The 57,671-nt window shown below is 71.9% G+C and carries 51 protein-coding genes (1 of these 51 cut by a window edge); 30 read left to right on the top strand and 21 right to left on the bottom strand.

Translation table 11 applies throughout. The features are described 5' to 3' along the window. On the top strand, nt 1-1,333 hold the 3' portion of the coding sequence (locus AB0B76_RS23050; protein ID WP_360378487.1) for a hypothetical protein. Its footprint begins 368 nt before the window's first position; the window shows 1,333 of its 1,701 coding nt (coding positions 369-1,701); the start codon falls outside the window, past its left edge; its stop codon occupies nt 1,331-1,333. 78 nt (nt 1,334-1,411) lie between these two features. Continuing rightward, on the top strand, nt 1,412-3,910 hold the full coding sequence (locus tag AB0B76_RS23045; RefSeq protein WP_360378485.1) for a bifunctional FO biosynthesis protein CofGH: 2,499 nt from the start codon (nt 1,412-1,414) through the stop codon (nt 3,908-3,910). Between the two features lie 125 nt (nt 3,911-4,035). Here the strand turns inward: AB0B76_RS23045 and AB0B76_RS23040 are convergent, their stop codons facing one another. Both AB0B76_RS23040 and AB0B76_RS23035 read right to left on the bottom strand, forming a co-directional pair. Beyond that, nucleotides 4,036-4,341, bottom strand: coding sequence for a hypothetical protein (locus tag AB0B76_RS23040; protein WP_360378482.1), 306 nt, complete (start codon nt 4,339-4,341; stop codon nt 4,036-4,038). Between the two features lie 31 nt (nt 4,342-4,372). After that, a complete protein-coding gene (locus AB0B76_RS23035; RefSeq protein ID WP_360378479.1) occupies nt 4,373-4,501 on the bottom strand; it encodes a hypothetical protein in 129 nt (42 codons plus the stop codon). A 387-nt stretch (nt 4,502-4,888) separates the two neighbouring features. On the opposite strand from AB0B76_RS23035, the gene AB0B76_RS23030 reads away from it, so the two are divergent. After that, on the top strand, nt 4,889-5,146 hold the full coding sequence (locus AB0B76_RS23030) for a WhiB family transcriptional regulator (protein WP_033364663.1): 258 nt from the start codon (nt 4,889-4,891) through the stop codon (nt 5,144-5,146). A gap of 72 nt (nt 5,147-5,218) precedes the next feature. Here the strand turns inward: AB0B76_RS23030 and AB0B76_RS23025 are convergent, their stop codons facing one another. Further along, complete coding sequence (locus AB0B76_RS23025; protein ID WP_360378476.1) at nt 5,219-5,572, bottom strand: DUF3499 domain-containing protein; 354 nt, start codon at nt 5,570-5,572, stop codon at nt 5,219-5,221. A gap of 555 nt (nt 5,573-6,127) precedes the next feature. Between AB0B76_RS23025 and AB0B76_RS23020 the strand changes: the two genes are divergently transcribed. Next, nucleotides 6,128-6,577, top strand: coding sequence for a metallopeptidase family protein (locus AB0B76_RS23020; protein WP_360378474.1), 450 nt, complete (start codon nt 6,128-6,130; stop codon nt 6,575-6,577). A gap of 262 nt (nt 6,578-6,839) precedes the next feature. On the opposite strand, the gene AB0B76_RS23015 is transcribed toward AB0B76_RS23020, so the two are convergent. After that, entirely contained in the window at nt 6,840-7,208 is a 369-nt protein-coding gene (locus AB0B76_RS23015) for a hypothetical protein (protein ID WP_360378472.1), read from the bottom strand. A 263-nt stretch (nt 7,209-7,471) separates the two neighbouring features. Next, the gene (locus AB0B76_RS23010) at nt 7,472-7,720 is read right to left on the bottom strand and encodes a hypothetical protein (protein WP_360378469.1); all 249 of its coding nucleotides are present in this window, start codon (nt 7,718-7,720) and stop codon (nt 7,472-7,474) included. Here AB0B76_RS23010 and AB0B76_RS23005 point away from each other — a divergent pair. Continuing rightward, complete coding sequence (locus AB0B76_RS23005; protein WP_360378467.1) at nt 7,709-8,158, top strand: response regulator transcription factor; 450 nt, start codon at nt 7,709-7,711, stop codon at nt 8,156-8,158. The genes AB0B76_RS23010 and AB0B76_RS23005 overlap by 12 nt on opposite strands. Nucleotides 8,159-8,164: 6 nt before the next feature. Here AB0B76_RS23005 and AB0B76_RS23000 read toward each other — a convergent pair whose 3' ends face one another. The 3 genes from AB0B76_RS23000 to AB0B76_RS22990 all read right to left on the bottom strand — a co-directional run bounded on the left by AB0B76_RS23000 (nt 8,165) and on the right by AB0B76_RS22990 (nt 11,387). Beyond that, the gene (locus AB0B76_RS23000; protein WP_360378465.1) at nt 8,165-9,439 is read right to left on the bottom strand and encodes an FAD-dependent oxidoreductase; all 1,275 of its coding nucleotides are present in this window, start codon (nt 9,437-9,439) and stop codon (nt 8,165-8,167) included. Between the two features lie 68 nt (nt 9,440-9,507). Further along, on the bottom strand, nt 9,508-10,890 hold the full coding sequence (locus AB0B76_RS22995; protein WP_360378585.1) for an aspartate aminotransferase family protein: 1,383 nt from the start codon (nt 10,888-10,890) through the stop codon (nt 9,508-9,510). Further along, the gene (locus AB0B76_RS22990; RefSeq protein WP_360378462.1) at nt 10,887-11,387 is read right to left on the bottom strand and encodes an Lrp/AsnC family transcriptional regulator; all 501 of its coding nucleotides are present in this window, start codon (nt 11,385-11,387) and stop codon (nt 10,887-10,889) included. Before AB0B76_RS22990 ends, AB0B76_RS22995 begins: the two co-directional genes overlap by 4 nt. A gap of 251 nt (nt 11,388-11,638) precedes the next feature. Between AB0B76_RS22990 and AB0B76_RS22985 the strand changes: the two genes are divergently transcribed. Genes AB0B76_RS22985 through speB form a run of 6 tightly spaced genes read left to right on the top strand, consistent with a single transcriptional unit; the run spans nt 11,639 to nt 17,868 of the window. Beyond that, nucleotides 11,639-12,868 carry a spermidine/putrescine ABC transporter substrate-binding protein gene (locus AB0B76_RS22985; RefSeq protein ID WP_360378460.1) on the top strand — a complete coding sequence of 410 codons (1,230 nt, stop codon included), beginning with the start codon at nt 11,639-11,641 and terminating at the stop codon, nt 12,866-12,868. Nucleotides 12,869-12,871: 3 nt separating this feature from the next. Continuing rightward, nucleotides 12,872-13,987, top strand: a complete 1,116-nt coding sequence (locus tag AB0B76_RS22980; RefSeq protein ID WP_360378458.1) for an ABC transporter ATP-binding protein — start codon at nt 12,872-12,874, stop codon at nt 13,985-13,987. Next, nucleotides 13,984-14,880, top strand: coding sequence for an ABC transporter permease (locus tag AB0B76_RS22975; RefSeq protein ID WP_360378456.1), 897 nt, complete (start codon nt 13,984-13,986; stop codon nt 14,878-14,880). The genes AB0B76_RS22980 and AB0B76_RS22975 overlap by 4 nt, the downstream gene beginning before the upstream one ends. Continuing rightward, nucleotides 14,880-15,686 carry an ABC transporter permease gene (locus AB0B76_RS22970; protein WP_360378453.1) on the top strand — a complete coding sequence of 269 codons (807 nt, stop codon included), beginning with the start codon at nt 14,880-14,882 and terminating at the stop codon, nt 15,684-15,686. Before AB0B76_RS22975 ends, AB0B76_RS22970 begins: the two co-directional genes overlap by 1 nt. A 2-nt stretch (nt 15,687-15,688) precedes the next feature. Further along, the gene (locus tag AB0B76_RS22965; protein WP_360378451.1) at nt 15,689-16,894 is read left to right on the top strand and encodes a saccharopine dehydrogenase C-terminal domain-containing protein; all 1,206 of its coding nucleotides are present in this window, start codon (nt 15,689-15,691) and stop codon (nt 16,892-16,894) included. After that, nucleotides 16,891-17,868, top strand: a complete 978-nt coding sequence (gene speB, locus AB0B76_RS22960) for an agmatinase (protein WP_360378449.1) — start codon at nt 16,891-16,893, stop codon at nt 17,866-17,868. The genes AB0B76_RS22965 and speB overlap by 4 nt, the downstream gene beginning before the upstream one ends. A gap of 7 nt (nt 17,869-17,875) precedes the next feature. On the opposite strand, the gene gabT is transcribed toward speB, so the two are convergent. Both gabT and AB0B76_RS22950 read right to left on the bottom strand, forming a co-directional pair. Beyond that, entirely contained in the window at nt 17,876-19,213 is a 1,338-nt protein-coding gene (gabT, locus tag AB0B76_RS22955) for a 4-aminobutyrate--2-oxoglutarate transaminase (protein ID WP_360378446.1), read from the bottom strand. Next, the gene (locus AB0B76_RS22950) at nt 19,213-20,643 is read right to left on the bottom strand and encodes a gamma-aminobutyraldehyde dehydrogenase (RefSeq protein ID WP_360378444.1); all 1,431 of its coding nucleotides are present in this window, start codon (nt 20,641-20,643) and stop codon (nt 19,213-19,215) included. The genes gabT and AB0B76_RS22950 overlap by 1 nt, the downstream gene beginning before the upstream one ends. Before the next feature lie 98 nt (nt 20,644-20,741). Between AB0B76_RS22950 and AB0B76_RS22945 the strand changes: the two genes are divergently transcribed. Beyond that, nucleotides 20,742-22,166: an aldehyde dehydrogenase family protein gene (locus AB0B76_RS22945; protein WP_360378441.1), complete on the top strand. Its 1,425-nt coding sequence runs from the start codon at nt 20,742-20,744 to the stop codon at nt 22,164-22,166. A 165-nt stretch (nt 22,167-22,331) separates the two neighbouring features. Here the strand turns inward: AB0B76_RS22945 and AB0B76_RS22940 are convergent, their stop codons facing one another. Continuing rightward, nucleotides 22,332-23,309 (bottom strand): cation diffusion facilitator family transporter, encoded by a 978-nt coding sequence (locus AB0B76_RS22940; RefSeq protein WP_360378438.1) that lies wholly within the window; start codon nt 23,307-23,309, stop codon nt 22,332-22,334. Between the two features lie 125 nt (nt 23,310-23,434). On the opposite strand from AB0B76_RS22940, the gene AB0B76_RS22935 reads away from it, so the two are divergent. The 10 genes from AB0B76_RS22935 to AB0B76_RS22890 all read left to right on the top strand — a co-directional run bounded on the left by AB0B76_RS22935 (nt 23,435) and on the right by AB0B76_RS22890 (nt 35,370). Then, complete coding sequence (locus tag AB0B76_RS22935) at nt 23,435-24,808, top strand: phosphomannomutase/phosphoglucomutase (protein WP_360378436.1); 1,374 nt, start codon at nt 23,435-23,437, stop codon at nt 24,806-24,808. Between the two features lie 16 nt (nt 24,809-24,824). Further along, nucleotides 24,825-25,064, top strand: coding sequence for a Trm112 family protein (locus AB0B76_RS22930; RefSeq protein WP_360378434.1), 240 nt, complete (start codon nt 24,825-24,827; stop codon nt 25,062-25,064). Beyond that, the gene (locus AB0B76_RS22925; RefSeq protein ID WP_360378431.1) at nt 25,061-26,269 is read left to right on the top strand and encodes an SIS domain-containing protein; all 1,209 of its coding nucleotides are present in this window, start codon (nt 25,061-25,063) and stop codon (nt 26,267-26,269) included. The genes AB0B76_RS22930 and AB0B76_RS22925 overlap by 4 nt, the downstream gene beginning before the upstream one ends. A 31-nt stretch (nt 26,270-26,300) precedes the next feature. Further along, complete coding sequence (locus tag AB0B76_RS22920; RefSeq protein WP_360378429.1) at nt 26,301-27,269, top strand: cation diffusion facilitator family transporter; 969 nt, start codon at nt 26,301-26,303, stop codon at nt 27,267-27,269. Between the two features lie 2 nt (nt 27,270-27,271). Further along, the gene (gene manA, locus AB0B76_RS22915) at nt 27,272-28,414 is read left to right on the top strand and encodes a mannose-6-phosphate isomerase, class I (RefSeq protein ID WP_360378427.1); all 1,143 of its coding nucleotides are present in this window, start codon (nt 27,272-27,274) and stop codon (nt 28,412-28,414) included. 285 nt (nt 28,415-28,699) lie between these two features. Continuing rightward, nucleotides 28,700-30,166 carry an adenosylhomocysteinase gene (gene ahcY, locus AB0B76_RS22910; protein WP_360378424.1) on the top strand — a complete coding sequence of 489 codons (1,467 nt, stop codon included), beginning with the start codon at nt 28,700-28,702 and terminating at the stop codon, nt 30,164-30,166. Between the two features lie 138 nt (nt 30,167-30,304). Next, entirely contained in the window at nt 30,305-31,135 is an 831-nt protein-coding gene (efeU, locus tag AB0B76_RS22905; RefSeq protein WP_360378421.1) for an iron uptake transporter permease EfeU, read from the top strand. 39 nt (nt 31,136-31,174) lie between these two features. After that, nucleotides 31,175-32,320 (top strand): iron uptake system protein EfeO, encoded by a 1,146-nt coding sequence (gene efeO / locus AB0B76_RS22900; protein WP_360378418.1) that lies wholly within the window; start codon nt 31,175-31,177, stop codon nt 32,318-32,320. 13 nt (nt 32,321-32,333) lie between these two features. Next, nucleotides 32,334-33,590 (top strand): iron uptake transporter deferrochelatase/peroxidase subunit, encoded by a 1,257-nt coding sequence (efeB, locus tag AB0B76_RS22895; protein ID WP_360378416.1) that lies wholly within the window; start codon nt 32,334-32,336, stop codon nt 33,588-33,590. Between the two features lie 46 nt (nt 33,591-33,636). After that, a complete protein-coding gene (locus AB0B76_RS22890; protein WP_360378413.1) occupies nt 33,637-35,370 on the top strand; it encodes an ABC transporter family substrate-binding protein in 1,734 nt (577 codons plus the stop codon). 1 nt (nt 35,371) lies between these two features. Here AB0B76_RS22890 and AB0B76_RS22885 read toward each other — a convergent pair whose 3' ends face one another. Then, on the bottom strand, nt 35,372-36,343 hold the full coding sequence (locus AB0B76_RS22885) for an RDD family protein (protein WP_360378411.1): 972 nt from the start codon (nt 36,341-36,343) through the stop codon (nt 35,372-35,374). Between the two features lie 83 nt (nt 36,344-36,426). On the opposite strand from AB0B76_RS22885, the gene AB0B76_RS22880 reads away from it, so the two are divergent. Further along, complete coding sequence (locus AB0B76_RS22880) at nt 36,427-37,425, top strand: stage II sporulation protein M (RefSeq protein WP_360378408.1); 999 nt, start codon at nt 36,427-36,429, stop codon at nt 37,423-37,425. On the opposite strand, the gene AB0B76_RS22875 is transcribed toward AB0B76_RS22880, so the two are convergent. Next, nucleotides 37,382-38,347 (bottom strand): LysR family transcriptional regulator, encoded by a 966-nt coding sequence (locus AB0B76_RS22875; RefSeq protein ID WP_360378406.1) that lies wholly within the window; start codon nt 38,345-38,347, stop codon nt 37,382-37,384. The genes AB0B76_RS22880 and AB0B76_RS22875 overlap by 44 nt on opposite strands. A 92-nt stretch (nt 38,348-38,439) precedes the next feature. Here AB0B76_RS22875 and AB0B76_RS22870 point away from each other — a divergent pair, with 92 nt between their 5' ends. After that, nucleotides 38,440-39,669 (top strand): MFS transporter, encoded by a 1,230-nt coding sequence (locus tag AB0B76_RS22870; RefSeq protein WP_360378404.1) that lies wholly within the window; start codon nt 38,440-38,442, stop codon nt 39,667-39,669. Here the strand turns inward: AB0B76_RS22870 and AB0B76_RS22865 are convergent. Genes AB0B76_RS22865 through AB0B76_RS22845 form a run of 5 tightly spaced genes read right to left on the bottom strand, consistent with a single transcriptional unit; the run spans nt 39,636 to nt 44,821 of the window. Next, nucleotides 39,636-40,982, bottom strand: a complete 1,347-nt coding sequence (locus AB0B76_RS22865; protein ID WP_360378402.1) for a DUF58 domain-containing protein — start codon at nt 40,980-40,982, stop codon at nt 39,636-39,638. The genes AB0B76_RS22870 and AB0B76_RS22865 overlap by 34 nt on opposite strands. Further along, nucleotides 40,979-41,977, bottom strand: a complete 999-nt coding sequence (locus AB0B76_RS22860; RefSeq protein ID WP_360378399.1) for a MoxR family ATPase — start codon at nt 41,975-41,977, stop codon at nt 40,979-40,981. Before AB0B76_RS22860 ends, AB0B76_RS22865 begins: the two co-directional genes overlap by 4 nt. After that, nucleotides 41,974-43,407, bottom strand: coding sequence for a DUF4350 domain-containing protein (locus tag AB0B76_RS22855; RefSeq protein ID WP_360378397.1), 1,434 nt, complete (start codon nt 43,405-43,407; stop codon nt 41,974-41,976). The genes AB0B76_RS22860 and AB0B76_RS22855 overlap by 4 nt, the downstream gene beginning before the upstream one ends. After that, nucleotides 43,404-43,967 carry a DUF4129 domain-containing protein gene (locus tag AB0B76_RS22850; RefSeq protein WP_360378394.1) on the bottom strand — a complete coding sequence of 188 codons (564 nt, stop codon included), beginning with the start codon at nt 43,965-43,967 and terminating at the stop codon, nt 43,404-43,406. Before AB0B76_RS22850 ends, AB0B76_RS22855 begins: the two co-directional genes overlap by 4 nt. Continuing rightward, complete coding sequence (locus tag AB0B76_RS22845) at nt 43,964-44,821, bottom strand: hypothetical protein (protein WP_360378392.1); 858 nt, start codon at nt 44,819-44,821, stop codon at nt 43,964-43,966. Before AB0B76_RS22845 ends, AB0B76_RS22850 begins: the two co-directional genes overlap by 4 nt. A gap of 140 nt (nt 44,822-44,961) precedes the next feature. On the opposite strand from AB0B76_RS22845, the gene mtrA reads away from it, so the two are divergent. The 5 genes from mtrA to raiA all read left to right on the top strand — a co-directional run bounded on the left by mtrA (nt 44,962) and on the right by raiA (nt 50,934). Beyond that, nucleotides 44,962-45,651, top strand: coding sequence for an MtrAB system response regulator MtrA (gene mtrA / locus AB0B76_RS22840; protein WP_223098678.1), 690 nt, complete (start codon nt 44,962-44,964; stop codon nt 45,649-45,651). Between the two features lie 76 nt (nt 45,652-45,727). Continuing rightward, nucleotides 45,728-47,329 carry an MtrAB system histidine kinase MtrB gene (mtrB, locus tag AB0B76_RS22835; protein WP_360378582.1) on the top strand — a complete coding sequence of 534 codons (1,602 nt, stop codon included), beginning with the start codon at nt 45,728-45,730 and terminating at the stop codon, nt 47,327-47,329. Continuing rightward, complete coding sequence (locus tag AB0B76_RS22830; protein ID WP_360378388.1) at nt 47,326-49,227, top strand: LpqB family beta-propeller domain-containing protein; 1,902 nt, start codon at nt 47,326-47,328, stop codon at nt 49,225-49,227. Before mtrB ends, AB0B76_RS22830 begins: the two co-directional genes overlap by 4 nt. Before the next feature lie 4 nt (nt 49,228-49,231). Then, a complete protein-coding gene (locus AB0B76_RS22825; RefSeq protein ID WP_360378385.1) occupies nt 49,232-49,969 on the top strand; it encodes a phosphoribosyltransferase family protein in 738 nt (245 codons plus the stop codon). Nucleotides 49,970-50,289: 320 nt separating this feature from the next. Next, nucleotides 50,290-50,934, top strand: coding sequence for a ribosome-associated translation inhibitor RaiA (gene raiA, locus AB0B76_RS22820; RefSeq protein WP_360378382.1), 645 nt, complete (start codon nt 50,290-50,292; stop codon nt 50,932-50,934). A gap of 57 nt (nt 50,935-50,991) precedes the next feature. Here raiA and AB0B76_RS22815 read toward each other — a convergent pair whose 3' ends face one another. Genes AB0B76_RS22815 through AB0B76_RS22805 form a run of 3 tightly spaced genes read right to left on the bottom strand, consistent with a single transcriptional unit; the run spans nt 50,992 to nt 54,367 of the window. Further along, nucleotides 50,992-52,128, bottom strand: coding sequence for a glycerophosphodiester phosphodiesterase (locus AB0B76_RS22815; protein WP_360378379.1), 1,137 nt, complete (start codon nt 52,126-52,128; stop codon nt 50,992-50,994). Nucleotides 52,129-52,169: 41 nt separating this feature from the next. Next, a complete protein-coding gene (locus AB0B76_RS22810) occupies nt 52,170-53,222 on the bottom strand; it encodes a GNAT family N-acetyltransferase (RefSeq protein ID WP_360378376.1) in 1,053 nt (350 codons plus the stop codon). After that, complete coding sequence (locus tag AB0B76_RS22805; RefSeq protein ID WP_360378373.1) at nt 53,219-54,367, bottom strand: GNAT family N-acetyltransferase; 1,149 nt, start codon at nt 54,365-54,367, stop codon at nt 53,219-53,221. The genes AB0B76_RS22810 and AB0B76_RS22805 overlap by 4 nt, the downstream gene beginning before the upstream one ends. A gap of 172 nt (nt 54,368-54,539) precedes the next feature. On the opposite strand from AB0B76_RS22805, the gene secA reads away from it, so the two are divergent. Continuing rightward, complete coding sequence (secA, locus tag AB0B76_RS22800; protein ID WP_360378371.1) at nt 54,540-57,443, top strand: preprotein translocase subunit SecA; 2,904 nt, start codon at nt 54,540-54,542, stop codon at nt 57,441-57,443. Nucleotides 57,444-57,671 lie beyond the last annotated feature (228 nt).

The following is a 57,671-nucleotide window of genomic DNA, read 5'->3' as shown; positions in this document are numbered from 1 at the left end:
CCTGCTCATCGACCCCGTGACCCCGCGGGCGAAGGCCGTCGTGCTCGGGGCCCTGGTGGAGTACGCGATCGCCGCCGTGCTCGGCCTCGTGCTCCTGCTCGCCGGGCTCATCGGCGACTTCCAGGACGAGAGCCCGATCGGCTGGGCGCTCGGCGCGTTCCTGGAGCACCTGGCGGGCCTCGGGCTCATCGGTCTCGGGCTGTTCCTCACCGCGCGGATCTTCCTGGGCGCGTACTCGGCCCCGAAGCCGGTCACCGCCGCCTACCCGGGCTACCCGCAGCAGCAGTACCCGCAGGGCTACGGCTACGCCCAGCAGCAGTACGCGCAGCAGCAGTACGCCGCTCAGCAGGCGGCGGCCGCCCAGCAGACCGGCTACGTCACGGGCGCCCAGCCCGCGGCGGCGGCTCAGCAGACCGGGTACGTCACCGGTGCCCAGCCGGCGGCGGCGCAGGCTCAGCAGACCGGCTACGTCACCGGCGCTCAGCCGGCGGCGGCGCAGGCTCAGCAGACCGGCTACGTGACCGGTGCCCAGCCCGCGGCCGCCTACACCCAGCAGCAGCCGGCCACCCAGGGCTGGTCGCAGCCGACGACCGGCGGCACGCCCACGGCCGCGGCCCAGCCGCAGCAGCAGGCGTACCCCGGTTACGCGACCCCGACGACGGGCGCCCCCGCGGCCGCGCCGACCTCGGGCGGGTACACCGCGCCCGGCGCGACCCCCGGGTACGCGACTCCGGCCGCCTCGGCCGCCGAGGTCCAGCCTTCGTCGGCGGCGCCGTCCTCGGCCCCGCCGCTCAGCTCGCCGTTCGCCGCGTACACCGCGCCGGCCCCGACGCCGGTCCCCGACGAGCCGGTCGCCGCGCCTTCGGAGGCCCCGGCCGACGCGCAGGCGTCGACGTCCGGCGGGTTCGCCGCGGCGGGCTGGCCGGGCGGCCACTCCACCCACCCGTCCCCGACCGACGAGGGCACGGCGGTCCTGTCACCCGCCTCGTCGCTGGATGAGGGCACGGCGGCCATCACGCCGGCCTCGTCCGCGTCGGAAGAGGGCACCGCGGCCATCACGCCGGCCTCGTCCGCGTCGGAAGAGGGCACCGCGGCTGTCGCTCCGGCCACTCCGGAGGAGGAAGGCACCGCGGCGCTGAGCCCCGTGCGGCCCGAGGAGGAGGGCACCGCCGTCCTCAGCCCGGTCGACCCCGACGCCACCCAGCAGGCGCCCGTGGTCAGGCCGGCCGACGAGGCCGCGGACCCGGACCGCACCACGGTCCTGCAGCCGGGCACCCGCCGGGACGACGGCGACGAGACCCAGCGCACCCAGTCGATCCCGCCGAGTAACTGACGGCGTTCCCGTGGCCGCGGTCCATCCGCGGCCACGGGGGCCTGGCGGGGATCCGCCCATTTGGCGGCCTACGCTTCGGTGGTGACGTCTGAAACCGAAAGCAGCGCCCTGCGCCGTGCGCTGCGCCGCGCGCAGGACGGCCGCACGCTCGACGCGACCGAGTCCGCCGTCCTGCTGGGCGCGCGCGGCGCGGCCCTCGACGAGCTGCTCGCCATCGCGGGCGCCGTGCGCGACGCCGGGCTCGCCGACGCCGGTCGCCCGGGCGTCATCACGTTCTCCAAGAAGGTCTTCATCCCGCTGACCCGGCTGTGCCGGGACCGCTGCCACTACTGCACGTTCGCGACGGTGCCGCACCGGCTGCCGGCCGAGTACCTCGAGATCGACGAGGTCCTCGAGATCGCCCGCGAGGGCGCCCGCCAGGGCTGCAAGGAGGCCCTGTTCACGCTCGGTGACCGGCCCGAGGAGCGCTGGCCCCAGGCCCGGCGCTGGCTGGACGAGCGCGGCTACGACTCGACGCTGTCCTACCTGCGCGCGTGCGCGATCGCGGTGCTGGAGGAGACCGGCCTGCTGCCGCACCTCAACCCCGGCGTGCTGTCGTGGGCGGAGCTGCAGCGGCTCAAGCCGGTCGCGCCGAGCATGGGCATGATGCTCGAGACGACCGCGACCCGCCTGTGGTCGGAGCCGGGCGGCCCGCACTTCGGCTCGCCGGACAAGGAGCCCGCGGTACGGATGCGGGTGCTCGAGGACGCCGGGCGGGTGGGCGTGCCGTTCACCACCGGCATCCTCATCGGCATCGGCGAGACGCTCGACGAGCGCGCCGACTCGCTGTTCGCGATCCGCCGGACGATGCGCGAGTACGGCCACGTGCAGGAGGTCATCGTCCAGAACTTCCGCGCCAAGCCCGACACGGCGATGCGCGGCATGCCCGACGCCGAGCTGCGGGACCTGGCCGCGACCATCGCCGTGGCGCGGCTGGTCCTGGGCCCCCGCGCGCGCATCCAGGCCCCGCCGAACCTCATCGACGAGGAGTACGCGCTGCTCATCCGGGCCGGGATCGACGACTGGGGCGGCGTGAGCCCAGTGACGCCGGACCACGTGAACCCCGAACGGCCCTGGCCGGCCCTCGACGAGCTGGCGGCACGGACAAAAGCGGCGGGTTTCGTACTTCGTGAGCGTCTGACGATCTACCCGGAGTATGCGCGGCGCGGGGTACCGTGGCTCGACGCCCGCCTGACCGTGCACGTCGAGGCCCTCATGGACCGCGACTCGGGCCTGGCCGACGAGGCCGCGATGCCGATCGGGCGGCCGTGGCAGGAGCCGGACGGCGGCCACGAGGACAGTGGGCGCACCGACCTGCACACCGCGATCGACGAGCAGGGGCGCAGCGCGGACCGCCGCGGCGACTTCGACACCGTGTACGGGGACTGGGACGAGGTCGCCACGCGGGTACACCAGAAGACGCCGGAACGCCTGGACTCCGATGTCCACAGTGGACTCGCGCTGGCCGCGAGCGATCCGGGCGCCCTGCTGCGGCCCGAGCACGAGGCGGCCGCCCTGGCACTGTTCAATGTGGACGGCAGCGGCCTGGAGGAGCTCGTACGCATCGCCGACGACCTGCGCCGCGACGCCGTCGGCGACGACATCACGTTCGTGGTGAACCGGAACATCAACTTCTCCAACGTCTGCTACGTGGGCTGCCGCTTCTGCGCCTTCGCCCAGCGCGAGCGCGACGCCGACGCCTTCCGGCTGTCCTACGAGCAGGTCGCCGACCGCGCCGAGGAGGCCTGGAACGCGGGCGCGACCGAGGTCTGCATGCAGGGCGGCATCGACCCGAAGCTGCCCGTCGGTGCCTACGCCGAGCTCGTGCGCGCCGTGAAGGCCCGGGTGCCCGGCATGCACGTCCACGCGTTCAGCCCGATGGAGGTCGTCACCGCCGCGGCCAAGGCCGGCGTGCCGATCCGCGACTGGCTGGCGCAGCTCAAGGAAGCCGGCCTCGACACCATCCCCGGCACCGCCGCCGAGATCCTCGACGACGAGGTCCGCTGGGTGCTCACGAAGGGCAAGCTGCCCACCTCGGCCTGGGTCGAGGTGGTGACCACGGCGCACGAGCTGGGCATCCGGTCGAGCTCGACGATGATGTACGGCCACGTCGACCACCCCGGCCACTGGCTCGGCCACTTCCGCGTGCTCGCGGGCATCCAGGACCGCACGGGCGGCTTCACCGAGTTCGTGGCCCTGCCGTTCGTGCACCACAGCGCGCCCATCTACCTCGCGGGCATCGCCCGCCCGGGCCCGACCTGGCGCGACAACCGGGCGGTGCACGCAATGGCCCGCGTCCTCCTGCACGGCCGCATCCCGAACATCCAGTGCTCGTGGGTGAAACTGGGCGACGAGGGCACGGCGGCGATGCTGCGCGGGGGCGCCAACGACATCGGCGGGACGCTCATGGAGGAGACCATCTCGCGCATGGCGGGCTCGGAGCACGGCTCGGCGCGCACGAGCGAGGAGCTGGAGGCGATCGGCCGCGCCGCGGGCCGCCCGGTGCGCCGCCGCACCACGGTCTACGGCCGCGTTTGACGCTTTTCACCCTGTAAATCACACCCGATGCCTTCACCCGGCGTCGGGATGCTCTCGGCCCCGTGTGGTCACGATAAGTCGGGCGCTTCGCGCCACGACTTATCGGATTTATCGTATATGCCCGATTAGCCGACGGTGGTGGGAACCAGCGCCACCGCGGCGATCAGCACGCCCAGCAGGAGCAGCCCCAGTAGCAGCGCGCCGATGGCGATCTTCACGGGGTGGGTCCGGACCTGCATGACCGGCCACCCCACGTGCGGCAGGATCAGCCGCACCGGCCCCACGACGTGCTTGCGGTCGACCGGCCCCGGGTCCGCCTGCGCGTTCGCGTCGCTCTTGACCGTGAGCGCCCCGTCCGCCGCCTGCGCCATGACCCGGTGCGTGACCGGTCCGCGCCGGTCCGTGTACGTGACGATCTCGTACGGTGCCACCGACTGCGCGTGCGGGTCGACGAAGATGAGGTCACCCCGGGTGCATCGCGGGCGCCATGGACTCGGACATCACGACGTAGGGCTTCCACCCCAGGCCGGCAACGCCGACGGTGAACACGATCGCGGCAAAAGCTGAGATCCGACGTACCGGCACGCTCATGATCCGCCACCTGCTCCTGGGCGCCGCCGTCTCCGCCGCACATCGGCGCAGTTCGGCCACGACGCGCGCACCTTGAGCAAACTTGCCGAGACTCTTCCGGCGCGTCCGGCGTGTCGCCCGTTACCTCCGGGCGGGCTGCCTCGGTATGGGTACGGCACGGGGGTGCAAGCGGTCGCCCGAGCGGGCCTATTTATCAGGTTCGGCTTGACGACGCACGCATTACACGCGTGTAATTTCACGGGGGATGTTCGCCGGGTGGCTTCCGAGAAGCGATCTAGCGGACATGAGGAACACCGCGCCGAGGTACAGCAACCTTGTAGGACATGCGCCTTCCGCGTGGGGGGTTGCGCCGGCATTGACGCCGGTGCGCAAGAAGGAGGCACGCTGATGGACGGCCGACCAGTCGTGGCCGACCTGCTGGGTAACGCTCCGGAGTGGCAAGAGCGCGCTTTGTGTTCGCAGACCGACCCGGAGGCTTTCTTTCCGGAGAAGGGCGGGTCGACGCGCGAGGCCAAGCGCATCTGCTCGCGCTGTGAGGTGCGGGCAGACTGCCTGGAGTACGCGCTCGGACACGACGAGCGCTTCGGGATTTGGGGCGGACTCTCGGAACGCGAGCGTCGCAAGCTCAAACGACGAGCGGCTTAGCGGATCGGATTTTCGAATTCGGGCGCCGATCTCCATTCGGGGGTCGGCGCCCTTTTTCATGGAATTGTATTGTTATGCGTCCGGGGGGATGACGCGCAGGTGCCCACGCCGCCCGAGCGGGTGCTGCTGGTCGGGCTCCTCCCGGCGCGGCGCGGGCCGGGCCGCCTCGCGAACCGCCTCGGCCAGCGCGACGAGGTCATCGTTCGTAGGCGGCGGAGGCCCGTACTCACCCTCGTGCCGGACAAGATCCCAACCCCGCGGCGCGGTGAGCCCGCGCGCGTGCGACTCGCACAGGTCGTAGGAGTGCGGCTCGGCGAACGCGGCCAAGGGACCGACAACTGCGGTCGATTCGGCATAAACGTACGTCAACGTCGCAACGGGAGATCGGGGGCAACCGTTGCGCGAGCATCGACGTGGGGTCCTCACGGCCAGACGGTATCGCTCGAACGCCCCCGCGTCGCCGGGAAAGCCCCGCGACACGCCGAGGTGACCATGGCGACACGCCCGCTCGGGCGATAGACGTGGCCGGCCTCGACCGGGCGAATTTGCCCTGGACACCGCGCACGGCCCGGTCCCCGCCCACTGCCCGGAGGTGTCCCGTCCCACCGTCCGGACGTGTTCCGTCCCAACGAGCGGTCGGTCCCATCCCAAGGCGCGGTCTGCCGGCCCCGTCCAACGCGCAGGCCTGCCTCGACACTGCGCGGTCTGCTCTCGTTCACGTGCGGGTCTGTCCGAACTCTGCGCGTTCTGCCCGCGTCCCGTCCAACGCGCGGGCCTGCCTCAACACTGCGCGGTCTGCCCGGGCCTGGTCAGTTCACTGCACAGTTCTGCGCCAGCGACTGCACGCGTCCGCACTGATCGCGAGTTTGCCGCCCGGTAGGCGCGGCGGCGACCGGCGATCGTCACAGCTTGGCGGCTCGTGAGCGTGGCGACGCCCGGCGGCAGCGCCGGGGTGTGGAGGCTGGCGCTACGCTGAACACCGTGGCAAGCCCTGACCGACGACGCAGCGGACCGGGCCGGCGCGGCCGCGACCGGCACGGCCGAGGCCTGCGCGGCCGGCTGGTGCCCGCGTCGCTGCCGATGTCCCGCACGCGCGCCGAAATGTTCGACGACCTCGTCCTGGACTCGGTCGAGCAGCTCGAGCAGCGCTTCTCCCAGGAACTGGCGGGCGTGGAGTTCGCGGTGGAGGACGTGCCGCCGGAGCTCAACGTGTACGACTCCGACGTGCTCGAAGACGGCGAAGTCCCCCTGGCCCGCCTGCTGCCCGGCCGCCCGGGACGCCACGGGGTCCCGCCACGGATCGTGCTGTACCGCCGCCCCCTCGAGTTCCGCGCCGCCGACCACGACGACCTGGCCGACCTCGTACACGACGTGATCATCGAGCAGGTCGCGAACCTCCTGGGAGTTTCCCCGGACGACCTGGAGGGCTGACCCGCTCACGCCCGAACGTCCATCGATGGCTGGCCCCGCTCACGCTCGAACATCCATACAGCGCTGATTCGCTCACGGTCGATCAACCATCGAGCACTGATCACGCCCGACGGCCATCGAGCGCTGGCCCGCTCATGCGCGATCGACCCATCGAGCGCTGATTCGCTCACGCCCGGACATCCATCGAGCGTTGAGCGGCGGCAACCGGACATGTTTTGCGCATTGAGGGTCACAAACGAACGTCGCCGCCGGACGGAGGCGCTCAGGCCTGCCACCATCCGAGCAGGTTCCACTGCCAGCAGAACCACATGAGCATGGTCAGACCGCTCAGTGACAGCACCTGATGCACGCGCGCGGAGAAACGCGCAGTGGACCAGCCGCGTACCGTGCCGGCCAAGGACGCGACGGCCGCCGCGCCAACCAGGAGCGGCAGGGTCAGCAGCACCTTGAACGAGAGCGGCGCGCCGTAGATGAAGTCGCTCACGTCGCCGGCCAGGGTTGCGATCAGCAGGCCCAGGAACACCAGGCCGAGAAGGGACGCGCCGCCGGCCAGCCAGCGCGACGCGCGCCAGGCGCGGGATGACTCGATCGGCTTCGCACGGCGGCGTAGGAGGTGCCACAGGAGGTACACCGGAATCGTGAAGGCGATGACCGCGAACGCCGCCAGGATGCCGAGGTTGAACGGCGGGGAGTCGGTGTAGCCGAGCCGCTCGTAGGTGGGCCGTCGGTGGCCACATAGGACACTCCGCCGGCACCGGGGCGGAACACCAGATGGTCGTCGCCGTCTCGCTGCTTGTAGAGGCCGTCACCGGCGGCGACGTACTCGTGCCCCTTGAAATGCACGGTTCCGTCGCCGGACACGGTCAGTCGCACCGGGCCGAGCAGCACCAGCAGTCACTCCATTGTGGACTGGTTGTGGCGCGTCGGGGCGTAGAAACCAGGCGCCGGGACGGCCGTCGCGGGGGCCGTTGCAAGCTTCGTCGGTACCGTCGGCAGGAACTTGTTCGTAAAAGCGGGCACGAGCGCCTGCATGGCGTCACCGGCGGCGGTGCTGTTGAGCGACGCGAACAGTCCGATGTTGCAGTCCGGGACGAGCAGCAGCACGCTGCCGAACGCCTCCCAGCCGCCGTCGTGCATGAGCACGCGACGTCCATTCATGGTGCGGTCCATGAAACGTTCGACACGGACGACGCGGTGTTCCGCGCGCTCGAAACAGGTGCCACCGGCTTCCTGCTCAAGGACACCCCGCCCACCGAGCTCCTCCGCGCCGTACGCCTGGCCGCCGCCGGTGACGCCATGCTCTCCCCGGCCGTCACCCGGCGCGTGATCGACCGGTACACCGCCGAAGACCGTTCGTCCCGCCGCCCGGCCGCGCTCGACGAGCTGCGGGTGCTGACCGAACGTGAGCGGGAGGTGCTTGTCGAGATCGGAAACGGACTGGCGAACGGTGCGATTGCGACGAGGCTGCACATGAGCGAGGCCACCGTCAAAACGCACGTGACGCACCTGTTCGAGAAGCTCGACGCGACCAACCAGGTTCAACTGGCGATCGCCGCCTTCCGCGCGGGTCTGGTCGAGTAACCCAGCCTAAGCGCCGGTCAGGCGCGACAGCAGGCCCGCGATGGCCGACGGGCGGCCCGTCCGCGACTCCGTGCGGTCGGCGGCGCGGAACAACCGCATGCTCGCGTTCACGCCCAGCCAGCGCAGCGGCTCGGGTTCCCACCGCGGCGACCGGTGACCGACCCACGGAAGCCGGACGAGTTCAGTGTCGGCGCCCGTGATCAGGTCGGCCAGCGTCCGGCCGGCCAGGTTCGACGTCCCGACCCCGTCGCCCACGTAGCCCCCGGCCCACGCCAGGCCCGTCGCCGGGTCCAGGCCCACCGATGCCATCCAGTCCCGCGCCACCCCGAGCGGCCCGCCCCACGAGTGCGCCACGCGCACCTCGGAGAGCGCCGGGAACAGCGCGGACAAGGCCCGCCGCAGCTCGGCGAAGACCCCGGGCTCGCGGTCGAAGGACGGCGAGATCGCCGAGCCGTAGTGGTACGGCGCGCCGCGGCCGCCGAAGGCCAGGCGGTCGTCCGCCGTGCGCTGGCCGTAGACGATCAGGTGGCGGTAGTCGGAGAACGTCTCGCGCCGGGCCAGGCCCGCGGCCGACCAGAACGAGGGGGGCAGCGGGTCGGTGGCGATCATCAGGGAGTACACCGGCGCGATGACCCGGCCGTAGCCGGGCAGGCGCGGCGTGAAGCCCTCGGTGGCGCGCACCACGATGGGGGCGCGCACGGTGCCGGCGGCGGTGACCGCGCGGCCGGGGGACAGTTCCGTGACGGGGGATCGCTCGTGGATGCGCACGCCCCGGCGCGCGACGGCGTCCGCCAGGCCGCGGACCAGCTTGGCCGGCTGGATGGCGGCGCAGTGCGGGGTGTACGTGCCGCCCAGGACGTCCGTCGCGCCCACGCGCGCGGAGGCCTCGGCGGCGGAGAGCAGGTGCAGCTCCATGCCGTACGCGGCCGCCGTCGCGGCGTCCGCGCGGGCCCGGACCAGCTGGGCCGGGGTGCGGGCCAGCACCACGGTGCCGCCCTTGGCGTAGTCGCAGTCGATGTCCTCCTCGGCCGCGACCCGGCCGACCTCGTCCACCGTGGACTCCATGGCGGCGTTCAGGGCCAGCGCGGCCGTCCGGCCGTAGGTCCGGTCCAGGTAGCCGATCGACTTCGGGAACAGCGCCGAGCACCAGCCGCCGTTGCGGCCGCTCGCGCCGAAGCCGGCGTGCTCGGCCTCCAGCACCGTGATGCGCAGCGACGGGTCGGCCCGGGCGAGGTAGTACGCGGTCCACAGCCCCGTGTACCCGGCGCCGACGATGCACACATCGACCGAGGCATCCCCCGAAAGCGCCGGATAATCGGAAAAGTCCGAGCAGTCGGACAACCAGAAACTCAAAGGCGAGCCCACGCCGAAGTCAGGACCGAACGCAGAATCTGCTCGATCTCGGCGAAGTGGCTCTCGTCGCAGATCAGCGGCGGGGCGAGCTGGATCACCGGGTCGCCCCGGTCGTCGGCGCGGCAGTACAGGCCCGCCTCGAAGAGGGCCTTGGACAGGAAGCCGCGCAGCAGCGCCTCGGACTCGGCCTCGTTGAACGTCTCCTTGGTCGCCTTGTCCTTGACCAGCTCGATGCCGAAGAAGTACCCGTCGCCGCGCACGTCGCCGACGATCGGCAGGTCGTACAGGCGCTCGAGGTACGAACGGAACAGCGGCGAGTTCGTGCGCACGTGGGCGTTGAGGTCCTCGCGCTCGAAGATGTCCAGGTTGGCCAGCGCCACCGCGGCGCCGACGGGGTGGCCGCCGTAGGTGATGCCGTGCGCGAACCAGTTGCGCCCGGCCAGGAACGGCTCGGCCAGCCGGTCGGAGACCAGCATCGCTCCGAGCGGCACGTAGCCGCTGGTGAGGCCCTTCGCGCAGGTGATGATGTCGGGCTGGAAGCCGTAGCGGTCGGCCCCGAAGTACTCGCCGAGCCGGCCGAACGCGCAGATCACCTCGTCGGAGACGAGCAGCACGTCGTAGCGGTCGCAGATCTGGCGTACGCGCTCGAAGTAACCGGGCGGCGGCGGGAAGCAGCCGCCGGCGTTCTGTACCGGCTCCAGGTACACCGCCGCGACCGTGTCCGGGCCCTCGAACTCGATCGCCTCGGCGATGCGGTCGGCGGCCCAGACCCCGAACTGCTCGGGCGTCATCGACTGGTCCGGGCGGCGGTAGTAGTTGGTGTTGGGCACCCGGAAGGTGCCCGGCACGAGCGGCTCGAAGTCCTGCTTGAACGCCGGGACGCCGGTGATCGACAGGGCGCCCATCGAGGTGCCGTGGTAGGCGACGTGCCGCGAGATCACCTTGGTCTTCATCGGCTTGCCGACCTTGCGGAAGTACGAGCGGGCCAGCTTCCACGCGCTCTCGACGGCCTCGGAGCCGCCGGTGGTGAAGAAGACCCGGTTGAGGTCGCCGGGGGCCAGGCTGGTGAGGCGCTCGGCCAGCTCGATCGCCTTGGGGTGGGCGTAGGACCACAGGGGGAAGTACGCGAGCTCGGAGGCCTGCTTGGCGGCCGCGTCGGCGAGCTCGTGGCGACCGTGGCCGGTCTGCACCACGAACAGGGCGGACAGGCCGTCGAGGTACCGCCGGCCGTTGCTGTCGTAGATGTACGGCCCGTCGCCGCGCACGATGACCGGCACCGGGTTCTGGGCGTAGTCCGACAGGCGCGTGAAGTGCATCCAGAGGTGCTGGCGGGCGGCGGCGTCGAGCGCGGCGGAGTCGGGCTGCTGGTCGGTGTTCATCGGGTCCCCCACGCATAGGTCTGCTTGGCGAGCTTCAGGTACACGAAGGTCTCCGTCGCGGTCACGCCGGGGATGCTCCGTACGGTGTCGTTGATGAGGTCCAGGAGGTGCTCGTCGTCGGTGCAGACCAGCTCGACGAGCAGGTCGTACCCGCCGGCGCAGATCACCACGTAGTCGATCTCCGGGACCGAGGCGAGCGCCTTGGCCACCGGCCGTAGATCTCCTTCGACCTTGACCCCGATCATCACCTGGCGGGCGAAACCCAGGGTGAGGGGGTCGGTGACGGCCACGATCTGCATGACGCCGGTGTCCAGCAGTCGCTGTACCCGCTGGCGCACCGCGGCCTCGGACAGCCCCACGACCTTCGCCAGCGAGGCGTAGGACATGCGGCCGTCACGCTGGAGCTGTTCGATGATCCGCTTGTTGACGTCGTCGAGGACAGGCTCGGTCACGTGTGGATTCTTGCTTAATGGGCCGCCTTTGGCAACTGATTCCATGGCTGTTCAACGACGGATCTGCGGATTCGTGAGGGTTGCTGAAGATCGGCACCCCGTTGCAGACTGATCTGCCCGGTTTCGGCGATGTGACCGCGGTGACCGCACGGTGATTTCATGACGTTTTTCGTTGTGCGGCCCGATCGTGACAACGGAATCCCTTGTGAGCGATGGCACCCCGTGTCAGGATCGGTCGTCCGGTCACCACCCCCCAGTTCGGGTGACCGACACCGAGAGATCCGTAGGAGCCCCCTGTGCGAAATCCACCGCTCTCCCCAGAAGCGCAGGCCATTCTCAACGCCACCGGCCTCTCGCGCCGGACCCTCGTGCGCGGCCTGCTGGCCGGCGGTGCCCTCGTCGCGTCCGGCGGTGCGCTGGCCGCGTGCGGCACGAAGCCCGCGAAGAAGACGGAGTCGGAGAAGGCCGCGTGCGTCGGCGCCGACGCCTCGGCGACCGAGAAGAAGCTCAGCTGGTCCAACTGGCCGCTGTACATCGACGTGGACGCCAACGACGACAAGAAGCGCCCGTCGCTTGACGCGTTCACCGCCAAGACCGGCATCGCGGTCACCTACACCGAGGACGTCAACGACAACAACGAGTTCTTCGGCAAGGTCCGCAACCAGCTCCAGGCGTGCCAGTCGATCGACCGTGACGTCATGGTGCTCACCGACTGGATGGCCTCGCGGGTGGTCAACCTGGGCTGGGTGCAGCCCTTCGACCCCGCCAAGACCCCGAACTTCACCAAGAACGTGCTGCCGACGCTGCGCAACCGGCCGTGGGACAAGGCCATGACCCACGCCGCCCCGTGGCAGTCCGGCCTCACCGGCATCGCGTACAACGGCGCGGTGACCAAGGAGGTCCGCACCATCGACGAGCTGCTGACCCGCCCCGACCTCAAGGGCAAGGTCGCCGTGCTCACCGAGATGCGCGACACCGTCGGGCTGGTGCTGCTGTCGATGGGCAAGGACCCGGCCAACGTCACCGACGCCGACTTCGACGCGGCGCTGGAGAAGCTCAAGAAGGCCGTCGACTCCGGCCAGATCCGCAAGTTCACCGGCAACGACTACAAGGAGGACCTCGCCAAGGGCGACCTCGCGGCCTGCATCGCGTGGTCCGGCGACGTCATCCAGCTCTCCGCCGAGGAGGGCTCGAAGGTCGCGTTCGTCACGCCCGAGGAGGGCCTGATCGTCTGGTCGGACAACCTGCTCATCCCGGCCCCGGCGACCCACAAGGCCAACGCCGAGCAGCTCATCGACTACTACTACGACCCCGCGGTGGCCGCCCAGGTGGCCGCGACGGTCAACTACATCTGCCCGGTCCAGGGCGCCCAGGACGCGATGCAGAAGATCAACCCGGACCTGGCCTCCAACCCGCTGATCTTCCCGGACGCCGCGACGCTGGCCAAGACGCACTCGTTCAAGTCGCTGACCGAGGACGAGGACAAGAAGTACGCCGCCAAGTTCGAAGCAGTGTCGGGGGCCTGATACATGACCCTGCAGCTCTCCGGCGTCACCAAGCGGTTCGGGACCTTCACCGCGGTCGACGACCTGACCCTCACGGTGCCCCAGGGGTCGTTCTTCGCCCTGCTGGGCGCCTCCGGGTGCGGCAAGACCACCACCCTGCGGATGATCGCCGGGCTGGAGGAGCCGACGGAAGGCCGGGTGCTGCTCGGCGATCAGGACGTCACGCGGCTGCGGCCTTACAAGCGGCCGGTCAACACCGTGTTCCAGAGCTACGCGCTCTTCCCGCACCTCAACATCGAGGACAACGTCGCGTTCGGCCTGCGCCGGCGCGGCATCCGCAAGCACGCCGACCAGGTGGAGCAGATGCTGCACCTGGTCGACCTCGACGGCTTCGGCAAGCGCCGCCCGGCCCAGCTCTCCGGCGGCCAGCAGCAGCGGGTGGCGCTCGCCCGGGCGCTGATCAACCAGCCGCAGGTGCTGCTGCTGGACGAGCCGCTCGGGGCCCTCGACCTCAAGCTGCGCCGGCAGATGCAGGTCGAGCTCAAGCGCATCCAGACCGAGGTCGGCATCACCTTCGTGCACGTCACCCACGACCAGGAGGAGGCCATGACGATGGCCGACACGGTCGCGGTGATGAACGCCGGGCGCATCGAGCAGCTCGGCGCGCCCGTGGAGATGTACGACTTCCCCGGCACCGCGTTCGTGGCCAACTTCCTGGGCCAGTCCAACCTGCTCGCCGCCGACGTGCGCGGCCGCTCCGGCGACGACCTGCTCGTCGAGGCCTACGGCGCCCGCTACACGGTGCCGGCGGCGCGCGCCCGGGCCACCGACGGCACCGTCTGGCTCGGCGTGCGGCCGGAGAAGGTGCACGTCAGCGCGGGCGAGCCGCCGGCCGGGCACCAGAGCGTGCGCGGGCTGGTGACCGACTCCTCCTACATGGGGGTCAGCACGCAGTACCTCGTCCAGGCCCCCTGGGGCGAGGAGCTGACGGTCTTCGTGCCCAACTCGGGCGTCGCCGCGCCGCTCGCCGTGGCCAGCGAGGTCTCCGTGTCCTGGCGCCCCGACCACGCCTTCCTGCTGCCCCGCCCGGCCGGCGAGACGCACGCGCCGGTGGTGGACCCGGAGGAGGTGGCGGCATGAGCGCACTGGGGCAGCTGAGCAGCGGGCCCGTGGTCAAGCTGGAAAAGCCCAAAAAGCGGTGGCTGCCGTACCTGCTGCTGCTGCCCGGCGGCCTGTGGCTGGTCCTGTTCTTCGCCGTGCCGTGCGTGCAGCTCTTCGCCACCAGCCTCTACGACCCGAGCGGGTCGCTGGAGGACGGATACGCGATGACCTGGCAGTTCAGCAACTACTCCGACGCCATCGCCGAGTACCTGCCCCAGTTCGGCCGCTCGCTGTGGTACGCGCTGCTGACCACCGCGTTCTCGCTGCTGCTGGGCTACCCGCTGGCGTACGCGATCGCGCTCAAGGCCGGGCGCTGGAAGAACGTGCTGCTCATCTGCGTCATCGCGCCGTTCTTCACCAGCTTCCTGATCCGTACCCTGGCCTGGAAGGTGATCCTGTCCGACAACGGCACGGTCGTGTCGGTGCTCAACGCGCTGCACGTCCCGCTGCCCGACGGCCGGCTGCTGGCCACCACTCCGGCGGTGATCGCGGGCCTGGTGTACAACTTCCTGCCCTTCATGGTGCTGCCCCTCTACGCCAGCCTGGAGAAGCTCGACCCGCGGCTCATCGAGGCGGCCGGCGACCTCTACGCCCGGCCGGTCGCGCGCTTCACCCGGGTCGTGCTGCCGCTGTCGATGCCCGGGGTCGTGGCGGGCACGCTGCTCACGTTCATCCCGGCGGCCGGCGACTACATCAACGCGCAGCTGCTGGGGACCAACCGGCAGTTCATGATCGGCAACGTCATCCAGTCCAAGTTCCTCAAGGTCGGCGACTACCCGTCCGCGGCCGCGCTGTCGTTCACCCTGATGGCGGCGATCCTCGTGCTGGTCTTCGTCTACGTCAAGCGCGCCGGAACGGACGAGGTGCTCTGATGCTCCATCGCCTGCGCAGGTTCCTCGCCGACCACTGGGTGCTGGCGATGGGGCTGATCGTCCTGCTGTACCTCTTCGTGCCGATCGCCGTCGTGGCCGCGATGTCGTTCCGGGACGCCCGCGCCAACGCCCCCTACACCCTGGACAACTACAAGTTCACGCTGGATCACTGGAAGCACCCGTTCGGCGTGGCCGGCATCGGCGACGCGTTCTGGCTCAGCATCGGCATCGCGCTGCTGGCCACCGCGGGCGCGACGGTGCTGGGCACGCTGATGTCCTTCGCCCTGGCGCGGCACGCCTTCCGCGGCCGCGGCGCGACCAACACGCTGATCTTCCTGCCCATGGCGACGCCGGAGATCGTGATGGGCTCGTCGCTGCTGGCGCTGTTCGTCGCCTCCGGGGTACCGCTGGGCTTCTGGACGGTCGTCATCGCACACGTCATGTTCTGCCTGTCGTTCGTGGTCGTCACGGTCAAGGCGCGCCTCGCCGGCCTCGACCCGCGGCTGCAGGAGGCGGCCATGGACCTCTACGCCGACGAGCGGCAGACGTTCCTGCGCGTGACGCTGCCGCTGGTGATGCCCGGCATCGTGGCGGCCGCCCTGCTGTCGTTCTCGCTGTCCTTCGACGACTTCATCGTCACCAACTTCAACTCCGGCACCGTCGTGACGTTCCCGATGTTCGTCTGGGGGGCCTCGCAGCGCGGGATCCCGGCCCAGATCAACGTCATCGGCACCGCGATGTTCCTGATCTCGTTCCTGATCGTCCTCATCGGACAGTTGCCGCGCCTGCGCCGGAAGGCCCAGTAGTCATGCGATTACTCATCGTCGGCGCCGGTGGCGTCGGCAGCGCCGCCGTGCGTATCGCCGCCCGGCGGGAGTTCCTCGAACACTGCGTCGTGGCCGACCAGGACCCGAACCGCGCCGAGGCGGCGGTGTCCTTCGTGGACGATCCCCGGTTCGTCGCGGCCGCCCTCGACGCCTCGTCCGCGCCCGCCGTCGCGCAGCTGTGCCGGAGCCTGCGCATCACGCACGTGCTCAACGCCGTCGACCCGCGCTTCGTCATGCCGGTGTTCACCGGCGCCTTCGAGGCCGGCGCGCACTACGTCGACATGGCGATGTCGCTGTCGCAGCCGCACCCCGAGCAGCCGTACGGCAAGATCGGCGTGCTGCTCGGCGCCGAGCAGTTCGCGGTCGAGGACAAGTGGGAGGCGGCCAACCGGCTGGCCCTCGTCGGCATGGGCGTCGAGCCCGGCCTGTCCGACGTCTTCGCCCGCTATGCCGCCGACGTCCTCTTCGCCGAGGTGCACGACGTGGGCATCCGCGACGGCTCCGACCTGGTGGTGGAGGGCTTCGATTTCGCGCCGTCCTTCTCGATCTGGACGACGATCGAGGAGTGCCTCAACGCCCCGCTCATCTACGAGAAGAACCGCGGGGTGTACGTCACGAGGCCGTTCTCCGAGCCGGAGACCTTCGACTTCCCGGCCGGCATCGGCCCGGTCGAGTGCGTGAACGTGGAGCACGAGGAGGTCCTGCTCATCCCGCGCTGGATCGACGTGCGGCGGGTCACCTTCAAGTACGGCCTGGGCCAGGAGTTCATCGACGTCCTCAAGACCATCCACAAGCTCGGCCTGGACTCGACGCGCAAGGTGCGGGTCGGCGGCGTCGAGGTGTCCCCGCGCGACGTGGTGGCCGCGTGCCTGCCCGACCCGGCGACGCTCGGCGACCGGATGCACGGCCGCACCTGCGCCGGCACCTACGTCACCGGCCTGGGCCGCGACGGGCGGCCGCGGGCCACGTACCTGTACCACGTCGTCGACAACGCGTGGACGATGCGCGAGTACGGCTGCCAGGCGGTCGTGTGGCAGACGGCGGTCAACGCCGTGGTGGCCCTGGAGCTGCTCGCGGCCGGCACGTGGGCGGGCCGCGGCGTGCTGGGCCCCGAGGCGATGCCCCCGCGGCCGTTCCTCGATCTGCTCGGCGTGCACGGGGTGCCGTGGAGTATGCAGGAACTATGACGATGTTCGGGCCCGACATCACGTTCCTCGGGGTGCCGCGCTGCGACCTGGCCGCCCTGCCGGACGCCGACGTGGTGATCCTCGGCGCCCCGTTCGACGGCGGCACCTCCCACCGGCCCGGCACCCGGTTCGGGCCGTCGGCCATCCGGCAGGCCTGCTACCTGCCCCAGGACGGCTCGCGCCCCTCGCTGGCCCTGCGCGTCGACGCCCTCAAGGACCTGCGGGTCGTCGACGCCGGGGACATCACGATGTACGCCCCGAGCGCCGAGGCGGGGCTGCGGGCCCTCGAGGACGCCGTCTTCGCCGTCACCGCCGCGGGCGCGATCCCGGTCGTGCTCGGCGGCGACCACACGATCGCCTGGCCCGACGCCACCGGCGTGGCCCGCCAGCTCGGCTTCGGCCGCGTCTCGATGGTCCATTTCGACGCCCACGCCGACACCGGCGACGTCGAGTTCGGCTCGCTGATCGGCCACGGCCAGCCGATGCGCCGCCTGATCGAGTCCGGCGCCCTGCGCGGCGACCGCTTCCTGCAGATCGGCCTGCGCGGCTACTGGCCCGGCCCGGAGACGCTGGACTGGATGGCGGCCCAGGGCATGCGCTCCTACGAGATGAGCGAGATCGTGGCCCGGGGCCTCGACGAGTGCCTGACGGAGGCGTTCGCGACCGCGGTCGACGAGTGCGACGGGGTGTTCCTCTCCGTCGACGTCGACGTGGTCGACCCGGGCATGGCGCCCGGCACCGGCACCCCCGAGCCGGGCGGGCTGACCTCACGGCAGCTGCTCGACGCGGTGCGCCGATGCTGCTACGAGCTGCCGATCGCCGGCCTCGACGTGGTCGAGGTGAGCCCGCCGTACGACCACGCCGAGATCACCGCGTACCTGGCCAACCGGGTCGTGCTGGAGGCCCTGTCGGCGATCGCCCGGCGCCGCCGCGGAGACCCGTGGGACCCGCGGCGGCCCCTGCTCGACCGTTAGCGGCTGTCTACTGGAGGGCGAATTCGAGCAGGTCCAGCGCGCGCTCCAGGGTCGGGTCGTCCATCACCAGCGGGGGCAGGAAGCGGATCACGTTGCCGTAGGTGCCGCAGGTGAGCAGCAGCAGGCCGGCCGTGTGGGCCCGGCGCTGGATCTCGGCCGTCTTCGCCGCGTCCGGGGTCGCGCCCAGCGCTGCGCCCTTGGCCCAGCCCCGCTCCGCCGTCAACCGGCCGGGCGGCGCGGAGTCGGGCACCACGATCTCCAGCGCGAGCATCGCGCCCCGGCCGCGGACGTCGCCGATGTACTGGTACCGCTGCTGGAACTCCCGCAGGCGCGGGAGCATGACGGACTCGATCCGCCGGGCGGCCGCGGCGAGGTCGAGCTCCCGCATGGTCTCGATCGCGGCGAGCCCGGCCGCGCAGGCGATCGGGTTGCCGCCGTAGGTGCCGCCCAGGCCGCCCGGGTGCACGGCGTCCATGAGCTCGGCCCGTCCGGTCAGCCCGGCCAGGGGCAGGCCGCCGGCGATGCCCTTCGCGGTGGTGACCAGGTCCGGCTCGAGGCCCTCGTGGGTGCTGGCGAACCAGTCGCCGGTGCGGCAGAAGCCGGTCTGGATCTCGTCGGCGACGAAGAGCGCCCCGTTGGCCCGCGCCCAGGCGGCCAGCGACGGCAGGAAGCCCGGTGCCGGTACGACGAAGCCGCCCTCGCCCTGGATCGGCTCGATGAGCACGGCGGCCACCTGGTCGGCGCCGACCTGCTTCTCGATCAGGCCGATGGCCAGGGCGGCGGCGTCGGGGCCGGCGAGGCCGTCGCGGAACGGGTACGACATCGGCACCCGGTAGATCTCGCCGGCGAACGGGCCGAAGCCGTGCTTGTAGGGCATGTCCTTGGCGGTGAGCGCCATGGTCAGGTTCGTGCGGCCGTGGTAGGCGTGGTCGAAGACGACGACGGCGCGGCGCCCGGTCGCGTGCCGGGCGACCTTCACCGCGTTCTCGACCGCCTCGGCGCCCGAGTTGAACAGGGCCGAGCGCTTCTCGAACGAGCCCGGCGTGAGCGCGTTGAGCTGCTCGCAGACGGCGACGTAGCCCTCGTACGGCGCGATCATGAAGCAGGTGTGCGTGAACCGTTCCGCCTGCCGCCGCACCGCCTCGACGACCTTCGGGTTCGAGTTGCCGACGTTGGTGACCGCGATGCCGGCCGCGAGGTCGATCCACTCCCGGCCGTCCACGTCGGACAGCGTGCCGCCGGAGGCGTGGTCGACGTACGAGCTGATCATGCTGCTGACCCCGCGCGCGACGGCGGCCGAGCGGCGCTTGTGCAGGTCGGCGGAGTGCTCTCCGGGCATCGTCATCACAGCTCGATGTTGTGCATGACGTGCTTGACCCGGGTGTAGTCCTCCAGGCCGTACATGGACAGGTCCTTGCCGTAGCCGGACTGCTTGAACCCGCCATGCGGCATCTCGGCCACGATCGGGATGTGCGTGTTGACCCAGACGCAGCCGAAGTCCAGCCGCCGGCTCATGCGCATCGCGCGGCCGTGGTCGCGGGTCCAGACCGACGACGACAGGCCGTACTCCACACCGTTGGCCCAGCGCACCGCCTCGTCCTCGTCGGTGAAGCGCTGCACGGTGATGACCGGGCCGAACACCTCGTCCTGGATGATCTCGTCCTCCTGGCGCAGCCCCGAGACCACGGTGGGGGAGTAGAAGTAGCCCCGCTCGCCGACCCGCGCCCCGCCGGTGTTCAGCTTGGCGTGGTCGGGCAGCCGGTCGATGAAGCCGCCGACCCGGGCCAGCTGGTTGGCGTTGTTCAGCGGGCCGTAGAGGATGTCCTCGTCGTCCGGCGCGCCCGTCCTCGTGGCGGCGGCCTGCTCGGCGAGGGCGGCCACGAAGTCGTCGTAGATGCCGGGCCCGGCCAGCACCCGGGTGGCCGCGGTGCAGTCCTGGCCGGCGTTGAAGTAGCCGGCGAGCGCGATCGCCTCGGCCGCGGCGGCCAGGTCGGCGTCGTCGAAGACCACGACCGGGGCCTTGCCGCCCAGCTCCAGGTGGGTGCGCTTGAGCGAGGGGGCGGCCGCGGAGGCGACCTCGCGCCCGGCCCGCACCGACCCGGTGATGGACACGAACGCCGGCGTCGGGTGGGCGACCAGGGCGCGGCCGGTGTCCCGGTCGCCGGTGACCACGTTGAGCACGCCCGGCGGCAGGAACTCGGCGGCCAGCTCGGCCAGCAGCAGCGACGAGACGGGGGTGGTGTCGGAGGGCTTCAGCACCACCGTGTTGCCCGCGGCCAGCGCCGGGGCGATCTTCCACACCGCCATCATCAGCGGGTAGTTCCAGGGGGTGACCTGGGCGCAGACGCCGATCGGCTCGCGCCGCACGTAGCTGGTGTGGCCCTTGAGGTACTCGCCGGCCGACTTGCCCTCCAGCACCCGGGCGGCCCCGGCGAAGAAGCGGATCTGGTCGATCGCCGGGGGCAGCTCCTCGCTGGCGGTCATCGCCCGCGGCTTGCCGGTGTTGCGCACCTCCGCGTCGATGAGCTCGGCGGCCCGGTCCTCCATCGCGTCGGCCAGCTTCAGCAGGGCCCGCTGCCGCTCGGAGGGCGTGGCGTCGCGCCAGGTCTCGAAGGCCCGGGCCGCGGCCCGCATCGCGTGGTCGACGTCCTCGGCGCTCGACACCGGAGCGGAGGCGAACACCTCACCCGTGGACGGATCGATGAGATCGGAGTACCGGCCGTCGGCCGGATCGGTGTATGCGCCGTCGACGAAATTCTGCAGCTGCTTGGTCATGTGTCCACTCCCTTAGGGCCGGCGAGCCAATCTTTTCCATCGAATCCGTGGCGCACAAGCCCTCGGGCAACTGTTTCCGTGGGAGCTAGGGTGTAATTGTGACCCCGTTCTTCATCGCCGGGCGCCCGGCGACCAGCGACGACGCCGTCGAGATCCGCCACCCCTACGACGGGCGTCCGGTCGGTACCACCTCGAACGCCACCCCGGAGCAGGTGGAGGAGGCCGTCGCCGCCGCGGCCGCCGTCGCCGCCGAGGCCGCGGCCCTCCCCGCGAGCGCCCGGGCCGCCGCCCTCGACCACGTCAGCGCCCGGCTCAAGGAGCGCGCCGACGAGGTCGCCCGCCTCATCACCGCCGAGAACGGCAAGCCGATGAAGTGGTCGCGGGGCGAGGTCGCCCGGGCCGTCTCCACGTTCCGCTGGGCCGCCGAGGAGGCCCGCCGGTTCTCCGGCTCGGTGCAGCGCCTCGACACCGACCCGGCCGCGACCGGCCGCATCGCCCTCGTCAAGCGCGTGCCGCGGGGCCCGGTGCTGGGCATCTCGCCGTTCAACTTCCCGTTGAACCTGGTCGCGCACAAGGTGGCCCCGGCCCTGGCCGTCGGCGCGCCGATCGTGCTCAAGCCCGCGCCGGCGACCCCGCTCAGCGCGCTGCTGCTCGGCGAGATCCTGGCCGAGACCGAGCTGCCCGCCGGCCTGTGGTCGATCGTGCCGATCCCGAACGACCGCGCCCCCGCCCTGGTCGCCGACCCGCGCCTGCCCGTCGTGTCGTTCACCGGCTCGGGCCCGGTCGGCTGGCAGATCCGCGACGCCGTGCCGCGCAAGCACGTCACCCTCGAGCTCGGCGGCAACGCGGCCGTGGTGGTGTGCGAGGACTGGGACGACCTGGACTGGGCCGCGACCCGGATCGCCACCTTCTCCAACTACCAGGCCGGGCAGAGCTGCATCGCGGTCCAGCGGGTGTACGTCCACGAGCGCCACTACGACGCGCTGGCCGACCGGCTGGTGTCGGCGGTCGACGCCCAGCGCACCGGCGACCCGGCCGGCGAGGAGACCGACGTCGGCCCGCTCATCAGCGAGGACGCCGCCCGGCGGGTCGAGGCGTGGGTCGGCGAGGCGGTCGCGGCCGGGGCGAAGCTGCTCACCGGCGGCACCCGCGACGGCGCGTCCTACGCCCCGACCGTGCTCGCCGGCGCGCCCGCGGACGCGAAGGTCAGCGCTGAGGAGGTCTTCGGCCCGGTGCTCGTGCTGGAGCGCGTCGCCTCCGACGCCGAGGGTTTCGCGGCGGTCAACTCCTCGCAGTACGGGCTGCAGGCCGGCGTGTTCACCCGGCGGCTGGACCGGGCCTTCGAGGCCCACCGGGTGCTCGAGGTCGGCGGGGTGATCGTCGGCGACGTGCCCAGCTACCGGGCCGACCAGATGCCCTACGGCGGGGCCAAGGCCAGCGGCGTCGGCCGCGAGGGCCTGGCCAGCGCCATGGCCGACTACACCGAGGAGCGTGTGATGGTCCTCACCGGCCTGCAGCTGTAGGGCGGCTTTACTCCCACGCCTCGCGGGCCTCGAGGGAGGAGGAGCCCGGCGGACGCTCGGCCGTTTCGTACAGCTTCGGGTCGAACACGTCGGGCTCCAAGCTGTGCTTCCAAATACGGCGGGGGAGCTTCGCTCCACCCACACCCCCTCAAAGTCTGCGCCTCGTCATTCCCACGCCTCGCGGGCTTCGAGGGAGGAGGAGCCCGGCGGACGCTCGGCCGTCTCGTACAGCTTCGGGTCGAACACGTCGGGCTCTAGAAAGATGAAGCACTCGTAGGACAGGGCGTCGCGCACCTGCTTCTCGGCGCGGTTGATCGCCGACGCCACGTGGGCCATCGTCTCGTCGCCGCGCACCGCCACCTTCGCCGCGATGAGCAGCTGGTCGGGGCCGAGGTGCATGGTGCGCAGGTGGATCATGCGCTCCACCAGCGGCTCCCGCTCGATCGCGGCCTCGATGGCGAGCAGCGTGCCGTTGTCGGCCGACTCGCCGATGAGCAGGCTGCGCATCCGCTGCGACAGTGTGATCGAGATGACGACGAGCAGCGCGCCGATGGCGAGCGTGCCGGCCGCGTCCCAGCGCCCGTCGCCGGTGACGACCGCGAGGGTGATGCCGACGAAGGCGAAGGTGAGGCCGGTCAGCGCGCCGAAGTCCTCGGCGAGCACGACGGGCAGCTCGGGGGAGCGGGTGGTCCGGATGAACCGCAGCCAGGGCGCCCCGCGGCGGGACGGCTGAGCCTCGTGCACGGCCGTGCGCAGCGAGAACGACTCCAGTATCACCGAGATCCCCAGCACCACGAACGCCCAGAGCGGGTCCTGGACCGGCTCCGGGCTGTGCAGCTTCTCCCACCCCTCGAAGAGGGCGAACACGCCCCCGACCAGGAAGATGACCAGGGTGACGAGGAAGCCGTAGAAGTACCGGAACCGGGCGTACCCGAACGGGTGCAGCTGGCTCGCCCGCTGCTGGGCGCGCCGGCCGCCGATGAGCAGCAGCACCTGGTTGGCGGTGTCGGCCACGGAATGTACGGACTCGGCGAGCAGCGACGACGAGCCGGTGAACAGGAACGCGACGAACTTGCTCAGCGCGATGCCGAGGTTCGCGGCCAGGGCCGCGACGATCGCCCGCAGGGAGTTGCCTTCCGCCATGGCTTCATCCTGCCCCACGCGCTGGACGAGATCTCACATGCGCAACTTAGGACTGACACGTGTACGGAACGCAACCGCACTAGGCTCACTCCAGGAACAGCGACCACGACTAGGGGTGCGAGACTGTGATCGACCTGAGCCGGATCGTCAAGGCCTACGACGTGCGGGGAACGGTGCCCGACCAGCTCAACGAGCCGGTGGCGGAGGCCCTCGGGCGGGCGTTCGTGCAGACACTGCGCAGCCGCGGCGAGTTCGCCGACAAGATCGTGACCGCGCATGACATGCGGGCCTCGGGTCCCGCCCTGGCGACGGCGTTCGCCAACGGCGCGCGCGCCGAGGGCGCCGACGTGCTGGAGGCCGGCCTGGGCTCGACCGACCTGCTGTACTACGCCTCGGGCGTGCTCGACCTGCCCGGCGCGATGTTCACGGCGAGTCACAACCCGGCGCAGTACAACGGGATCAAGCTGTGCAAGCAGGGCGCCAAGCCCGTCGGGCAGGACACCGGGCTGACCGAGATCCGCGAGCGCGCGCAGCAGATCCTCGACAGCGGGGCCCCCCGCGTGAGCGACGAGCAGCTCAAGGGCGGTCTGGAGCAGTACAGCCTGCTGGAGCGGTACGCGACCCACCTGCTCAAGCTCGTGGACCTCTCCGACATCCGGCCGCTGACGGTCGTGGTCGACGCCGGCAACGGCATGGGCGGCTACACCGTGCCGGCCGTGCTCGGCTCGGGCCTGCCGCTGACGATCATCCCGCTCTACTTCGAGCTCGACGGCACCTTCCCGAACCACGAGGCCAACCCGCTGGAGCCGGCCAACCTGGTCGACCTGCAGGCCAAGGTCCGCGCGACCGGCGCCGACATCGGCCTGGCCTTCGACGGCGACGCCGACCGCTGCTTCGTCGTGGACGAGCGCGGCGAGGCCGTCTCCCCGTCGGTGATCACGGCGATGGTGGCGATCCGCGAGCTGGAGAAGGAGCCGGGCGGCACGGTCATCCACAATCTCATCACCTCGAAGGTGGTCCCCGAGATCGTGCGCGAGCACGGCGGCGAGCCGGTGCGCACCCGGGTCGGGCACTCGTTCATCAAGGCCGAGATGGCCCGCACCGGCGCGATCTTCGGCGGCGAGCACTCCGCGCACTACTACTTCCGCGACTTCTGGGGCGCCGACACCGGCATGCTGGCCGCCCTGCACACCCTGGCCCTGCTCGGCGGCCAGGCCGCCCCGCTGTCGGCGCTGGCCAAGGACTACGAGCGCTACGCGGCCTCGGGCGAGATCAACTCGACGGTCGCGGACACCGCCGCGAAGATGGCCGAGATCGAGCAGGCCTTCCCCGCGGAGGTCGACCGTCTCGACGGGATCACGCTCAGTTTCCCCGACGGCAGCTGGGCCAACGTCCGCCCGTCCAACACCGAGCCGCTGCTGCGGCTTAACGTTGAGGCGCCGACCGCCGAGCGGATGGCGGCCCTGCGCGATGAGATGCTCGCCGTCATCCGCCGCTGAAGAGGAGTTGGAGAGCGTGTCCGTGGACCCCGCCCTGCTTTCGATCCTGCGCTGCCCCGACGAACACCACGCCGAGCTCACCCTCGATCCCGAGGCGCAGACGCTGACCTGCACCGAATGCGGCCGGATCTTCGAGATCCGCGACGGCATCCCGGTGCTCCTGCTCGACGAGGCGCGCCCGCCGGCTGCCGGTGACGCGGTTGAGAACGGCGCCGACGGGGAATCCGCAAAGGCCGAAGAGGGTGGTGAAGCGTGAACCCACTTGAGGGCACCGCGGGCGTCCGCGGGCATCGCGAGATCGACCTGGCGCTGCTGGACAACTCCGAGGCGCTGGAGAAGAACGACCCGGGCGGCATGCTGCGCGCGACCGCGTCGGCCGGCGCCCAGGTGCGGGAGGCGGCCACGCTGGCCGCCGAGACCGACCTGAGCGCGCTGGCCGACGAGGGCCGCCCGCGGGCCGTCGTCGTCGCGGGCGTCGGCACGGCCGCGCGCACCGGCGACATCCTCGAGACCGTCGCCGGGCCGCGCTGCCCGGTGCCGGTCCTGGCCCACCGCAGCGCGGGCATCCCCGGCTGGGTCGGCGCCGCCGACGTGGTCATCGCCGTCTCGGCGTCCGGCCGCTCCCCGGAGGCGCTCGCCGCCGCCGAGGCCGCGGGTCGCCGCGGAGCCCGGCTCGTGGCCATCGGCGCGCCCGACACCCAGCTGCACGCGCTGGCCGACCGCTTCCGCGCGCCGTTCATCCCGGTGCCGCGGCGGGCGCCGGCCCGGGCGAGCCTGTGGGGGCTGACCGTCCCGGTGCTGCTCGCCGCGCGCCAGCTCGGCCTGGTCAAGGTCACCGAGGCCGACTTCGCCGAGACCGCCGCCCGGCTGGACGCCGACGCCGAGCGCTGCCGCACGGCGATGGAGTCGTTCGTGAACCCCGGCAAGAGCCTCGCCCTCGACCTGGCCCACTCGGTGCCGATCGTCTGGGGCTCCTCGCCGCTGGCCACCGTGGCGGCCCGCCGCTTCGGCGACACGCTGTCGGCCAATGCCCGCTACCCCGCGGTCGTAGGCGCGCTCGGCGAGGCCGGCCGCGGCCGGGTCGGCCTGCTCGACGGGGTCTACGGCGGCCTGGCCGAGGACGACCGCGACATCTTCGCCGACCCCGGCGAGGAGAGCGACAACCCGGCCACCCGGCTGCGCCTCGTGCTGCTGCGCGACGGCGGCCTGACCGGCGACGACGAGGACGACGGCGAGCCGGTCGCGGTCGAGGAGCGCCGGGCCGAGGCCGTGCAGGAGCTCGCCGAGCGCCGGGGCGTGCGCGTGAGCCTGCTCACGGCCGAGGGCGGCTCCGCTCTGGAACGATTGGCCTCGCTCGTCGCGGTGCCGGACTTCACCTCGATCTACCTCGGACTCGCGCACGGCTTCGACCCCATGGCCGTGCCGGCCGTTTCCGAGATGAAGGATCTGGTGAGCCCGTGAGCGGTCCGCAGCGTTGCGAAGCGGAGGCGATGTGAGCACCGAGGGTGGCACCAAAGCGATCTTGGCGGCCCTGGCCGCCAACCTCGGCATCGCCGTCACCAAGTTCATCGCGTTCTTCCTGACCGGCTCCTCGTCCATGCTGGCCGAGGCGATCCACTCGGTCGCCGACTCCGGCAACCAGGGCCTGCTGCTGCTCGGCGGCAAGCAGGCGGCGCGGCAGGCCACCGCCCGTCACCCGTTCGGCTACGGCCGGGAGCGGTACATCTACGCCTTCATCGTCGCCGTCGTGCTGTTCTTCGTCGGCGGCGTCTTCGCCATCTACGAGGCCTGGCACAAGATCTCCCACCCGGAGCCGATCGAGTCGTGGCAGTGGGTGCCCGTGGTGGTCCTCCTCGCCGCGATCGTCATGGAGGGCCTGTCCTTCCGCACCGCGATCGGCGAGACGAGGAAGATCAAGGGCAGGGCGACCTGGGTGCAGTTCATCCGCCGGGCCAAGGAGCCGGAGCTGCCGGTCATCCTGCTGGAGGACTTCGCCGCGCTGCTCGGCCTCGTGCTCGCGCTCTTCGGCGTCGGGCTCACCCTGATCACCGGCAACGGCATCTGGGACGGCGTCGGCACCGCGGCCATCGGCGGGCTGCTCATCGCGGTCGCGGCCGTGCTCGCGGTCGAGATGAAGAGCCTGCTCGTCGGCGAGGCGGCCACGCCGGAGCAGGTCGACGAGATCGAGCGGGCGATCGTGGACGGCCCGGAGGTCGAGCGCGTGATCCACATGCGCACCGTGCACCTGGGCCCCGACGAGCTGCTGGTCGCGGCGAAGATCGCGGTGCGGCACAACGAGACGGCCGGGGAGATCGCGCGCGGCATCGACGCCGCCGAGGCGCGCATCCGGGCCGCGGTGCCGATCGCCCGCGTGATCTACCTCGAGCCGGACATCTACCGCGCCGACCAGGCCGGCGAGGCCGACAAGAACACCGTCCCCACCAACGCGGAGGCGCACTGACCGTGGAACTGCTCGACAGCCCGATCCGCAAGTACGCGTGGGGGTCGCACACCGCGATCGCCACGCTGCAGGGCCGGCCGACGCCGACCCCGGACCCCGAGGCCGAGCTGTGGATGGGCGCCCACCCGGCGGGCCCGTCCCGGCTCGCCGTCAGCGGCACCTCCCTGGTCGACGCGATCGCCGCCGACCCGGTGACGCTGCTGGGCGCGGCAAACGTCGAGCGCTTCGGCACGCGGCTGCCGTTCCTGCTCAAGGTGCTGGCGGCCGCCCAGCCGCTGTCGCTGCAGGCACACCCGGCGCTGGAGCAGGCCCGGGCGGCGCACGCGGCCGGGCACCCGTCCTACGTCGACGCCTGGCACAAGCCGGAGATGCTCGTCGCGCTTACCGACTTCGACGCGCTGTGCGGCTTCCGCGATCCGGCGGCGGCCGCGGCCGACCTGGGGGCGCTGGGCGTGGCCCGGCTCAAGCCGACCGTCGACGCGCTGGGCCAGGCCGACCCGGCCGCGGCCCTGCACGATGCGGTCCGGGGCCTGCTGGGCCGTCCCGACGCGGAGCTCGTCGGCGAGGTCGTGGCCGCGTGCGGGCCGCGGGCGGCCGAGCGGCCGGCCTACGACCTGGTCAGCGCCCTGGCCGAGCGGTACCCGGGCGACAGCGGGGTCATCGTGGCCACGCTGCTCAACCGGATCCGGCTGCGCCCGGGCGACGCGGTCTGGATGCCGGCCGGGAACCTGCACGCGTACCTGCGCGGCGTCGGCGTCGAGATCATGGCCGCCTCGGACAACGTCCTGCGCGGCGGCCTGACCCCGAAGCACGTCGACGTCGAGGAGCTGCTGCGGGTGCTGCGCTTCGAGGTGCTCGACGAGCCGGTGACGCACGCCGAGGATCTGGGCGGCGGCCTGTCGGCCTACCCCGTGCCGGTGCCCGACTTCGCGCTGCACCGGGCCGTTCTGGACGCCGCCCACCCGGCGGTGCGGCTGCCGGCCGGGGGCCCGCGGATCGTGCTGTGCACCCGCGGCTCGATCCGCGTCGACGACGGGGCGCTGCCGGTGACGCTCGGCCCCGGCCAGGCCGCGTTTGCGCCGGCCACCCGCCCCGGGCTCGCGCTCAGCGGGGCCGGGGAGGCGTTCCAGGCGGCCACGCCGTAACCCACACGAGCAGCTGAGCCCGTCTCGTACCAATCCAAAGTGCCCGATTTCGGGGCTTTTGCTAGACAACCCGGTTGCACATGGTCGTCTTCTAACTACGCAGGGTTTGAGACCAGGTCCAAGCCACGTGTGGGGGAACCAAACCGGGGGAAGGGCGGGGCGGTGGGAGCAATCTCACCGCCCCGCTCGCTGTCCGGGTGCTTCCTGCAGGGGTGCTTGGAGGGCTCATCCGCCGCCGCGTACCGTGAAGGGTCGCCGTACGCCTCTGCAGACCAGGAGATCGCATTGACCAGCACGCTGCCGCCGAGGACCGTCGCCGACGGTGACTTCAAGGTGGCCGATCTGTCCCTCGCCGCGTTCGGGCGCAAGGAGATCCAGCTCGCCGAGCACGAGATGCCGGGCCTCATGGCGATCCGGCGCGAGTTCGCCGCGACGCAGCCCCTCAAGGGCGCGCGGATCACCGGCTCGCTGCACATGACGATCCAGACCGCGGTGCTGATCGAGACGCTCGTGGCACTCGGCGCGCAGGTGCGCTGGGCCAGCTGCAACATCTTCTCGACCCAGGACCACGCGGCCGCCGCGATCGCCGTCGGCCCCGACGGCACCGCCGAGAAGCCGGCCGGCGTGCCGGTGTACGCGTGGAAGGGCGAGACCCTCGACGAGTACTGGTGGTGCACCGAGCAGGTGCTGCTCTGGCCCGACGGCCAGGGCCCGAACATGATCCTCGACGACGGCGGTGACGCCACGCTGCTGGTGCACAAGGGTGCCGAGTTCGAGGGCCAGGGCGCCGTACCGTCGCCGGACACCGCCGACTCGGAGGAGTACGAGGTCATCCTCAAGCTGCTGCAGCGCTCCCTCGGCGAGGACAACCGCCGCTGGACCCGCGTCGCGGCCGGCATCAAGGGCGTGACCGAGGAGACCACCACCGGCGTCCACCGCCTCTACGAGATGCAGCAGGCCGGCAAGCTGCTCTTCCCGGCGATCAACGTCAACGACTCGGTCACCAAGTCGAAGTTCGACAACAAGTACGGCTGCCGCCACTCGCTCATCGACGGCATCAACCGCGCCACCGACGTTCTCATCGGCGGCAAGGTCGCCGTGGTCTTCGGCTACGGCGACGTGGGTAAGGGCTGCGCCGAGTCGCTGCGCGGCCAGGGCGCCCGGGTCATCGTGACCGAGGTCGACCCGATCTGCGCGCTGCAGGCCGCGATGGACGGCTACCAGGTCGCCACGATGGAGGACGTCGTCGAGACGGCCGACATCTTCATCACGGCCACCGGCTGCCTCGACGTCATCACCGCCGAGCACATGGGCCGGATGAAGCACCAGGCGATCGTCGGCAACATCGGCCACTTCGACAACGAGATCGACATGGCCGGCCTCGCCCGCCGCTCCGACGTCACGCGGATCAACATCAAGCCGCAGGTCGACGAGTGGAAGTTCGACGACGGCCACTCGATCATCGTGCTGAGCGAGGGCCGGCTGCTCAACCTGGGCAACGCCACGGGCCACCCGTCGTTCGTCATGTCCAACAGCTTCGCGAACCAGACGATCGCGCAGATCGAGCTGTTCACGAAGATCGAGGAGTACCCGGTCGGCGTCTACACGCTGTCCAAGTACCTCGACGAGAAGGTCGCCCGGCTGCACCTCGACGCCCTGGGCGTCCGGCTCACCGAGCTGAGCAAGAAGCAGGCCGAGTACCTCGGCATCCCGGTCGAGGGCCCGTACAAGGCGGATCACTACCGCTACTGATCCCAGCGCGTCGAGGGGCCCCGCCGGAGTTTCCGGCGGGGCCCCTTGCTGTTCAGGTACCACTAGCTTGTAGCGAATGCCGCCGAGGTCTAAGGTAATGCTGACCTAAGTTAGTCAAGGCTTACCTGCGGAGCGCGAATGACCGCCATCTACCTGATCGGCCTGCGCGAAGGACTCGAGATCACGCTCGTGGTCTCGATTCTTGTTGCGTTCCTGGTCAAGAGCGACCGCAAGCACCTGCTGAAGTGGGTCTGGTCCGGCGTCGCGGCCGCGGCCCTGCTGTCGATCGGCATCGCCGCGCTGCTGCAGGCCGGCACCGCGTACCTCTCCGGCCCCCACCAGGAGCTCGTCGACGCCATCGCCTCGCTGGTCGCGGTGGTGTTCGTGACGTTCATGATCTTCTGGATGCGCCGGATGGCCCGCCAGATGGCCAAGGAGCTGCGCGGCAGGCTCGAAGACGCGATCGAGGTCGGCTCCTTCGCGGTGGCCGCGATGGCCTTCCTGGCCGTGGCCCGCGAGGGCCTGGAGACGTCGATCCTGTTCTTCGCCGCGGCCCAGGGCGCCGACGACTGGCAGCCGATCGTCGGCATCACGCTCGGCCTGGCCACCTCCGTGGTGCTCGGCTGGCTGCTCTACGCCAGCGCCGTGCGGATCAACCTGACGAAGTTCTTCACCTGGACGGGCGCCCTGCTCGTGCTCGTGGCCGCCGGCATCTTCAAGTACGGGGTGCACGACCTGCAGGAGGCCAACATCCTGCCGGGCCTGAACAACCACGCGTTCGACCTCTCCGGCGCGCTGCCGCCCACCGCGTGGTACGCGGAGCTGCTGCGCGGCATGTTCAACTTCACGCCGCAGCCGTCCGTGCTCGAGACCGTCGCCTGGATCGCCTACGGGGTGCCGGTCCTGGTCCTGTTCCTCATGCCGCTCCTGCGCAAGCCGGCACCGGAGCCGGTGACCTCCAAAGCCTGAAGCCGAACCTCCCCTTTTCGACGTTTCCGTAGGAGAACCATGCGTACATCACGCCTGCTCACACTCGGCGCCGTACCGGCGCTGGCCGTCGCCGCGCTCGCCGCGTGTGACAGCAAGGCCGACGGGGAGGCCGGTTCCGGCGCGAGCGGCAACGGCAAGATCGCCGTTACCGCCACCGACACCGAGTGCAAGATCGAGAAGACCGAGACGGCGTCGGGCCCGGTCACCTTCACGGTCAGCAACAAGGGCGGCAAGGTCACGGAGTTCTACGTGTACGCCGCCGGCGACCGCATCGTCGGCGAGGTCGAGAATGTCGCGCCGGGCCTCACCCGCGACCTGATCGTCGAGCTCCCGGCCGGCAGCTACGAGACCGCCTGCAAGCCGGGCATGATCGGCAACGGCATCCGCGCCCAGTTCAAGGCCACCGGCGAAAGCAAGCCGCTGACCGACGACGCCAAGCTCGCGCAGGCGACAAAGGACTACCAGACGTACGTGAAGAACAACACCGGCGCGCTGATCGACAAGACGACCGAGTTCGTCAACGCGGTCAAGGCCGGCGACATCGAGAAGGCCAAGTCGCTCTTCCCGATCGCCCGCACCTACTGGGAGCGCATCGAGCCGGTGGCCGAGAGCTTCGGCGACCTCGACCCGGCCATCGACGCCCGCGAGGCGGACCTCGAGCCCGGCCAGGAGTGGACCGGCTTCCACAAGATCGAGAAGGACCTCTGGGTCACCAAGGACATCAGCAAGTCCGGCCCGACCGCCGACAAGCTGCTCGCCGACGTCAAGACGATCGTCGACAAGGCCCAGACCGTGACGCTCTCGCCGATCGAGCTCGCCAACGGCGCCAAGGAACTGCTCGACGAGGTCGCCACCGGCAAGATCACGGGCGAGGAGGACACCTTCTCGCACACCGACCTGTGGGACTTCCAGGCCAACCTCGAGGGCTCCCGCAACGCGATCGCGGCGCTGCGCCCGGTCATCGAGGAGAAGGACGCCGCGCTGGCCAAGAGCCTGGACGAGAAGTTCACGGCGGCGCAGGCGGAGCTGGACAAGTACCGCAGCGGCGACGGCTGGAAGCTGCACAACGAACTGTCCGAGGCCCAGCTGAAGGCCCTCGGCGACGCCATCAACGCCCTGGCCGAGCCGATCAGCAAGGTCGCCCCCCTGGTCGCGAGCAAGTAAGGCTGACTTCGCCATGGATCGTCGCAAGATGCTTGGACTGACCGGGGCCGGGGCCATCGGGGCCGCCGCGGGCGGGGCCGTCGGCCTGCAGATCTTCGACGAGCCGCCGCCCGCCCGGGCCAACGACCCGGGCGCGGCGGTGCCCTTCTACGGCGCCCGCCAGGCCGGGATCGTCACGCCCGCCCAGGACCGGCTGCACTTCGTCGCCTTCGACGTCATCACCGACAAGAAGGCCGAGGTGGTCGAGCTGCTGCAGAAGTGGACGGCGGCCGCGGCGCGGATGACCGCGGGCAAGGACGCGGGCGCCATCGGCGCGGTGAACGGCCAGCCGGAGGCGGCCCCGGACGACACCGGGGAGGCGCTCGGCCTGCCGCCGTCGGGGCTGACGCTGACCATCGGCTTCGGGCCGACACTGTTCCGTACCGCCGATGGCAAGGACCGGTTCGGGATCGCCGGCCAGCGCCCGGCGGCGCTGGCCGACCTGCCGAAGTTCGCCAAGGACACGCTGAAGCCGGAGATCTCCGGCGGGGACATCTGCGTGCAGGCCTGCGCCCATGACCCCCAGGTCGCGGTGCACGCGGTGCGCAACCTGGCCCGGATCGGCTTCGGCGTGGTGAGCGTGCGCTGGTCGCAGCTGGGCTTCGGCCGTACGTCCTCGACCTCGCGGACACAGGAGACGGCGCGGAACCTGTTCGGGTTCAAGGACGGCACGGCGAACCTGAAGGCCGAGGACACGCAGTTGCTCGACGAGCAGCTGTGGGTGGCGACGGGCGACGGGCCGGCGTGGATGACCGGCGGGTCGTACATGGTCACCCGCAAGATCCGGATGCTGATCGAGACCTGGGACCGGACCTCCCTGGCCGAGCAGGAGGCGATCATCGGCCGGAACAAGGGCGAGGGCGCCGCGCACGGGGTGGCGAAGGAGTTCGACGAGCCGGACTTCGCCGCTGCCGCCGCCGGCGGCAAGCCCGCCATCGCCGAGGACGCCCACGTGCGCCTGGCGCACCAGCAGTTCAACGACGGGGCCCGGCTGCTGCGCCGCGGGTACAACTTCGTGGACGGCTCCGACGGGCTCGGCCGGCTCGACGCCGGCCTGTTCTTCATCGCCTACCAGCGCGACCCCCGCAAGCAGTTCGTGCCGATCCAGACCCGCCTGTCGCGGCAGGACGCGCTCAACGAGTACATCCGGCACACCTCCAGCGGGCTGTTCGCCTGCCCGCCCGGGGTGCCCGCCGCCGACGACTACTGGGGTCGTGCCCTGTTCGTCTAGGCCCGCACCCTATGGTGGCCGGGTGGTGTTTGTTACTGGAAGGCAGATGCGGGGCCCGGTCGCGGCGCTGGCGGCGGTCGCGCTGCTGCTCGGCGCGTGCACCGGCGGTGGGTCCGGCAAGCCGTCGCCGACGGCCACCATCGGGTTCGCGGACTGCGAGAAGAACCCGACCACCTGCAACGGCGGCGACATCAAGATCGGCGGGGCCTACACCTACGGCCTCGAGCAGCCGATCGCCAACTGGAACGTCAACACCCGCGACGGCGCCTCACCGGCCACCCGGCAGGCGATGTCGGGCCTGCTGCCGCAGGTGTTCAAGGTCGACCCGCAGGGCCGCCTCCAGCTCAACGCCGACCTGGTGAGCACCGCCGACATCACCAACCAGAACCCCGAGACGATCGTCTACAAGATCCGGCCCGACGCCGTCTGGAGCGACGGGATCCCGATCAGCGCCGACGACTTCGTCTTCGCCTGGAAGCAGAACTCGGGCAACCCGCTGCACTGTGCGGGCTGCACGCCCGCCGCCACCGCCGGCTACGACGTGATCAAGAGCATCGTCGGCTCCGACGGCGGCAAGACCGTCACGATGACCTTCATCGACGGCAAGACCTACGGCGACTGGAAGGGCAACTTCTCCAGCGACGGGCTGTACCCCTCGCACCTGGCCACCAAGCAGGGCTTCGACCTCGCCAAGCCCGACGGTGTGGCGGCCGCCTCCGACTGGTTCGCCCGCACGGTGCCGACCTGGTCCGGCGGGCCGTACCAGATCGACGCCTACAACCAGGGCCAGAGCGTCGTGCTCAAGAAGAACGACAAGTGGTACGGAAAGATCAAGCCCTCGCTGGACACCATCACGTTCAAGTTCGTCACCGACCCCAACGCGATCCTGCCCGCGCTCAAGGCCAAGGAGCTCACCGGCATGTCGCCGCAGCCGAGCCAGGCCCTCGTCGCCGGCGTGGCGGGCGTGCCCGGGGTGATCTACGAGGTGGGCGAGAGCTACGCCTGGGAGCACCTGACCCTCAACGTGCGCAACAAGTACCTCGCCGACCCGGTGCTGCGGCGGGCGCTGTTCACCGCGGTCAGCGTCAAGACCGTGGTCGAGAAGACGTACGGCGCGTTCGACAAGAACCTCAAGCCGCTGGGCAGCCACAACTTCGTGCCCGGGGACACCGCCTACAAGGACGTGATCTCCGGTACCGGGCAGGGCACCGGCGACAGCGAGAAGGCCAAGAAGCTGCTCACCGACGCCGGCTACAAGCTGGACAACGGCCGCCTGTCGACGAAGGCCGGCGAGGCCGTGCCGACCCTGCGCCTGCGCTACGACAAGGGCAACGCGACCCGCGCCGCGGCCGCGGAACTGATCTCGGCCGCGCTCAAGAACGTCGGCATCGACGCCCACCCCGACCCGAGCGACGGCCTCGGCCAGACCCTCACCGCGGGCGACTTCGACCTAGTACTGGCCGACTTCGTGAACGGGCCGCTGTACCAGGGCGCGGCCGCGCGGCGCTGGGCGACCGGGGCGGCGGCCAACTACGGCGGGTACTCCAACGCCGAGCTGGACCGCCTGGTGCACTCGGCGTCCATCGACGTCGACCCGCGCCACGCGGCGGACCTGCTCAACCAGGCCGACGACCTGCTCACGAAGGACGCGTACGTGCTGCCGCTGATGCAGCGGCCGACGCTCACGTTCACCTACTCCGAGTACGCCAACATCCGCGACAACCCGTCCGTGTGGGGCCCGACGTACAACATCCAGGAGTGGGGCCTGCGCTCGACCTGACTCAGGCGTGCGGGACCGGCGGGCGCGGCATCGGCGGCTGCGCCGGCGGCGCGGGCAGGGGCGGGGCCCAGGGGCCGGACACGCTCGCCCGGTGCTTCGGCGGCAGGATGCGCGGGGTGACGGCGGCGTAGAGGCCCGGCCACACCGCGGCCGAGGCCGCGCGGGCGCGCGCCAGGCGGTGGCTCGAGCGGCGGTGGCGTTCGGCCAGGACGGCGGCCAGGTAGGCCCAGCCGGGCACCCCCGGCGGGGGCGGCGGCGTCGTGCGGCTCGCGACCTCGCGGGCCAGGGCCTGGCCCAGGGCCGTGCGCGCCGGCTCGGCGATCTCGCGGTTGCGGGCCAGGAAGTGGCGCACCGCCAGCGCGAGGCTGTCGTCGAGGCCGGTGAGGTCGAGCAGGGCGGCCCAGCGGGTCAGCGGCGGGGGCATGGCCGGCACCCAGCCCCAGGCGGCCGGCGTGCGCTCGTGGATGACGATCGTGCCGGCCACGAGGTCGCCGATGCGCTTGCCGCTCGGGTTGAGCATCAGCACGCCCAGGCTGCCCAGCCACGACACGACCGGGAAGAGCAGGCCCGGCCACTCGATGGCGAGGCCGACCAGGGCCCGGGCCAGCGCGTGGCGGAAGCGCACCGGGCCGCCGTCGTCGCGCACCACGCGCAGGCCCATCGCCGCCTTGCCCGGCGTGCGGCCGCGCAGGAAGGTCTCCCAGAACACCGGGTAACCGACAAGCGTCACGGCCATCAGCACCACGACGATCGCCTCAAGCAGCCCCTCGTCGAAGATGTTCGTGCGCACTGTCAGCCACACCACGAGCGCGGTGGCGAAGAGCAGCGCGATCAGCAGCAGGCACTGCAGCGCGATGTCGAGCATCAGGGCGAGCACGCGCGAACCGGCCCGGGCCACCCGCACCTCGAGCTCGACGGCCTCGCCGCTGACGAGGCGCTCGCCGGGGGCCGCCGCGGCCGAGGTGTCGGTCATGGCTGACAGTCTGCTACAACGGCGCACGTCACGGGGCCCGGCCGGGACCCCCGGGAGGTGACGGCGCCGTCTACGCTGCCGGAGTGGACCTGGACGCCTTCGTGGGCGAGCACAACGCCGAATGGCGGCGGCTCGAGGAGCTGTCGAAGCGGCGCAAGCTCGGCGCCGCCGAGGCGGACGAGCTCGTCGCGCTGTACCAGCGCGCCGCGACCCACCTGTCGCTGATCCGCAGCCGCTCGCCCGAGCCGATCCTGGTCGCGCGCCTGTCCCGCCTGGTGCTCGGCGGTCGCAACGCGCTCACCGGCGCGCCCTCGTTCTCGCCGGCCACGGTCGTCCGCTTCTTCACACACACCTTCCCGCTGGCGGTGTACCGCGCCTGGCCCTGGTGGTGCGGGGTGGCGACGGTCTTCTCGCTGTTCACGTTCTCCCTCATGGCCTACGTGGCGGCCAACCCCGACGTGGCCGGGTACTTCATGTCCGACGGCGAGATCGGCGACCTGGTCAACAACCAGTTCGAGGGGTACTACAGCCAGTACCTGCCGCAGAACCAGTTCCTGCGCGTCTGGACCCACAACGCGCTGCTCACCGGCGAGTGTCTCGCCGCCGGTGTCGTGTTCTTCCCGGTGGTGTACCTGCTGTTCCAGAACGCCCTCAACGTCGGGCTCATCGGCGGGGTGATGATCGCGTACGGCCGCACCGACACGTTCTTCGGCCTGATCGTCCCGCACGGCCTGCTGGAGCTGACCGCCGTGTTCATCGGCGCCGGCGTGGGCCTGCGCATCGGCTGGTCCTGGGTCGCCCCGGGCGCGCTGCGCACCCGCGGCCGCGCCCTGGCCGAGACGGCGATGGAGGGCATGCTCGTCGCCCTCGGGCTCGTGGCCGTCCTCCTGGTCAGCGGCCTGCTGGAGGCGTTCGTGACGCCCGCGGGCATGCTGCCGTACATCGTGCGGGACTTCATCGGCTTCGTGGTCTGGGCGGCGTTCCTGGCGTACGTCTTCGTCCTCGGCCGCCGGGCCCACCTGGAGGGCGCCACCGCCGCTATCGAGGGAGAGATCGCCCAGGAGTCGCTCCCGGCCGCCTGACCCACGTGGGCGTCCAGACCTCGCCGTCCGGCCGGGTGCGGCGGCCCTGCAGGTAGGAGCGCAGCCGGCCGAGCGCCGGGTGCGGGTTGTCGAGCCGCCACAGCAGCGACATCGGGTACACCGGCGCGGGGTCGCGCACCGGGACGCGGCGCAGGTCGTAGGCGTCCGGCCACATGTACCACGAGCCCGCCCCGACCAGCGTCGCCACGTCCGCGGAGGCGGCGATCTCGGCCAGCAGCGCCTCGTTGCCGAAGATCGGCCCGACCACGTCGATGGTGAGCCCGAAGACGGCGGCGAGCTCGTCGTAGTAGGCGCCCCACTCGGTGCCGGCGGACAGCCCCGGCATCCGGATGCGGTGCCCGGCCAGCTCCGCGGGCGTCACGGCGGCGGCGTCGGCGAGCGGGTGGCGCGGCCCGACGAGCAGCTCGTGCGGCTCGTCGAGCACGTGCGCGGCCCCGATCCCGTCCGGCAGGCGGTGCTCGGGCCCCGGCACGGCGTGGAAGGTCGCGTCGACCGTCCCGGCCCCGACGGCGGCGGCGGCCGTGTCGACGTCCCCGGCCAGCGTCACGACGTCGAGGTCGATCTGGGGGTACACCCGATAAAAATCCTGCAGGAGGACGGCCGCCGCGATCCGCCGGTTGACGACGTCGACGCGCAGGGCCCGGCGCCCGGGGCGCACGGAGGCGTCGGCGCGCTCGGCCACCCGCAGCAGCTCCCGGGCGTGGGGCAGGAACGCCTGGCCGTCGGCGGTGAGCCGGGCGCCGCGCGCCGTGCGGGTGAACAGGCGCACGTTCAGGTCGCGCTCGAGCGCGGCGATGCGCTTGGAGACCGCCTGCTGCGTGATCGCGAGCTCGGCCGCGGCCTCCTGGAACCGCCCGGCGTCGGCGGCGGCGACGAAGGTGCGCACGGCGTCGAGATGCACGCCGCCGACCCTATGTGTACAACTGGCTGTTGTGGCGCGCCGCCGGCCGCGTTGTTTGCCTGCCCAGTGCCGATTCTGCTGTGATCCCCGGCGTGGCGAGGCGGAGTCTGGGTGCGCGGTTCGGGTGGTTGTGGGCGGCGTACGCGGTAAGCGCGTACGGCTCCGGGCTGGGCTTCGGCGCCCTGCCACTCATCGCGGTCCTCGCGCTGCACGCCGGCCCGGGGCAGGTGGCCGCGCTGTCGGCGATGGGCCCCGCGGTCGGGGCGCTGATCGCGCTGCCGCTCGGGCCGTGGGTGGAGTTCCGCCGCAAGCGGCCGGTGATGATCGCCATGGACGTGGCCCGGTTCGCGGCGATGATGACCGTGCCGATCGCGTACGCCCTCGGCCGGCTGAGCTTCGCGCAGCTCCTGACGGTCTCGGCTTTCGTCGCGGCGGCCAAGATCGCCTTCGGCGCGGCGAGCGGCGCCTACCTCAAGACGGTGGTGCGGCCCGAGGACCTCCTCGTGGCCAACGCGCGGTTCGAGTCCACGAACTGGAGCTCCATCGCGGTCGGGCCCCCGCTCGGCGGCGCCGCGGTCGGGCTGTTCGGGCCGGTCACCAGCATCGTGGCCGACGCGCTGAGCTACCTGCTGTCCGCGCTCGGCATCGCGGCGATCCGCGACCGCGAGGAGCCCCCGGTGCGCGCCGCCCGCCGGACGGGCCTCGGCGAGCTCCTCGACGGTTGGCGGTACCTGCTGAGCCACCCCGGCCTGCGCGCGCTCTACGCGAACCAGCTGCTCGTGGGCGGGCTGATCATGGCCACCGAGCCGCTGCTGGCCGTGCTCCTGCTCCGGCAGCTCGGGTTCGCGCCGTGGCAGTACGGCCTCGCCTTCGCCGCCCCCTGCCTCGGCGGCCTGGTGGGCTCGCGCCTCGCGCCGCGGGTCGTGGCGCGGTACGGCCGCCGGCGGGTCGTGCGCGTGGTCGGTACCCTGCGCGCGGTCTGGCTGGTCGGGCTCGCGTTCGTCGGGCCCGGGCCGGCCGGGCTGGCCACGGTGATCGCGGTCGAGCTCGCGATCATCGTGAGCATGAGCCTGTACAACCCGGTCCTGGCCACGTACCGGCTCGAGGAGATCCCGAAGGAGCGGGCCGCCCGCACCCTGTCGGCCTGGTCGATCGGCAGCAGCGCCGCGATCGCGCTGCTGACCGCGCTCGGCGGTGTGCTGGCCGACGTCACCGGCCCCCGCACGGCGATCGCGGTCGTCGGCCTGCTGGTCCTCGGCACGCCGCTGCTGCTGCCGAAGCTGCAGGATCAGAGCCGGCCGGTGTGCTTGAGCGCGAGGTAGTGGTCGGTCAGGCGGGAGGCGAACTCGTCGGCCGGGGCGTCCACGACCTCGACCCCGTGCCGGCGCAGCGCCGCGGCCACCCGGTCGCGCTCGGCCAGCGCGCGCTGGGCGGCGGCCGCGGCGTACACGTCGGACGGGGTCGCGTCGGGCGTCACGTGGGCCATGCGGGTCAGCTCCGGGTCGTGCACCGCGGCGACGATCAGCTTGTGCCGGGCGGCCAGCTGGGGCAGCACCGGCAGCAGGCCCTCGCCGAGCGCGCCGGGCTCCAGCGCGGTGAACAGCACGACCAGGGCCCGCTTGCGCTCACGGCGCAGCACCTCGCCCGCGACCAGGCCGAAGTCGGTCTCGACCAGGGCCGGCTCGAGCGGGGCCATGGTGGTGACCAGCCGGAACAGCAGCGTGCGCTTGTCGACGTTGGTGACCGAGGCGCGCACGGCGGTGTCCACGGCGAGCAGGTCGACGCGGTCGTCGGCGCGGGCGGCGACCGAGGCGAGCAGCAGCGCGGCGTCCATGGCCGCGTCGAGGCGGGGCTCGTCGCCGATGCGGGCGGCGGAGGTGCGGCCGGTGTCGAGCACGCACACCAGGCGCCGGTCGCGCTCGGGCCGCCAGGTGCGCACCACGATGTCGGAGCGGCGGGCGCTGCCGCGCCAGTCGATCGAGCGCACGTCGTCGCCGACCACGTACTCGCGCAGCGTGTCGAACTCGGTGCCCTGGCCGCGGCCCCGGGTCACCACGGAGCCGTCCAGCACGCGCAGGCGGGAGAGCTTCTCGGGCAGCAGGCGGCGGCTGTGGAAGCGCGGGTACACCCGCAGCCGCCACGACGGCGTGAGCCGGTCCGCGGCCCGCCGGCTCGTCTGGCGGTACATCAGCCCGAACGGCCCGACCGAGCGCACCAGCACCCGCACGGCCGGCCGGTCGCCGCGCCGCGTCGGGGTGAGCGTGGTGGTCACGCCGACCGTGCGGCCCGGCTCGATCCGCACGTCGTGCATCGTGGGCGTGGCGCCGGCGGAGGGCACCCACGCGTCGCGCACCCGCCCGGTCAGCACCCGGTTGGAGCGGTTCTGCAGCAGCAGGGTCACCCGGCCGGTCTCGCCGAGCCACAGCGACTGGTCGCCGGTGCGGCTCGCCCGCAGCAGCTTCGGCGAGGCGGCGTTGAGCCAGTCCACGACGCACGCGGCGGCGACGGCGAGCACCAGCAGCCCGGCCGCGACCCACAGCCAGGGCGCCGAGATCGAGCCGCCCACGATGGCCCCGGCGAGCGCGATGACGACCGCCCCGCCGCCGAGCAGCGCCGCCGCCCGCCAGGTGATCATCGCGGGGTCGGGACGGTGGCCAGCACCGACTCGAGCACGTTGTCGGTGGTGACGCCCTCGAGCTCGGCCTCGGCCCGCAGGCGCACCCGGTGCCGCAGCGTCGGGCGGGCCAGGGCCTTGACGTCGTCCGGGGTCACGTAGTCGCGCCCGGTCAGCCAGGCCCACGCCTTGGACGCGGCCAGCAGCGCCGTCGCCCCGCGCGGGGACGCGCCCAGCTCCAGCGACGGCGAGACCCGGGTCGCCCGGCACAGATCGACGATGTACGCCAGCACGCCGTCGGCCACCGAGACCCGCTGCACCGCGGCGCGCCCGAGGGCCAGGTCGGTCGCGGTGGCCACGGCCTGCACCCCGGCCTCGCGCAGCCGGCGCGGGTCGAAGCCCTGGTGGTGCGCGCGCAGCACGCCCATCTCCTCGTCGCGCGTGGGCAGCGGGACCGTGAGCTTGACCAGGAACCGGTCCAGCTGGGCCTCCGGCAGCGGATACGTCCCCTCGTACTCGATCGGGTTCTGCGTCGCGGCGACCAGGAACGGGTCGGGCAGCGGCCGCGCGATGCCCTCGACCGACACCTGCCGCTCCTCCATGACCTCCAGCAGCGAGGCCTGGGTCTTCGGCGGGGTCCGGTTGATCTCGTCGGCGAGCAGCAGGTTGGTGAAGACCGGCCCCTCGCGGAACTGGAACTCCGCGCTGCGGGCGTCGAAGATCAGCGACCCGGTGACGTCGCCGGGCATCAGGTCGGGGGTGAACTGCACCCGCTTGGCGTCGAGGTCGAGGGCGGCCGCGATGGTGCGGATGAGCAGCGTCTTGGCGACGCCGGGCACCCCCTCCAGCAGCACGTGGCCGCGGGCCAGCAGCGCGATGACCATGCCGGTCACGACCGCGTCCTGCCCGACGACGACCTTGCCCACCTCGGCGCGCAGGCGCCCGAGCGCGGCCCGGGCCTGCTGCGCGCCGGCCTCGGGCGAGCCTTCGATCAGCGGGGTGGCGATGTCGGTCACCGTGGCTCTCCTTCGAATGGGGCGGCCGGGGCCGGCTGCGCTCCGGGTTGTTCGGTCGTGACGGCGTTGACGAGCTGCTCGAGGCTCACGGCCGCGGCGACCAGCTCGTCGTCGGTGTCGGGCGGGCGCCCGAACAGCGTGTGCTCGACCGCGGGCGGCGGCCATCCGCTGCTGGCCGCGACCGCCTCGATGAGCACCGGCCGTTCGACGTCGGGGTCGAGGCGCAGCAGCCGGGTCAGCCGGACCACGGCCGCGTCGCGCAGCACCTGCAGCGACTCCCCGCGGGCCTTCGCGCGCTGGTAGAGCCGGCCCCGGCCGATCGCGGTCTCGCTGGAGCGCACGACCACCGGCAGCGGCTCGACCACTGGCGCGCCGAGGCGGCGGGCCATCGCCACCGCGAGCGCGACGACGCCCAGCACGGCCAGGGCGGTCGCGACGTACGTCCACGGCGGGAACGCGCTCCAGAGCGGGTTGGGCGGGTCGTCCGGCGGCCGGGGTTCATCGTTCTTGCCGTTGCCCGGCTGCGGCGCGTTGGGGGTGGCGCCCCGGCCCGCCTGGGGGAAGTCGGTGTCGCGCGGGTCGCCGGGGTTGGACGGGTCGACCGGGCGCAGCGACGGCGGCGCGCCCGGGGCGCCCGCGAGGCCGGGGTCGTCGGTGATCCCGGGCGGGGGCTCGCGCCGGTGCAGGTCGAGCCAGATGAGCCGCGGCGCGCCGGTGAGCAGCCCGGTGGCCAGCTTCGCGTTGCCGTGCTCGCCGATGCGGTCGTTGCGGAACGGGTCGGTCGAGCCCACGACGGTGACGTTGACGCCCGCCCGCTGGTACACCACGAGCGAGTCGTCGTAGCAGCGCGCGACCTCGCGGCCGAGGTCCGGGTCGAGGGGGCCGTAGCGGGTGCGCACCACCGCCGCCGTCCCGGCCTGGGCCGCGGGCGCGTAGTCGCAGCCGGGCGCGGCGGTCTTCGCGATGTAGTTGCGGGCCGTGCCCTGCATCGGCAGCAGCCCCTCGGCGATGGTGGCGGAGCCGGGCTCGACGATCACCACCCGGGTGGTGGCGGGCAGCACCTTGAGCATGCGCAGGTAGTACTTGTGCATCAGCTGCGGCGTGGTGATCAGCAGCGTGGCGTTGCCGCCGTAGGCCGCGACGAGCGCGTCGGAGCTCTTGTGCTCGGTGACGATGTCGACGCCGGCCTGGCGCACCCGGCCGGCGAGGTCGGCGGCCCCGATGCCGTCCCGGCTGCTGGGCGACAGGAAGGCCTCGTCGTCGGCGTTCGGCTCGCCCCACTGGTACACCAGCGTGCCCACGAGCATCAGCAGGAGCACGGCCGCGGGCGGCAGCACCAGCCGCAGCCACCGCCGGTTGCGCGCCTTCCGGGGCTTCGCGGACGGTGCGGGCGGCACCGTCGCCGTGGGCGTCGTCGTCGCTGTCGTCATCGGCCGACCTCCGCGGCGAGCTCCCGCATGCGGCCGTCGTGCTCGGCGGTGGCGGGGCGCTCGCCGTACCAGATGTCGGAGAAGATCCCGGAGGCGCTGCTCATCGGCGCCGCGACGGCCGGCCGGGCCGCCCCCGCCGCGCGGGCCAGCTCGGTGACGGTCATTCCGGGCTGGTGCTCGATGACGTGGCGCTCGACGAGCCCGCGGACCATCGCCCGGAGCCGTTCGCGGACCGCCTCGGCGTAGCGGCCCTCGGCGGCGAGCCGGTCGGCCAGCGACGCGAAGACGTGGGCCGGCAGCTCCGGCACCGCCTCGCCGGCGGACGGCTCGGCCTCCGGCTCGTCGTCCGGGCCGAGGTCGACGTCGAGCTGCTGCTGTTGCTCCTTGCCCTTGCGCTGGCGGCCCAGGCGCAGGCGCGGGAAACGCTTCGGGATCCAGCGGGGGTAGAAGTAGTACAGCAGGCCGGAGGCGAGCGCGGCCACGAGCAGCAGCACCGCCGCCAGGGGCACGCCGATCCAGTCGTCGACGGCCTGCAGGAAGGTCGCCCAGCCCCTGGTCATCGCACCGCCGCCCCGAGGATGACGGAGCCCGCCAGGTCGATCGGGCGGTTCAGGCGCCGCAGCCGGCCGATGGCCACGTCGAGGCCCTCGACCCGCATCCGGACCTCGATGTAGAGCACCGCGTCGATGCAGGCGAGCGCCGCGTAGGCCACCGTGTCGACGATCGTCCAGACGGCGATCATGGCGATCGCGTAGCCCGTCCCGTAGGGCCGCAGCCAGATCTCCAGCAGCGCCGCGCCGCCGAGGCCGAGCGCCAGGCGGATGGCCGCCCAGCTGATGTACCCCCCGACGCGGATGAACACGCCCCGCAGCCCGCGCCCGGCGAGCTTGAACGAGCGGCCGATGGCCCGGAACGGCCCGATGCGGTCCACCACCAGGGCGGGCGGGGCCAGCCCGAGCAGCCCGAAGAGCAGGGGCCAGGGCAGCATCAGCACGAGCGAGGTGGCGAAGATCAGGGCGGCGGTCAGCGCCGCGATCACGAGCAGCGGCAGCGCGCGGCGCAGCACCTGGCGCAGCAGGTCGCGCCCGCGGACCTTGCGGCCGAGCAGGCCCGGGCCGGCCGCGGCGCCCGCGAACCCGCCGAGCAGGCTCAGCACGCCGGCCTCCAGCGCCATGGAGACGCAGAACACCAGCCAGGACTGGGCCGGATAGTCGTCGAGGACGAGCCAGTAGGCGGGCGGCCGCATGTGGGCCCACTCGCGCAGCGGATACAGCAACACCTGCTGGACCGCGGCGAGCACGAACGCGGCGCCGAGGAGCAGCGGAGCCTGAGCGCGCAGCAGCGACACGGCGGCGTCGAGCAGCTCACCGAAGGTGAGTGGACGCATCGGTATCACGGCCCGGGTCTCCTCCACGCCGGACACCGTAGTCGGCTCATGCGACTTCGGGAGGCCTGATCACTCACGGTTACTTGATCGACACTATCGGACGCGAAAAATCCATGATCGGCGGTCGGGTTCCCAAACTCGGGCGCCGAGGTGAAATATTGGGTCGCATGAGAGCCCGCGTCCTGGTGGTCGACGACGACCCCGCCCTCGCCGAGATGCTCGGCATCGTCCTGCGCAGCGAGGGCTTCCTACCATCATTCGTCGCCGACGGTGAGCGCGCTCTCGCCGCGTTCCGGGACACCCGCCCCGACATCGTGCTGCTCGACCTGATGCTGCCCGGCATGAGCGGGATCGACGTGTGCCGGTCCATCCGCGCCGAGTCGGGCGTGCCGATCGTGATGCTCACCGCCAAGAGCGACACGGTCGACGTGGTGCTGGGCCTGGAGTCGGGGGCCGACGACTACGTCATGAAGCCGTTCAAGCCCAAGGAGCTCGTCGCCCGCATGCGCGCACGGCTGCGCCGGGGCGAGGACGTGGCGCCGGAGCTGCTGACCATAGGGCCTCCGGGCAACCAGATCACCATCGACGTGCCCGCGCACACCGTGATGCGCGACGGCGAGGAGGTCAAGCTGACCCCGCTCGAGTTCGACCTGCTGGTCGCGCTCGCGCGCAAGCCGCGCCAGGTGTTCACCCGCGAGGTGCTGCTCGAGCAGGTCTGGGGCTACCGCCACGCGGCCGACACGCGCCTGGTCAACGTCCACGTGCAGCGGCTGCGGGCCAAGATCGAGCCCGATCCCGAGAAGCCGGAGATCATCCTGACCGTGCGCGGCGTCGGCTACAAGGCCGGGACCGGTTAGGCCGTCCGTGGTGCGCATCGACCCGATCATCGTGCGGGCGCGCCGCCTGCGACCCAGGCGGCTGGTCCCGCAGGCCGTGAGCCGCCGCCTGCGCCGGCTCTGGGCCGTCGCCCGCCGGCAGTGGCGCCGCTCGCTGCAGTTCCGGGTCGTCGGCATCACCCTGCTGCTCTCCGCCTCGCTCGTGCTGGCCTTCAGCTACACGGTCGCCTCGCTCATCAGCAACAGCGTGCTGAACGGCAAGCTCGAACAGTCCAAGAACATGATCGACAACGGCGCCGGCTACGCGATGCGCGAGCTCGCCGGCTTCACCCAGCCCGACGACCCCAGCCTGCCGCCGAGCCTGCGCAACGTGGTCACCCAGCTCTACGGCTCGATCAACAACCAGCAGGCCGAGGTCGTCATGCTGCGCCACAACAGCGGCGACCTCAACGCGTCGTGGCCGCCGACCCGCAACCCCGCCGTCATGGACGACCCGCAGGTCCGCGGCTTGCGGGCGCTCGTGGTCGGGCCGAAGGGCGGCACCTACCAGCAGATCGCGACGCTGGACATCGGCGACGGCCCGCAGAAATACCTCGTGATGGGCACCCCGGTAGCGGTCGGCTCGGAGCCGATCGAGCTGTACTACGTAATCCCGCTGAAGACCGAAGACGAGCTTGTCCGGTTCACCGCCGCCGTGGTGACCGGCACCGGCATCGCGCTCGTCGCCCTGCTCGCGCTCATCGCGGCCATGATGACCCGCCTGGTCGTCACCCCCGTGCGGGTCGCCGCGCGCACCGCCCAGCGGCTCTCGGCCGGCCTGCTCGACCAGCGCATGGTTGTGCGCGGGGAGGACGATCTGGCGCGGCTCGCCGCCGCCTTCAACCAGATGGCGGCCAACCTCCAGCGCCAGATCGTGCGGCTGGAGGAGATGTCGCGGCTGCAGCGGCGGTTCACCTCCGACGTGTCACACGAGCTGCGCACGCCGCTGACGACCGTGCGGATGGCGGCCGACCTGCTCTTCGCCTCCCGCGACGAGTTCGAGCCGGCCGCGGCGCGCAGCGCCGAGCTGCTCCAGGCCGAGCTCGACCGGTTCGAGGGCCTGCTCACCGACCTGCTGGAGATCAGCCGGTTCGACGCCGGGTTCGCCGCGCTCGACGCCGAGCCCACCGACCTGGTCCCCGTCGTGCGGCGCGTCGCCGAGCAGCTCGGCTCGCTCGCCGAGCGGTGCCAGGTGGAGCTGAAGGTCGTCGTGCCCGAGGGCGAGGTGATCGCCGAGGTCGACCCGCGCCGGGTCGAGCGCGTGCTGCGCAACCTCGTCGGCAACGCCGTCGAGCACGGCGAGCGCAAGCCGGTCGTGGTCACCCTCGCCGCCGACGGCTCGGCGGTCGCGGTGACGGTCCGCGACCATGGCGTCGGGCTCAAACCGGGGGAGGAGAAGCTGGTGTTCAACCGGTTCTGGCGTGCCGACCCGTCGCGCGCCCGGCAGACGGGCGGCACCGGCCTCGGCCTGTCGATCAGCCTGGAAGACGCACGGCTGCACGGCGGCTGGCTGGAGGCCTGGGGCGCGACCGGCAAGGGGGCGCAGTTCCGCCTGACCCTGCCGGCGCAGAGCGGCGACCGGCTGGTGTCCTCGCCGCTGCGGCTCGTGCCGGACGACGCCCGCGCCGACGAGGCCGCCCTGATCGGCGAGACGCCATGACCGGCGTTGCGCTGCGGCGCCTGCTGGCGGTGGTCGCGACGGCGTCGGTGCTCGCCGGCCTCGGCGCGTGCGGCCTGCCCTCGCAGACCGACCCCAAGCTCGCGGGGCCGGCCCAGAGCCCGGCCGCGGCGCAGGGCGGGCAGAAGTCGCCGCCGGAGCCGGTCGACGGGCTCAGCACCGAGCAGCTCGTCGAGTCGTTCCTGCAGGCGTCGGTCGGGGCCAACCTGGGCGGCGAGGGGGCTGAGCCGGACGCCAACAAGGTGGCGCTGGACCGGATGCGGCACTACATAACCCCGTCGCGGGCCGCTAGCTGGAAGCCGGCCAAGGCGGACGCGGGCGTGGTGGTCGTGCGCGACCCGAAGATCCAGCTCGAAGGCGCCGGCGCCGGGCGGGACTCCGTCCGGCTGGCGCTCGACCCGCTGGGCATCCTGAACGCGAACGGCATGGTCAGCCGGTGGACGAGCGGGCCGCTGCCGGACGCCGTGTTCACCACGGTGCTCGTCGGCGGCCAGCGTCGCCTCGAGGACGTGCCGTCCGACTACGTGTTCATCACCGAGTCGGGGCTGCGGAACTGGTACACGCAGCAGCCCATCTACTTCTGGAGCGCCGGGCCGGACAACCCGCGGCTGGTGCCGGACCTGCGGTACATGCCCAGCACGCTCTCGCGGGCCAAGCAGGTGACCGAGACCCTGCGGTGGCTGCCGAACGGGCCCTCGCCGCTGGTGGCGACCGTGGTGCAGAGGTTGTCCACCTCGATCGAGGTGAAGGACAACCCGGTCCTCGAGGACGCCGACGTCAAGGTCAACCTCAGCGGCAAGGCGGCCGGGCAGAGCAAGGACGACCTCGACCGGCTGGCGCGGCAGATCCGCTGGTCGCTGCCGGACCACAAGCCGGTGAAGCTGACCATCGAGAACCAGGACAACGGGGCGGACTCGGAGGGCTACCTCGACGACAACGCCGCCGTCGAGGCGTCGCAGGTGGACCAGACGCCGCGCTACCTTGTCGTCAACGAGGCCGTGCGCAGCCAGGTCGTGGGCCCGACCACGCCCGAGAACCCGCTGTTCGCGCCGGGCGGGCGCAACCAGCAGGTGGTGTCCGCGGCCATCAACCGGCAGGGCACCCGGGCCGCGCTGGTGTGCAAGGTGACCACGCAGGGCCGCACCGAGCAGCGGCTCTTCGTCTTCGCGCCGGACCAGTCGGTCGGGGCGGGGCCGAAATACGCCGACACCAACGTCTCCGGGGCCCGGCTGAGCCGGCCGGCGTACATCACCTACCCGGTTCGGCGGCTGATGGTCGCCGACGGCAGCCGGCTCTGGGTGAGCCGGACCGAGGACGGCAAGGACTTCGACGCGGTCGAGCTCAGCGCGCCCTTGAGCGTGGCGATCACGGCGTTCGCGGTGGCGCCCGAGGGCCGGCGGATCGCGTTCGTCTCGGGCCGGGCGCTCATGGTCGCGCCGCTGGCGTTCGACCGGGATGCCAACAAGTTCAGCATCGGCACGCCCGTGCAGGTGACCACGTCGCTGGGCGACAACCAGGCGGTCGGCTGGCTCACGGAGACCTCCCTCGTGGTGGGCGGCAAGCCGACGCCCAGGTCCGTGCACCCCATCAGCTCCACCAACGACGGGCCGAAGTACAACCTCGTGGCCGTGACCATCGACAGCGCCCAGGAGGAGCCCCTGCCGCCCGTCTCCCGCCAGGGGGACGCGGTGTGGGACGTGACCGAGCTGGTGGTCCGGGTCAACCGGCCCGGCTTCCCGCTGGACTACCCGGTCCTCTACGAGGCGAACCAGGTGGCCACGCGGCTCTACTCCAACAGCAGCGACGCGATGACGGCCACGACCGAGGCCTCGCCCTCGAGCACGGGCGTCATCGGGACCGCCCCGTTCATCGCGGACTGACCCGATGCCGGACAGCGCCTGGCGCGGCCTGCTCGACTCGCTTGTCGACCTCGTGCTGCCGGCCGCCTGTGCCGGGTGCGACGAGCCGTCCGCGCGGGCGCTGTGCGAGCGGTGCCGGACGGCGATGGAGCGCGCCCGGCCGCGGCGCACCACACCCGACCCGGCGCCGGCGGATCTGCCCGCGACCTACGCGCTGGCGGCGTACGCGGGCTCGGTGCGGCGGGCGATCGTGCAGTACAAGGAGGAGAACCGCCACGAGCTGACCGGCTGCCTCGGCGGGCTCCTCGGCCGCGTGGTGGACCGGGCCGCCGCCGGGGCGCCGGTGGTGCTGGTGCCCGTCCCCGCGACCGCCGCGGCCGTGCGGCGCCGCCATGGCGACCACGTGCTGCGGCTGGCCCGGGTGGCGGCGCGGGGCCGGCCCGGGGCCGTGATCGCGCGGCCGCTGGCGGCCCGGCCGCGGCGCGACGACTCGGCGGAGCTCACGGCGGCCCAGCGGGCCGCGGCGGCCCGGCACGCGTTCGCCCTGCGGCCGGGGCGGGCGGCGGCGCTGCGGGCCCGGGTGAACCGCGACGGGGCCGCGGTCGTACTCGTGGATGACATCCTCACCACCGGGGCGACCCTCGCCGCGGCGGCACGGGGGCTCGCGGAGGCGGGACTCCGGGCCGACGGGGCCGCCGTCATCGCCGCCACCCAGCGAACGCGGATGGGCGCTACGCAACGTCAGCGATGGAACACGAAATAAGCCCGATTTGTACGGAAAGTTACTTGGCGCGCAGCGTGGGGTAGTCCCGGGGGTGGGTTTCGGCAAGCGAAGGCGCAGTTCTTCTGAACCGGGGGTGACTAGCGGCTGTCAGCGGTTTAACGTCGAGAGACGACCAATGCTCGCCACGGCGGCGCTCCCGGCGCGCCACGGCGGGGAGGCCGCGAAGGGAGGACCTGACACCCGCTGTTTCGGTCGTGTACCGCGTGGGGCTCAGCCTCTGGGGAGGCGCTGTTCCGGCCGAGTCTCGAAACCGAAACCCGAACCCGTTTCTTTGGAAGAACCCGTGGGGGAGGTCAGGAGTGGACATCGTCGTCAAGGGCCGCAACGTCGAGGTGCCCGACCACTACCGGCAGCACGTCGCCGACAAGCTGCAGAAGATCGAGCGCTACGACCACAAGCTCATCCGCGTCGACGTCGAGTTGTTTCACGAGCGCAATCCGCGCCAATCCGATCACTGCCAGCGCGTCGAGATCACGTGCTACTCACGTGGTCCGGTGATCCGGGCCGAGGCCTGCGCCGCCGACTTCTACAGCGCCCTGGACACCGCGATCGGCAAGCTGGACAGCCGGCTGAGCCGCGCCGCCGACCGCCGCAGAGTTCATCGGGGCCGGCACGCGCCGGTCTCCGTGGCCGAGGCGACCGCGTCGCTCGCATTCACGCCGCCCGAGCGGTACAACGCCGGCGCGATCGCGACGATGACCGAGACGGCCCAGGCCGGACGCGGCGAGGGCTTCGATCTCATCGAGGACGCCGACGACCAGCCGTGGCACATCGTGCGCGAGAAGGAACACCCCGGTGAGCCGATGACCGTGGACGACGCGCTGTTCCACATGGAACTGCTCGGCCACGACTTCTATCTGTTCAACGACAAGGAATCCGGGCGTCCCAGCGTCGTCTACCGCCGCCGGGCGTACGACTACGGCGTCATGAGCCTCGGGGTGTAGGACAGCGGACCGTGCCTCGGTGGGCGCCCGGTGCCTGGGCACCCACCGAAGCCGGACCTACCGCACGAACAGGTCGCGGGCCAGTACGGCCGTGTCCGGGTAGTCGGCGAAGACGCCGTCGAGGCCCGCGGCCAGGAAGACCCTGACCTCCTCGAGGATGTTGCCCCACGCGTTGGGGTCCTCGCCGGTGCGCAGGTTCAGCGGCAGGAACTGGTTCTCGTTGCGGAACGTCCACGCGTGGACCTTCAGCCCGCGCACGTGCGCGTCGGCGATCAGCGGCGTGGGCTGCAACAGGTTGCCGGCCGCGTCCCGGGCGACAACCAGGTTCTTGGTCGCGCCGACGCCGTCGGTGAACGCCTTGAGGTAGTCCAGGCCGGCGGGCTTGGCGAGGTCGGCCCAGGTGCGCGGGTCGCCGCTGGTCCGGAAGTCGAACGGCTGCCCGGCCGCGTCGAGCAGCACGACCGACGGGGTGTCGACGAGACCGCGCAGCTTCTTGATGCTGGTCGGCTCGAAGGACTGCAGGAACACGGCCGCGTTGCGCCCGGCCAGGCCGTTGCGCTTGAGGACCCGGGCGACCAGCGGCTCCAGGGCCAGGCCGATCGAGTTGAAGTACGTGGGGTGCTTCGTCTCGGGGTACACCCCGATCGTGCGCCCGACCCGGCGGCCCTCCTCGCGGGCGAGGTCGATGACCTCCTGGAAGGTCGGCACCTGGAACAGGCCGTTGTAGATGGTGTTGTGCGTGCGCACCGAGGCCAGCCGCTCGACCGCGCGCAGGGTCTTGAGCTCGGCGAGCGTGAAGTCCTCGGTGAACCAGCCCGTCACCGCGACGCCGTCGACCGTCTTGGTGGTCTTGCGCGAGGCGAACTGCGGCCTGGTCGAGACGTCGGTGGTGCCGCCGATCTCGTTCTCGTGGCGGGCCACGAGCTGGCCGTCCTTGGTCGGCACGAGGTCGGGCTCGATGAAGTCCGCGCCCAGGTCGATGGCGAGGCGGTAGGACGCCAGCGTGTGCTCGGGGCGGTGCCCGCTGGCCCCGCGGTGGCCGATCACGAGCGGGCGGGCCGGGCGGTGGTGGTCCCGGTCGGCCCGGATGTCGGCCGAGGTGTCGGAGGCGTAGGCGGGGCTGATGAGGGCGGCGGGCAGCACGGCCGCACCGGCGGCGGCGCCCACCCCGGAAATCACTGCACGTCGACGCATGGACCTTACGAAAGAGGTCCGATGGCAACGTCACATGACGATCAGGTGGCCGCCGGGCGCACCTTGGCGAACGCGACGTTGTCGATGCGCTCGCCGCCCGGCCCGGGCAGCCGCTGGAGCTGCACCGCCTCGCGGTGGTAGCCGGCCGCCTCCAGGACCCGCTGGGAGGCGACGTTGTCCGGGGCGGTGCCCGCGACCATCCGCGCCATGCCGATCTCGAAGCCCCAGCCGGTCACCAGACGGGCGGCCCGGGTGGCGTACCCATGCCCGCGCGCCTCCGGCACGAGGCTGTACCCGATCATCGCCTCGCGCAGCACGGGCTCGAAATAGAACAGCGCGATCTCGCCGAGGTACGTCCCGTCGTCGGACCGGCGGATCGTCATCTCGGCGCGCTGCCCGGCCAGCCACCGCGAGCCGGACTCGGCGCACTGGCGCGCGACGACGGCCGGGTCCATGGGCGTGGCCACGACGGATCGGCCGCTCACTTCGGGCAGGATCCGCATGTTGTACGTCGGGGTGGCGTCGCCGGGGCCGATGGGCCGCAGGGTCACCACGCCGTCGGTGAGCCGGCCCCCGGGCAGATCGGGCAGCGCCCGCGGGCTCGGTCCGGGCGGGTCGCCGGCGAGCCGTGCCCAGACCACCATGTCGTACCGCGAGCCGTCCGGCCGCTTGCCCGCCCCGCGCGCCACGCCCTCGCGCACGTAGCCGGCCGCCGCCGCGACCCGCTGACTGGCGATGTTCTCCGCCTCGATCTCGAGGTACAACCGCTGGAAACGCTCTTCGAACAGCTCCGTGCCGAGCCGCTCGAGCGCGGTCGAGGCGACGCCGCGGCCACGGGCCTCGGGGGCGACCCAGTAGCCGACCGAGGCGACGCCGTGCCCGCGCGGCACGAAGCCGGCGCAGCCGAGCACCTCGCCGGAGTTCCCGTCGACGACCGCGCGCTCGTTGACGCCCCGCTCGATGAAGTCCAGGGCGTCCGCTTCGGTGTAGGGGGCCGGGAGCAGCGGGAGGTACCGCCGCGTCGTGGGGTCGTTGCAGGCGGCGGCGATGGCCGCGGCGTCCCCGGTGCGCCACGAGCGCAGGAGGATGTTCACGCGAGGTCCCCCGGCAGCAGGGTCGCCATCCAGCCGTCCACGCGCTCGCCGCGCTGGACGCAGCTTTCGCGCTGCACGCCCTCCACGAGGAACCCCACCTTCTCCGCCACCCGGCGGGACGCGTTGTTGCCCACGTGGGCGCGCCACACGATACGACCCAGGGCGAGGCGCTCGAAACCGTAGGCGCAGGCCGCCCGCACCGCTTCCGTGGTGTACCCCTTCCCGCGCGCCCAGGGCGCCGCCGAGTACCCGACCTCGGCGGTTACCGGGTCGAGCACGCTGATGCGCAGGTCGACGGTGCCGGCGAAGCGGTCGTCGCGGTCGGCGAAGGCGAACCCGGCGCCGGTGCCGCGCAGCCACATCGCGGGGTACGCGTGGCGGATGAAGTCGCGGCCCTGCTCGGGGCGGTAGTTCAGCGGGATCGAGGTCCACTGCACGGTGCCCGGGTCGCGGAAGGTGGCCACGACGTCGTCGAGGTCGCTCTCGCGCAGGGCCCGCAGCGTGCACGCCCCGGCCGGCAGGCGCTCGGGCGGGTGGCTGAATGCATGGGCCCGCCGCGCGCCCGGGCCGCCGGGCGCCACCCAGGCCGGGGGCGTGTCGCAGACCTCGCCGGGCAGCAGGACGCCCTGCCAGCCGTCGGCGAAGCCGCCGCCGCGCACGGGCAGCCCGGCGCGCACGACCCCGTCGAAGGTGAACCCGATCCGCTCGGCGGTCAGCCGGGAGGCGTGGTTGCCGACCTCGGCGCGCCAGGTCAGCCGGCGCAGCCGCAGCACCTCGAACGCCCAGTGCGCCACCGCCCGCCCGGCCCGCTCGGCGACCCGCCGGCCCCGCGCCCACGGCGCCACCCAGGTGCCGACCTCCGCGGCGCCGCCCGCCCGGTCCAGCGCGACCAGGCCCGACGAGCCGAGCAGGTCACCCGTGCGGGCGTCGAAGACCCCCAGCGGCGCCGAGGTCTGGGCCGCCCACGCCGCCCGGGTGACCGCCCCGGTGAAGTCCGCGGCGTGCTCGGGCCGGTAGGGGACGGGTACGAGGGTCCAGCGCTGGATGAGCGGGTCCTGGCACGCGCGGAACACGTCCTCGGCGTCCTCGGGCTGCCAGGCGCGCAGGACGAGCCCGTCGCCGGTGGCGAGTTCGATCGGGTCCATGGACGCCGATCCTGCCGTATCGGTCGAGGCCCTGAGGCGGATATTTCCGCGGTACCTCGGGTGATTCGTCCGTATTTAGGCCACCGTGTCCGAAGAGTAGCCGGGCGGGGGCGGCAGGTCGCCGGGAAAGCCGCCTACGATGGGTCGCAGACGTTTGAGGGAGCGCTGACCCGTGTCGATTTTCGAGAAGATCCTTCGCGCCGGCGAGGGCCGGATGCTACGCAAGTTGAAGGCCGTCGCCGACGCCGTCAACTCGCTGGAGGACGAGTATGCCGACCTGACCGACGAAGAGCTCGCCGGCATGACCGAACAGTTCAAGGAGCGGCTCGCCGACGGTCAGACGCTGGACGACATCCTGCCGGAGGCGTTCGCGGTCGCGCGCGAGGCGGCCTCCCGGGTGCTCGGCCAGCGCCACTACGACGTGCAGATCATGGGCGGCGCGGCCCTGCACTACGGCAACATCGCCGAGATGAAGACCGGTGAGGGCAAGACCCTGACCTGTGTCCTCCCGGCATACCTCAACGCGCTGTCCGGCAAGGGCGTCCACGTCGTCACGACCAACGACTACCTCGCCCAGCGCGACGCCGAGTGGATGGGGCGCGTCCACCGCTTCCTCGGCCTCAGCGTCGGCACGGTGCTGCCGAACCAGCCCTCCAGTGCGCACAAGGCCGCCTACGAGTGCGACATCACCTACGGCACGAACAACGAGTTCGGCTTCGACTACCTGCGCGACAACATGGCGTGGTCGCGCGACGAGCTCGTGCAGCGGGGCCACAACTTCGCCATCGTCGACGAGGTCGACTCGATCCTCATCGACGAGGCCCGCACCCCGCTGATCATCGCCGGCCCGGCCGAGCAGTCCGCCCGCTGGTATCAGGAGTTCGCCCGCGTGGTGAACCGCCTCAAGCGGGGCAAGGAGGGCGAGGCCGACTACGACGTCGACGAGTCGAAGCGGACCATCTCCGTCACCGAGGGCGGCGTCACAAAGGTCGAGGACCAGCTGGGCATCGACAACCTGTACGAGTCGGTGAACACGCCCCTGGTCGGATACCTCAACAACGCGATCAAGGCCAAGGAGCTCTACAAGCGCGACAAGGACTACGTCGTCAACGAGGGCGAGGTCCTCATCGTCGACGAGTTCACCGGCCGCATCCTGCACGGCCGGCGCTACAACGAGGGCATGCACCAGGCCATCGAGGCCAAAGAGGGCGTCGAGATCAAGCAGGAGAACCAGACCCTCGCCTCGATCACGCTGCAGAACTTCTTCCGGCTCTACGGCAAGCTCTCCGGCATGACCGGTACGGCGCAGACCGAGGCCGCCGAGTTCAACAAGGTCTACAGCGTGGGCGTCGTCTCCATCCCGACGCACCGCTCGATGATCCGCCTCGACCACCCCGACGTGATCTACAAGACGGAGAAGGCCAAGTACAACGCCGTCGTCGAGGACATCGTCGAGCGCCACAGCCTCGGCCAGCCGATCCTCGTCGGCACCGTCTCCGTCGAGAAGTCCGAGCTGCTCTCCCAGCTGCTGCGCCGCAAGGGCGTCCCGCACGCCGTGCTCAACGCGAAGTTCCACGCCAAAGAGGCGGAGATCATCGCGCAGGCCGGCCGCAAGGGCGCGGTGACGGTCGCGACGAACATGGCCGGCCGTGGCACCGACATCCTGCTCGGCGGCAACGCGGAGTACCTCGCCAACGCCGAGCTGCGCCAGCGCGGGGTCACGGAGGAGGAGACGCCGGAGGAGTACGAGAAGGCGTTCACCGAGATCCTGCCCGAGTTCGAGAAGCTGGTCGAGGAGGAGTCGGACGAGGTCACCGACGTCGGCGGCCTCTACGTGCTCGGCACCGAGCGGCACGAGTCGCGCCGCATCGACAACCAGCTCCGCGGCCGCTCCGGCCGGCAGGGCGACCCGGGCGAGTCGCGCTTCTACCTCTCGCTGCAGGACGAGCTCATGCGCCGCTTCCGCGCCAGCGCGGTCGAGGCGGTCATGGACCGGTTCAACATCCCCGAGGACGTCCCGATCGAGTCGAAGATGGTCACGCGCCAGATCAAGAGCGCACAGACCCAGATCGAGGCGCAGAACGCGGAGATCCGCAAGAACGTCCTCAAGTACGACGAGGTCCTCAACAAGCAGCGCAAGGTCATCTACGCCGAGCGCAAGCGCGTCCTCGACGGCGAAGACCTCAGCGACCAGGTCCGCCGCATGGTCGACGACGTCGTCGGCGCCTACGTCGTCGGCGCCACCTCCCTCGGCGAGACCGCCGAGGACTGGGACCTCGAGCAGCTGTGGACCAGCCTCAAGCAGCTGTACCCGGTCGGCGTCACGATCGAGGACCTCGAGGAGGAGGCGGGCGGCCAGCTCGACCCCGAGTTCCTGCGCGTCCAGCTCATCGAGGACGCCCACGCCGCGTACGACCGCCGCGAGGAGGAGCTCGGCGCCGAGGCCGTCCGCGAGCTGGAGCGCCAGGTGCTGCTCAACGTCATCGACCGCAAGTGGCGCGAGCACCTCTACGAGATGGACTACCTGCAGGAGGGCATCACCCTGCGGGCCTACGCGCAGCGCGACCCCGTGGTCGAGTACCAGCGCGAGGGCTTCGACATGTTCCAGCAGATGCAGGAAGGCATCAAGGAAGAGGCGATCGGCTTCCTGTTCAACCTCGAGGTCCACGTCGAGGAGGCGGTCGAGGAGACCGCCGCCCCCGACGCCGAGGCCCTGTCCGTGCCCCTCCCGGAGTCGCACGTCGAGATCCGCGCGAAGGGCCTCGGTGGCAACCGCGCTCCGCGGGCCCTGCAGTACTCCGCCCCCGCCATCGACGGCGCCGCCGGCGAGGCCGGGGTGGTCATCGAGCAGGAGCAGGCCCCGGCCCTCGGCCTCGGCGCCAACGGCGCAACGGCGGGCCAGCGCCCGTCGCCGACCACGCGCCGCTCGGGCCCTCCAGCCCCGAACGCGGGCGCGCGCAAGCCGTCCCCGGGCCAGGCCGCGGCGAGCAACGGCCCGTCGCGCAACGCCCCGTGCCCGTGCGGCTCGGGCAAGAAGTACAAGCGCTGCCACGGCGCCCCGGGCGGCCCGGCCTGACCGGCGCTGCCTTTTGAAGTAAGCGGGCGTCCCCCTGTGGAGGGGGACGCCCGCTGTTTTCGTTCCCGGCCCTGCCGCCACCCGGCTCGCGGCCGTTCGCGCGCGCCGGTCGGTCGCTGCTGGCGTCGGCTGTCCGTTTTCGTTCCGTTCGCCGTCTCTGCTGGCGTCGGCTGTCCGTTTCGTTTTCGTGTTCGTGTTCGCGCCGGTCGGGACGCTGTGGGTGTCGGC

It is taken from the genome of Dactylosporangium sp. NPDC049140 (assembly GCF_040648435.1).
The sequence above is the reverse complement of the archived record's forward strand: the minus strand, read 5'-3'. Positions and strand labels throughout refer to the sequence as shown.

Coding starts and splice junctions, on each gene's coding strand:
- AB0B76_RS22865 (WP_360378402.1), bottom strand. CDS start 40,982: ATGATCACCTGGCGGGCGGCGGCGCTGCTCGGCGGCGGGGCGGTCGTC.
- AB0B76_RS22965 (WP_360378451.1), top strand. CDS start 15,689: ATGCGATTACTCATCGTCGGCGCCGGTGGCGTCGGCAGCGCCGCCGTG.
- AB0B76_RS22850 (WP_360378394.1), bottom strand. CDS start 43,967: ATGACCAGGGGCTGGGCGACCTTCCTGCAGGCCGTCGACGACTGGATC.
- efeU (WP_360378421.1), top strand. CDS start 30,305: ATGACCGCCATCTACCTGATCGGCCTGCGCGAAGGACTCGAGATCACG.
- AB0B76_RS22980 (WP_360378458.1), top strand. CDS start 12,872: ATGACCCTGCAGCTCTCCGGCGTCACCAAGCGGTTCGGGACCTTCACC.
- AB0B76_RS23030 (WP_033364663.1), top strand. CDS start 4,889: ATGGACGGCCGACCAGTCGTGGCCGACCTGCTGGGTAACGCTCCGGAG.
- AB0B76_RS22815 (WP_360378379.1), bottom strand. CDS start 52,128: ATGCGTCGACGTGCAGTGATTTCCGGGGTGGGCGCCGCCGCCGGTGCG.
- AB0B76_RS22995 (WP_360378585.1), bottom strand. CDS start 10,890: ATGAACACCGACCAGCAGCCCGACTCCGCCGCGCTCGACGCCGCCGCC.
- AB0B76_RS22990 (WP_360378462.1), bottom strand. CDS start 11,387: ATGGAATCAGTTGCCAAAGGCGGCCCATTAAGCAAGAATCCACACGTG.
- AB0B76_RS22805 (WP_360378373.1), bottom strand. CDS start 54,367: ATGGACCCGATCGAACTCGCCACCGGCGACGGGCTCGTCCTGCGCGCC.
- AB0B76_RS22885 (WP_360378411.1), bottom strand. CDS start 36,343: ATGACCGACACCTCGGCCGCGGCGGCCCCCGGCGAGCGCCTCGTCAGC.
- AB0B76_RS22825 (WP_360378385.1), top strand. CDS start 49,232: ATGCCGGACAGCGCCTGGCGCGGCCTGCTCGACTCGCTTGTCGACCTC.
- AB0B76_RS22830 (WP_360378388.1), top strand. CDS start 47,326: ATGACCGGCGTTGCGCTGCGGCGCCTGCTGGCGGTGGTCGCGACGGCG.
- gabT (WP_360378446.1), bottom strand. CDS start 19,213: ATGACGATGCCCGGAGAGCACTCCGCCGACCTGCACAAGCGCCGCTCG.
- mtrA (WP_223098678.1), top strand. CDS start 44,962: ATGAGAGCCCGCGTCCTGGTGGTCGACGACGACCCCGCCCTCGCCGAG.
- AB0B76_RS22950 (WP_360378444.1), bottom strand. CDS start 20,643: ATGACCAAGCAGCTGCAGAATTTCGTCGACGGCGCATACACCGATCCG.
- efeB (WP_360378416.1), top strand. CDS start 32,334: ATGGATCGTCGCAAGATGCTTGGACTGACCGGGGCCGGGGCCATCGGG.
- efeO (WP_360378418.1), top strand. CDS start 31,175: ATGCGTACATCACGCCTGCTCACACTCGGCGCCGTACCGGCGCTGGCC.
- AB0B76_RS22890 (WP_360378413.1), top strand. CDS start 33,637: ATGCGGGGCCCGGTCGCGGCGCTGGCGGCGGTCGCGCTGCTGCTCGGC.
- AB0B76_RS22855 (WP_360378397.1), bottom strand. CDS start 43,407: ATGACGACAGCGACGACGACGCCCACGGCGACGGTGCCGCCCGCACCG.
- AB0B76_RS22975 (WP_360378456.1), top strand. CDS start 13,984: ATGAGCGCACTGGGGCAGCTGAGCAGCGGGCCCGTGGTCAAGCTGGAA.
- AB0B76_RS22940 (WP_360378438.1), bottom strand. CDS start 23,309: ATGGCGGAAGGCAACTCCCTGCGGGCGATCGTCGCGGCCCTGGCCGCG.
- AB0B76_RS23035 (WP_360378479.1), bottom strand. CDS start 4,501: ATGAGCGTGCCGGTACGTCGGATCTCAGCTTTTGCCGCGATCGTGTTC.
- speB (WP_360378449.1), top strand. CDS start 16,891: ATGACGATGTTCGGGCCCGACATCACGTTCCTCGGGGTGCCGCGCTGC.
- AB0B76_RS22970 (WP_360378453.1), top strand. CDS start 14,880: ATGCTCCATCGCCTGCGCAGGTTCCTCGCCGACCACTGGGTGCTGGCG.